The organism is Mycolicibacterium sp. XJ662 (assembly GCF_053484035.1).
Window position 1 is genome coordinate 512,631 of sequence record NZ_JBEFTL010000001.1, and the last position, 55,849, is coordinate 568,479.

A 55,849-nucleotide genomic window follows, 5' to 3' on the forward strand; every position below is an offset into this window, starting at 1 on the left:
CCGACGGCCTCTCCGAAGCCCGCGGAGGCCCGCTGGGTCAGGAGTTCTTCGGCGACGAGCGGCTGATCGATGCGCTGGGGCAGTGCGCCGGCCTACCCGCTGAAGCGGTCGTCGAGCGGATGATGATGCTTGCCTCGCAGTGGGTAACCGACCGCGTACACGACGACATGGCCGTCGTCGCCATCACGGCTCCGCGCCGCACACATCTCAGCGCGGTCGACGGAAGCACTGCAGGCAGGTACATCGCGTGAGCAGCCAGGACACCGCCGAGGTGCGAGCCCGGTTGTGGGATGTCCTCCTCGAAGGCGACGAGTACGCGGCGGTCGCCGTCGTGTGCGGGGCAGTGGACGCCGGCGTCGCACCCGAGGACGCGCTGTTGGAGGTGATCGCGCCCGTCCAGCGCAAGGTCGGCGACGAATGGGCCGCCAACCGCATCACGGTCGCTCAGGAACACGCCGCGACCGCGATTAACGACCGGGTGGTCGCGGCGCTGTCGCAGCATCCCGCCGCCGCGCCTCCCGCTCGCGCCGGCCGCGTCACCGTCGCATGCGTCGACGGCGAGTGGCACGCTCTTCCCGCCCGTCTGCTCGGCGAGGTGCTGCGGTTGCGTGGCTGGCAGGTGGACTTCCTCGGCGCCCAGGTACCGACTCCGCACCTGATCGCGCACCTGCACCAGCACGCACCCGATGCCGTCGCGCTGTCATGTTCCATCCCGACCCGCCTGCCTGCCGCGCACGCGGCGATCGCCGCCTGCCAGTCGGCGGGTGTCTCGGTGCTCGTGGGTGGTGCCGCCTTCGGGGTCGACGGTCGCTACGCGCGCCTGCTCGGCGCCGATGCCTGGGCGCCCGACGCCCGCGCCGCCGCGCAGTGGCTCAGCGAAGGCCTGACCCGGCTTCGCCTCACCGCGAACCGCCACGCTCCCGGGGACCTGCCGCATCTGGCCGACCAGGAGTACTCGATGGTCACCAGCACCAAGGCGCAACTCGTCAAGCGGACCCTTGCCGACCTGCAGGAGCGTTTCCCTGCGATGCGCGATTACAGCGAGGCGCAACGCGAGCACACCGCCCAGGACGTCGCCCATATCGTCGACTTCCTTGCGACCGCTTTGTACGTCGACGACGACGATTTGTTCACGGGTTTCATGGTGTGGACCGCCGAGGTGCTCTACGCCCGCGGCGTGCCGACGATTTCGCTGACGCTGACGCTGGAACTGTTGTCGGCCCAACTTCAAGACTTTCCGCGAACCCAGCGCCTGCTGACCGCCGCGCGCACCGCCCTGTCCGCCGACCAACCCACGACCGTTTCATGAAACTCACCGTGACCCAAGACCTTTCGACTCGGTCGGCGCGTATCGATATCACCGGTGACCTCGACTACGGTCACACCGGCCGACTGCTGAACACGGTGTCGGAGTTGCTTTCCGCAGAAACCAGCTGGCAAGAACTGCACCTGAACTTCGCTGAGTTGACGTTCATCGACTCCACCGGGTTGTCGGCCTTGTTCCAGGTCCATCGGAAAGCCTCAGCCGTTGGGGCGCGGTTGTTCCTCGACGACCGCCCTGCACACCTGGACCGCATTCTGGACATCACCGGCGTGCTCGAGCACCTCACGTCCGGTCCGGCCGTCGCCGCCGAAAACCCGGACGAAACCGAGATCGGTTGAGTCTCAAGCGGTGCGCGGCACCGTGCGCAGAGCGGTCCGCACGGCCAGAAAGATCACCGATGAGGTGACGACGAACACCGGCCAACCCATCGCGATGCGCGCCACCGCGAGAAGCCCGTCCTGATCGGTGTCGTACAGATAGAACTGCACCAGGAACCGCGACCAGGACGCCGTGGCCATCACCGCGGTGGCGATATCGAAAGCCAAGCGCACCCGCGGAATTCGGCGCCAACTGCCGTCGCGGCCGGTGATGCGTGCCCACACGACACCCACCAGTGGTCGCCGGATCACCAGCGACGTGGTGAACAAGACGGCCAATGCGAAGTACATCCAGATGCCGGGCAGATAGAAGTCCTTTGCCTGGCCAGTGACGAACGCGTACGCAGCACACACCGCCACCCCCGCGAACCCCAGCAACGCGGGCCGAATGGACTCGCGCCTGCGCAACTGCCAGCCGAGGACGGCCGTCGCGGCCACGATGGCGGCAGCCACCGCCCACCTCAAGTCCGCCAGCGCCGACGTCGCGCCGAACGCCGCGACCGGCAACGCCGTGGACACCAGACCGCGCACACCGCCGGCACGCAGGAGCAGGCGCTCGATCGGTGGCCGGGGGTCGCCCGGCGGCTGGGACATGGTCGCCACACTAGCGGGCAGCGCCCGTCGCGCCTCGTAGTAGCGTTGAACCGTGGTGTTGGCAGCAGCGATTCAGCTCCAGGCGGTTGTGGGCGACGTGAGCGCCAACCTCGCCGCCTGCGAACGCCTCGCCGACGAAGCCGGTCGCGCCGGCGCAGACGTCATCGCGCTGCCCGAGTTCTTCACCACCGGTATCGGGTTCGTCGACGCGCTGAAAGACGCCGCCCTGCCGCCGGACGGGAAGGCGACCGAACTGCTCATCGCCCTTGCCCGACGGCACCGCGCGCTGGTCGGCGGTTCGTTTCTGTGCCGGGACGCCGACGGGCACGTACGCAACGCCTATTTCGCTGCGGACGCCAGCGGTGTGGTGGGCCGCCACGACAAGGACCTGCCCACGATGTGGGAGAACGCCTTCTATGTCGGCGGCGACGACGACGGCGTGTTCAGGGCCAGGGACTACGACATCGGCGCGGCGGTGTGCTGGGAGCTGATGCGCACCGGCACGGTCAAGCGGTTGCGGTCGCGCGTCGATCTGGTGATGACCGGATCCGGCTGGTGGTCGATTCCGCCGTGGCCACCCCGGGCCGTCTTCGATCGCTGGGAACGCAGCAACGCGGCCACGGCACGACTCGCGGCGGCCTCCTTCGCCAAGTACGTCGGCGCACCGGTCGTACACGCCGCCCACGCCGGTGAGGTGACATGCCCGATGCCGTGGTTGCCGATGAGCTACCGGGGGCGTTTCGAGGGGGCGACGCTGATCACCGATGCGCTCGGCAACGTCGTCGCGCAACGCCGCGCCGAGGAGGGCGAGGGCCTTGTCCTCGGAGAGATCGAAATCGGCCGTCGCGCACCGCTACTCGATGTGCCCGACGGATTCTGGTTGCACCCCAGGGGTCCGCTGCCAAGCGTGGTCTGGAACTATCAGCGCTGGCACGGCCGTCGTTGGTACCGCCGTAACGTGATGCGCAGCGCAAGTTGACATCCCCCACTTCATGATCAACTCTGCAGGGTGTGACGTTGCAAATCGATCTGAGCGGCCGCCGTGTCCTGATCACCGGCGCGGGGCAAGGTGTGGGTCGCGGGTTGGCGCACGCGTTCACCAAGGCCGGTGCCGAGGTGCTCGTCAACGACCTGCGTCCGGCCCGCGCCGACGCGGTGGTCGACGAGTTACGTGAGGGCGGCGGCCGCGCCGCACCAGTGCCTTTTGACGTGACGGACTACGATGACGTCGCCAACGCGGTTGCCGCACAAGGCGATGTCGACATCCTGGTCAACAACGCGGGCAATGCGGGCGCCGAGGGATTCGCCGGCCGCGGTCCGTTCGCCGAGTCCGAGCCCGCGGAGTGGGAGGCATACCTGCGGGTGAACCTGTACGGGGTATTGCACTGCACCCGCGCGGTGCTGCCGGCGATGGTCACCAACAACTGGGGGCGGGTCATCACGATCGTCTCGGACGCGGGCCGCACGGGCGACGCCAACGGCGCGGCCTACGCGGCGTCGAAGGCCGGGGCCGCCGGGTTCATCCGGTCCATCGCCGTCGAAAACGGGCGCTACGGCATCACGGCCAACAACATCGCGCTCGGTACGATGCGCACCCCGCTGACCGAGCCGTTGTGGGCCGAACACGCGGATTCCCCACAGGCCAAAGCGATTCTGCAGAACTATGCGATCCGACGACCCGGCGATCCCGATGACCTGGCAGCGCTGACGGTCCTGCTCGCCAGTGACCACGGGTCGTGGATCACCGGCCAGACGATCCCGGTCAACGGCGGGTTCTCGTTCGCGATGTGAGCTGCGGCGTCAGGCTGTCGAGCAGGCCGCGGACCCGATGTTCGATGTCGTCGCGGATCGCACGGACGGCCTCGACGGACTGGCCGGCAGGGTCGGGCAAATCCCAGTTCTCGTAACGCTTCCCGGGGAAGTACGGGCACGTGTCTCCACAACCCATCGTGACGACAACGTCGGCGGCCCGCACGGTGTCGTCGGTCCACGGTTTCGGGTATTCAGGGGTGATGTCGATGCCGACCTCCGCCATCGCCTGCACCGCTGACGGGTTGATCTGATCCGCCGGTTCCGAGCCACCCGACCACGCCACGGCACGCCCGCCGGCGAGGTGGTTGAAGTATCCCAGCGCCATCTGCGAGCGCCCGGCGTTGTGCGTGCACAAGAACAGCACGGTGGGCCGGACGTCGGCGATCAACCGGCGTCGCAGCGCCAGCGACACATACACCAGCGCGACCAACACCGGAACCTCGATCAACGGGCCCACCACGCCGGCCAGCGCCTGCCCGGAGGTGGCGCCGAACGTGGCGATGGCCACTGCGATCGCCAACTCGAAGTTGTTGCCCGCGGCGGTGAACGCCAGCGCGGTGGTACGCGCATAGCCGAGCCGCAGCGCCGCGCCGAGCAGATACCCGCCGCACCACATGATCGCAAAGTAGGCCAGCAGCGGTAACGCGATGCGTGCCACGTCGAGCGGACGGCTCGTGATTTGATCCCCCTGTAACGCAAAGAGAATCACGATCGTGAACAGCAGCCCGTACAGCGCCCACGGCCCGATCTTCGGCAGGAACCGGGTTTCGTACCAGTCGCGGCCCTTGACACGCTCGCCCACGCGGCGCGATAGGTAGCCGGCCAGCAGCGGGATTCCGAGGAAGATCAGCACCGACTTGGCGATCTGCCACGGCGAGGCGGAGATGGTCGTCTGCGCCAACCCGAGCCAGCCCGGCAGCACCGACAGGTAGAACCAGCCCAGCACCGCGAACATGACGACCTGGAAGACCGAGTTCAGCGCGACGAGCACCGCCGCAGCTTCGCGGTCACCGCACGCCAGATCGTTCCAGATGATCACCATCGCAATGCATCTCGCCAACCCGACGATGATCACGCCGGTGCGGTATTCCGGAAGGTCCGGCAGCAGAAGCCATGCCAGTGCGAACATCAGCGCGGGCCCGAGCACCCAGTTGAGAAGCAGAGAACTCGTCAGAAGCCGGCGGTCACCGGTCACGGTGTCGAGGCGGTCGTAACGCACTTTCGCCAGCACCGGGTACATCATGACCAACAGACCCGCCGCGATCGGCAGTGAAATGCCGTCCACCTGACCGGCTTCCAGCACGGTGTTGACCTCTGGCACCCAGCGTCCGAGGAGCAGGCCCGCCGCCATCGCGACGCCGATCCACACCGGCAGGAACCGGTCCAGCGTGGACAGTTTCCCGACGACCGGTGCCGTCGGCGCGGTCGAGGCCGTGGTGCTCATGCGTCGACGGCGGTGGTGAGGTCGAGGAGCGCGGAAAGGCTGCGCAGGGCTTCGGGGACCACGGCGTAGTACACCCACGACGAGCGCCGCTGCGAGGTCAGCAGGCCGGCGTCGCGCAGCACTTTGAGGTGGTGCGACACCGTCGACTGGGAGACGTCGATATCGGTCGTGATGTCGCATACGCATGCCTCGGCGCCGGCGTGGCTGGCGATCGCGCTGAACAGCCGCAACCGCGTCGGATCTGCCAGCGCCTTGAGCTTGACCGCCATTTGCGTGGCTTCCGCCGCCGACAGGGGTTCGCGCAGCAGAGGTGGGCCATCACAGCGACTGTCGTCGGCGAAGCCGCGTGAATTCGACATTCGTCGATATTGACAGGTATCGAATCAGCGCGTCAACTGAATGCCCGATGAACGATGCCCACACCGCCCCCTACACTGACGTCGGCCGAAGGAGGGAACGCGGTGGGAGCGATACCTGTCATCGCGCTGACCGGCTATCTCGGCGCAGGCAAAACAACGCTGCTCAACCATGTCCTTCGCACCCCGGGCGCACGAATCGGCGTGGTCATCAACGACTTTGGTGAGCTCAACGTCGACGCCGCGCTGGTGACCGGGCAGGTCGACGAGCCCGAGTCGATCGCGGGAGGCTGCATCTGCTGTCTACCCGATGACGGTGGGCTCGACGAGGCGCTGGCCAAGCTTGCCGACCCCCGCCTCGGTCTCGACGCGATCATCGTCGAGGCCAGCGGCCTGGCCGACCCGGTGGCGATTGCCCGGATCATCCGGTTCAGCGGAGTCGAGCGCATCCGACCGGGCGGCATCGTCGACGTCGTCGACGTCACCGCGCACTTCGACACCGTCGACGACGGCCAGACCCCGCCTGCGCGATACGGTGCGGCGTCTCTGGTCGTGGTCAACAAGCTCGACCAGATCCCGCCGGAGCGCCGCGACGACGTCCTCGGCCGGATCGAACGACGTGTGCGCGAACGCAATCCGGAGGTGCACCTCGTCGGCGCGGTCGCCGGGCAGGTCGACCCCGCGTTGTTGTACGACGTCGCCGACGCCGACGAAGGCGCCGGGCAACTGTCCTTTCGCGAACTGCTGGTCGCCGATGCGCACCACCACGTTTCAGCCGAGTCCGTCACCGCGACCAGCGAGGGCGGCCTCGACCCGGGCCCGCTCATCGACCTGCTCGAGAAACCGCCTGCCGGTGTATACCGGCTCAAGGGCGTGGTCAGCGTGCACGCCGGCGCGCGGGAACGCAGCTACGCCGTCAACGTGGTCGGCACGTCGGTACACATCGCGACCGCGCCCAAGTCGACACGGACCAACAGCCTGGTCGCCATCGGCACCGGGTTCGATATCGACGACGTCCGCGCACGCATGGACGCCGCATTGCAACCGCACGATGGCCCGGTGCCCGCTGCCGGACTTCGGCGCCTACAGCGATACCGCCGGCTGAGCATCTGACCGAGCTTTTTGTCGGACCCCTCGTCTAACGTTTTCGAACGTAGGTTCGATATCGGAGGTGGCGATGCTCGGCGGGGACGAGGTGGCGGCGCGGTTGTCACGCCTGCATGCCGCGGTCACCGAGTTGGCCGAACTGCCTTTTGATGACCTGGCCCCCGAAGTGCTCGACTCAGTGTTGTGTGAGGTGGAAGCGGCCCAGCGCAAGCTGCGCACCGTGGGCTACGACGCTGTCAACGGCTTGCGCGCCCAGTGGCCGACGCGGGTGAGCCGGTTGCGCACGCACCTGGCCAACCTGCTGCACTTGTCGGCCACCGACGCCGGGGCGCGCATCGCGGTGGCCGCCGATCTGCACGCGACCGAGGCCACCCTGCCCGAGACCGCCGCCGCGGCCCGCCACGCCCTGATCAGCGACGACCACGTCAAGATCATCCGCGACACCATCGCCAAACTGCCGGACAACGCCTCCGACGCCGACCGGGCCCGTTTCGATCTGGAGTTGACCGGGGTGGCCGTCGCCGAGCGCCCCGAGATCCTGCGCCGCGACGCTGCGCTGCTGCTCGCCGACTACGACGCGACCCATAACGACCCAGTCAGCAGAGAACAGAGCCGCAAAGCCCGCAGCGAGTTCGTCATGGGCCCCCAGGACGCCGACGGGATGACCCGGGGCCGGTTCTACTTTGACCCCGAAGCCCGCGCCTACGTGGAGATCTTGCTTGCCAAGCTCGCGCGCCCCGGCATGTGCAACCCCGCGGACCCGTCACCAGCCGTCGATGGTGAGCCCGACCCGGTCGCCGCAGCCACCGACACCCGCACCACCGGCCAACGCAACCACGACGCCATCAAAGCCGGGCTGCGTGCCCTGCTGGCCTCGGGAGAACTCGGCCAACACCGCGGCCTGCCCGTCACCGCCATCGTCACCATGACCCTGCAGCAGTTGGAAGCCGCAGCCGGGGTGGCGATGACCGGCGGCGGCTCCACTGTGCCCATGGAAGTGGCGCTGCGCATGGCGGCTCACGCCCATCACTACCTCTATATCTACGACCAGAACTGCGGGCGCCCACTGTTTTTGGGCCGATCCAAACGCCTGGCCTCCGCCGATCAGCGCATCGTGTTGCACGCCACGGACGCCGGTTGCACGATGCCCGGCTGCGACCAGCCCGGCTACCACGCCGACGTCCATCACGTCATCGAATGGACCGCCCAAGGCACCACCGACATCGACCGCCTCACCATGGTGTGCGGCACCGACCACGCCAACACCGGCCCCACCGACGAACAGTGGCAAGCCCGCCGCCGCTACGACGAACAAACCCTCGGCCAAACACTGTGGTATCCACCAAAATCCGTCGACCCCAGCCGGCAGCCTCGGGCCAACCGATACCACCGAAGACCCCAACCACCACCGGACAAACCGGATGCCGCGTAATCCCCGCGGCGGTGCCCGACGCCGCGATGGCCGCGGCGCTATACGCGGCTGCCTCAGCGCCAGAACAGGTGGTGCACTGTGCCGCTCGGGCTGGGCACGACCTCGTGGTGGAATCGGTCAGACAACTCCTCGGGTGATTCCCAGAGCCGCGAGCCAGCACCCAGTTCCACCTGTGACGACACCGCGACGTGGAGGGTGTCGACCAGGTCGGCGTCGAGGAACTGGCGGATGACCGTCGCTCCGCCGCCGAGCCGGACGTCCTTGCCTTGGGCAGCCTCGCGTGCCCGCTCGAGGACGGTGGCCGGGTCGGCGTTGACGAAGTGGAATGTGGTGTCCGACAGGGTGAACGACGGGCGCTCGTAGTGCGTCATCACGAACACCGGGGTGTGAAACGGCGGCTCGTCGCCCCACCAGCCCTGCCATTCGTGGTCGCGCCATGGGCCGCGCTGTGGTCCGAACTTGTTTCGGCCCATGATCTCGGCTCCGATGTTGTGGGCGAAGTCGCGGGTGAAGTAGTCGTCGAGACCGCGACTCCCACCCGGATCAGTGCGGTTCGGCCAACTCGCCGTCGCTCCGGCCCACGCGAACATGTCGCCGGGGTCGGCGTGACCGAACGGACGCTCGAAACTCTGGTTCTCACCGGCGCCGAAACCGTCGCGCGAGACGTTGAAGTTCTGGACTCTGAGCAGTTGGCCCACGGGCTCCTCCTGGTTGGTAACCGATTCACTGGTTGGACTCCCCGGACGCGCACAACTCACCGCCAGTGCGGTCTGGTTCACCGGTCCCACGCCTCGAGCGCTCCGGCTCGCCAACCTGTTCGCCACCGCGTCGACCTCGCGGGTACTTGATGGCGCTGAACTGACACAATCATGCCTCGAAAGGGGTATGCCTCGTCCATGACCACATCCACCAAGTCCGTGTTCATCACCGGAGCCGCCGCGGGCATCGGCCGCGCGACCGCGCTCACCTTCGCCCGGAAGGGCTTCACCGTCGGCGCCTACGACATCGACGAGGTCGGGCTCAAAACCCTCGCCGACGAGATCGAACAACTCGGCGCGAAGGCGGTCGTCGGGCACCTAGACGTCACCGACGCCGACGAAATGACACAGCGAGTGAACGAATTCGCCGAGACCACCGGCGGTCGCCTCGACGTGATGATCAACAACGCCGGCATCCTGTTGGCGGGCCGATTCGAAGACCGCGACGTACGCCAGCACCACAAGGAAATCGACATCAACGCCAAAGGCGTCATCAACGGCCTGCACGCGGCCTTCCCCTACCTGCGCGACACCCCCAACTCCGTGGTCGTCAACCTGTCCTCCGCGTCGGCGATCTACGGGCAGGCCGAACTCGCCAATTACAGCGCGACCAAGTTCTTCGTCCGCGGCATCACCGAAGCGCTCGACATCGAATGGCACGGTTACGGCATCCGCGTCATCGCCATCTGGCCGCTGTACGTACAGACCGCGATGACCGACGACATCAAGACAGGCACCACGGACTCACTGGGGATCCGGTTGACCGCCCAGGACGTCGCCGACGCCATCGACAAGGCGATCGAACCGTCCGCCCTGCGCCGCGCCCTCAATCAGGTGCACTTCCCCGTCGGCGCGCAGACCAAGGCGCTCACCGTCGGTTCGCGCTTCTCCCCGGCGTGGCTGACGCGGTTGATCAACAAACGGTTGGCCCACCAGTGACGTTTCGGATGACCGTCGAAGACGTGGTCGTCATCCGCACCCGTGGCGTGGTCGCGACCGGCTTTCAGAGCTTTTCGAGTTCGATCGGCAGGTCGTCGGCGGGCATGGGTCCGGTGCCCCAGGTGAGCGGGACACGGTAGCCGTCCGGGACGCTCCACCGGAACCGGCGCAACAGCTTGTGCATGACCGTCTTGACCGTCATATCGGCGAACTGCTGACCGATGCATTTGTGGGCGCCGCCGCCGAAGGGCGCGAAGGCGTACCGGTGCACCGCCGCACGGTTGGCCGCGTCGGTGAACCGCGACGGGTCGAAGGTGTCGGGGTCGGGCCACCAGTCGGCCAACCTCATCGACGCGTGCACGCTGATCGCAATCTGGCTGTGCCGTGGAATGAAGTGCCCACATATCTCGGTATCGCGGATCGCCTGGCGGAACAGGGATCCCGCTGGGGCATACATGCGCAGTGCTTCCTTGAACCCGCAGTCCAGTAGCGGGTAAGCCTCGAGGTCCGCGAGGGTGGGGATGTCGACCGGCTGACCGACAGCCTCTTCGCGAAGCAGGTTCTGCCAGTGTTGGTTTCGGCCCAGCTCGTAAACCAGCATCGACAACGAGATGGCCGTCGTATCGTGAGCGGCCATCAACAGGAAGATCATGTGGTTGACGATGTCGGCGTCTGAGAAGCGTTGGCCGTCATCTGACTCGCTGCGGCACAGCATCGAGAACAGGTCGGTGCCGCCGCCTTGGCGGCGCTCGGCGATCTGCGCACCGAAGTAGCGCTCCAGGCGTTCTCGCGCCCGCAGCCCACGCGCCCACGTCCCACCCGGCACGTCCGCGCGCACGATCGCCTGACCGCCGTGCACGGTGTGGTGGAAGTCCTCGATGAGTTGATCGGACTCCGCGCCGAGTTTCGTTCCGACGAACACCTCGGCGGCCTGTTGCAGCAGCAGTTGCTTGATCGACGGATACATCGGGAACTTCGACGACGGGCGCCATGCCGGAAGCGCGCGGTCCACGCCGTCGGCGGTGCTGGCCAGATAGGTGTTGAGGGCGGTGCGGGTGAAGGCCTGCTGCATGATGCGGCGATGGTCGAGGTGTTCTTCGAAGTCCAACAGCATGAGGCCGCGGTGAAAGAACGGGCCGATCACCGGTTGCCAACCCCGGGTGCTCGACAGCGCCTTGTCCCGGTTGACCCACGCCGCCTCGAGCGCTTCGGGCCCCAGCAGCGCGACGACGCGAAACCCCACCCCGCCGGGCCATGACACCGGACCGTATTTGGCGTACCGGCGCCGCGCGAACTCCAACGGGTCCACGAGGGTGGCCAGGACGTGGCCGAGGTACGGGGCACCGTAGTTGCCCATCACCGGCGCGAGCCCCGATCCGGGCGGCGGCGTCGCCAGCGGACGGTCGGGGCTGGGCCACCGGTCTGCCAGCGTCGCACCGGTTCCCTGGAGCCAGCCTTGAAGTTGCTGTCGCGCCTCGGTCAGCGAGGTCGGCGGCGCGACCGCGTCCACGAGGTTGATCATCGGCCGATCCCTTCGTCGACTATCTGGTACGTAACCGTGCCAGTTTCGCTTAAGCGTTGTCAACGGTGCGGTTCCCGTGTCGGCCCACGAGTGCGACGATCGAGCCATGGCCTCGTCACCGCGCAGCTACGGCGGAGTTTCCGGCGCGGAACGCCAGCGGCAACGACGGTCGCGGCTGCTCGACGCCGCGCTGGACGTCATGGGTCGCGACGAGTGGCGCGACGTCACCGTCGAGCGACTGTGCACCGACGCCGGACTGAACAAGCGCTACTTCTACGAGAGCTTCACCGAGGTCGACGCCGTGGCAGGCGCGGTGATCGACGACATCGCCACGGCGGTACGGGACGCCACGCTGAAGGCATTCCTCGACAACCACGCGGAAAGCCTTGAGCGACAGGCTTTCGCGGTTGTCGAGGCGCTGGTGCACAACCTTGTCGACGATCCGCGCCGCGCCCGGGTGCTGTTGGGCGACGTGGCCGCGACGCGCACCCTGCGCGAGCACCGTGCAACGGTGATGCACAGCCTCACCGCGGTATTGATCGACCATGCGCGCACCGTGCACGGTGTCGAGCTCAAACACGACCCGCTCGCGCGGCTCGCACCGGCGTTCGTGGTCGGCGGCACCGCCGACGCGATCCTGGCGTACGTCAACGGCACCGTGGCGATCACCGCCGACGAACTCGTCGCCGAACTCACCTCGCTGTGGCTGATCACAGGTGACGGCGCAGCCGCCGTCGCGCGAGCGCGCCTGCGCGACGATCGCGGATGAGGCGATACTCTCGCCGGGTGCCTGCTGCGTTGTCCCGGCGGAGTTTCCTGGCGCTGACGGCCGGGGCGGTCGCGCTGGCCGCGGCGTGCGGATCGGAGAAACCCGGCACCGTCGCCGACGACGGCTCGGTGACCGTCAAGCACGTGTTCGGCGAGACCAGAATCCCCGCGCCACCCACACGCGTCGTCAGCGCCGGCCTCACCGGACAGGACCACCTGTTGGCTCTCGGCGTCGTGCCGATCGCAGTGACCGACTGGTTCGGCGGTGAACCGTATGCCGTATGGCCCTGGGCGCAGCCAAGACTCGGCGGCGCGCAGCCGGTGGTGCTCAACCTCGCCGACGGCATCCAGGTCGCCCAGATCGCGTCGTTGAACCCCGACCTGATCGTCGCGGCCAACGCCGGCCTGGACGCCGACACCTACGCGCGGCTGTCCGAGATCGCGCCGACCGTCGCGCAAAGCGGCGAAGACGCGTTCTTCGAGCCGTGGAAGGACCAGGCCACCACCATCGGTCAGGCGGTGTACAAACACGACGAGATGCAGGCGCTGATCGCCGGTATCGACGAACGGTTCACCGCGATCGGCGCCGACAATCCACAGTTCACCGGTAAGAAGGCCGTGCTGTTGCACGGCCACCTCGACGAGGGCCGGCCGCAACCGTTGACGCCGCCATGGCGCACCGAATTCCTCGCCCAGATGGGGTTCGTCCCGTCCGACGACCCTGACGCGGCCGACGTGCTGATCTGGTGCACCGAAAGCGACGAGCAACAGGCGGCACTGCTGGCCGACCCCGGAATCGCCGACCACGGGCGTCGCAATGTGTTCACCGGCAAGGAACTCGCAGGCGCGATCGCGTTCGCGTCGCCGTTGTCCTATCCGGTGGTGGCCGACCAGCTGCCACCTCGTCTGATGCAGGCGCTGGCCTGACAAGATAACCGGGTGACCGGCACCGGCGAACTCGAGCACCGCGGCTTCGCGAAAACGGGCTCCGCCTACTATCCGACGCTCGTCGCGGTGTTCACCGGGCTGGTACTGATCTCCAACGTCGCGGCCACCAAGGGCATCGAGTTCGGGCCGATCATCGGTGAATGGTCGCTGATCACCGACGGCGGGTTCGTCGTCTTTCCGCTGACCTACGTGATCGGCGATGTGCTGTCGGAGGTGTACGGGTTCGCGGCCACCCGACGGGCCATCTATATCGCGTTCGTGATGGAGGCGATCGCCGCCTTCACGTTCTGGCTCACCGCCTACCTGCCCGCCGCAGACTTCTACCCGAACCAGGCCGCGTTCGAGGCGGTCGTCAAACCATTCACCCAACTGGTCATCGCTGGGCTGGCCGGCTTCATCGTCGGCCAGACCCTCAACGCGTGGGTGGTCGTGCGGATCAAGACCCGCTTCGGTGAGAAGCATCTGTGGGCTCGCCTGATCGGATCGACCATCGTCGGGGAGTTTGCCGACACCTTGGTGTTCTGCAGCATCGCCGCGGCAGCGATCGGAATCAACACCTGGGACGACTTCGCCACTTATGTGGCGTTGGGCTGGGTGTACAAGACCGCCGTCGAAGTGCTGGTGTTGCCCGTGACGTATCGGGTGATCGGATTCATCAAGCGCCGCGAGCCGACGTATCAGCCCGCCGTTTGAGGCTTCGGTAAGGCTCCTCTGGCAAGGCTCATAGAGCGCGAGCATTCGTTGCTACTCGCGGGTAGGTTCGGGTGCATGAGCATGACAGCCGACATGATGGGAGCCGGCGTTCTCGGCACCGTTCATGACTACGGTGACCAAGCGCTGCTGCTCGAGTTCGACCGCACCACTGACGTCTTGGCGTGGACCGAGGCGATCCGGCGGGCCGATCTGCTCGGTGTGCTCGACATCGTTCCGGCGTCGCGCACCGTGTTGATCAAACTGACAGGCCCCCGCTATCAGGCACCGACCCGTCAGCGCCTGGCCAAGATTCAAGTCACCCCCGACGTCGTGGCGGACCTGACCCAGCCGACCACCGTCGGCGCCGACGTCGAGATCGAGGTCATCTACGACGGGCCCGACCTCGACGAGGTGGCCCGGCTGACCGGGCTGGCCACCGACCAGATCGTCGCCGCGCACACCGCGACCCCGTGGTGCGTCGGATTCGGTGGTTTCGCACCGGGTTTCGCGTACCTCGTGGGTGGCGATCCGCGGCTGGAGGTGCCTCGGCGCGCGGAACCGCGCACCAAGGTGCCCGTCGGCGCAGTGGGTCTGGCCGGTGAGTTCAGCGGCATCTACCCCCGCGAATCGCCCGGCGGCTGGCAATTGATCGGCCGGACCGGGGCGGTGCTCTGGGACGTCGACAGGGAGAAGCCGGCGCTGCTCACGCCGGGCATGACAGTGCGATTCCGGGCGGTCGGCTAGGAGGAGCCATGGCGACACTGGAGATCCTGCGACCAGGACCCCTGGCGTTGATCGAAGACCTGGGCCGGCCCGGTCTTGCGCACATGGGGGTGGGCCGCTCCGGCGCCGCCGACCGGCGCTCGCACATGCTGGCCAACCGACTGGTCGCCAACCCCGACGACCGCGCCACCATCGAGGTGACGTTCGGCGGCTTTTCGGCACGGGTGCGCGACGCAAGCAGGGAGGGCATCGCGATCGCGGTCACCGGCGCCGACACCGATCCCGCCGTGAACGGGGTTCCGTTCGGCACCAACAGCGTTCACTATGCCCGCGACGGTGAGGTCATCTCGTTGGGGGCGCCCCGTTCGGGCCTGCGCACGTATCTGGCGGTGCGCGGTGGCATCGACGTGAAACCGGTGCTCGGCTCGCGGTCCTACGACGTGATGTCGGCGATCGGGCCGCTGCCGCTCAAAGCCGGTGACGTCGTACCGATCGGTGCGCAGTCCGAGGAGTTTCCCGAACTCGACCAGGCGCCGGTGGCTGCCATCGAGGACGACGTACTGGAGTTGACGGTCGTGCCCGGCCCGCGCGACGACTGGTTCGTCGACCCCGACGTGCTGATGAGAACCAACTGGCTCGTCACCAACAAGAGCGACCGGGTCGGCACCCGGCTGGTCGGTATGCCGCTGGAATACCGTCAGCCCGGCGTGCAGTTGCCCAGCGACGGTGCGAACCGCGGCGCAATCCAGGTGCCGCCCAACGGATTTCCGGTGATCCTGGGGCCCGATCACCCGGTCACCGGCGGATACCCGGTGATCGGGGTGCTGACCGACGAGGATATCGACAAGATGGCCCAGATCCGCCCCGGGCAGACGGTGCGGATGCGGTGGTCGCGTCCGCGGCAGCCGTTCGCCGCCTGATCTCGCGGCCACGGTCACCTGCTCGCCGGAGTCGACGCAAAATGTCGGCCGATCCTGGTAGAACGGCAGTGTGCACCCACAGGTCTTCACCCCTCCTCACGTGCGCGGCGTTCACAGCGCACGCCTGATCCACACCGCCGACCTCGACCCGGAGACCCGCGAGGATGCGCGCCGGATGGTCATGGAGGCCTTCGGCGGTGAGTTCACCGACGCAGACTGGGAGCACACCCTCGGCGGCATGCATGCCGTGATCTCCGATCACGGTGCCGTCATCGCGCACGGGGCGGTGGTTCAGCGCAGCCTTCTGTACCGCGACACCGCGCTGCGGTGCGGCTATGTCGAGGGCGTCGCGGTACGCGAGGACTGGCGCGGCCAAGGACTGGCCCAGGCCGTGATGGACGCTCTGGAACAGGTGCTTCGCGGCGCCTATCAACTCGGCGCGCTGAGCGTCACCGAGGAAGGCCGGCGCATCTACATGGCGCGGGGGTGGGTGCCATGGCAGGGGCCGACGTCGGTGCTGGCGCCCGACGGCGTGACCCGCACCCCCGACGACGACCACGCGTTGTTCGTGCTGCCGACCGGCTTACCGAAGAGCCTAGAACTCGATCCGACGGCCGAGATCACCTGTGATTGGCGCGACGGCGACGTCTGGTGAGCGGCGTCACCCGCGGTCGATACGTCGGGGCAATGATCAATTAATCGCTCGGAAACATGAACTGAATACACAGTTCCCATGAGCGAGCCCGACTGGGCACCCCTCACCGGTTTCCGGGTGGCGGTGACCTCCGCCCGGCGCGCCGACGAACTGGTGGCGCTCCTGCAGCGCCGCGGTGCGGCGGTGACCAGTGCTGCGGCGATCACCATGGTTCCGCTGCCCGACGACGACGCACTGCGTGCGAACACCGAGGCGCTGATCGCCACGCCGCCCGACATCGTGATCGCCACGACGGGCATCGGGCTGCGCGGCTGGATCGAGGCGGCCGACGGCTGGGGGCTGGCCGGGGACCTGACCGCCGCGCTGGCCGAGGCGCGCGTCGTATCACGCGGTCCGAAGGCCACCGGCGCGTTGCGTGCCGCCGGCCTGAAAGAGGAGTGGTCGCCGGAGTCGGAGTCGTCGCGCGAGCTGCTGCACTATCTGGTCGAAGGCGGTATCGCCGATCAGCGCATCGCCGTCCAATTGCACGGCGCCACCGAGCAGTGGGATCCGTTCCCCGAGTTCGTCGACGAATTGCGGGCCGCGGGGGCCGACGTCGTACCGATCCGGGTGTACCGGTGGCTGCCTGCGCCGCGCAACGGCGACTTCGACCAACTCGTCGCGGGAATCGCCGAGGAGAAGTTCGACGCGGTGACGTTCACGTCGGCGCCTGCCGTCGCGGCGCTGCTGCTGCGGGCCGCCGACATGGGCCTCGAGGACCCGGTGCTGGCGGCGCTGCGCGGTGACGTGCATGCAATGTGCGTCGGACCCGTGACGGCCCGGCCTCTGGTGCGCCTCGGGGTGCCGACGTCGGCGCCCGAACGAATGCGCCTGGGCGCGTTGGCACGTCACATCACCGACGAACTGCCGATGTTGTGCACCCGAACGGTGCGGGTGGCCGGTCATCTGCTGGAGATCCGCGGTACCTGCGTGCTGGTCGACGGTGAGGTCAAGGCGGTGTCGCCTGCGGGGATGGCGATCGTGCGTGCGCTCGCGCACCGGCCGGGCACGGTGGTGTCGCGCCACGACCTGCTGCGGGTGCTGCCCGGCAGCGGCACCGACACCCACGCGGTGGAGACCGCGGTGCTTCGACTGCGAACTGCCCTGGGGGACAAGAACATCGTGTCGACGGTGGTCAAACGCGGCTATCGGCTGACGGTCGACGACGACGCGGATACCGGATGGTGAACGCGGTGCTGGTGGCGCACGGCACCCGCAAGGCGCGTGGCGTCACGCTGGTCGAGCAGTTGGCGCAGCGGGTCTCCGTGACGTTGGGTTCGCGGGTACACGTGGCGTTCGTCGACGTGGTCGCTCCGACACCGGACGAGGTGCTGCGCGGGTTGGCTGGACCGACCGTCGTGGTGCCCGCGTTCCTCGCGCGCGGCTATCACGTCAACGCCGACATCCCCGCGCAGGTGGCTGCCAGCGGGCACGCCGACGTCACGGTCACCGACGCGTTGGGGCCCAGCCCCCAGCTGGCGCGGGTGCTTGCCGACCGTCTCGTCGAATCCGGCTGGCGTCCCGCGGATTCGGTGGTGCTGGCGGCGGCCGGGACATCGGATCCGCGCGCGCAGTCGGATCTGCGCAAGATGGCCACCTGGGCATCGGCGATGACGAGTTCGCGGGTGGAGTTGGCCTTCGCCGCGGGAGAGCCCCGGGTGGCCGATGCGGTCGACGCGCTGCGCCGGCGCGGCGCCCAGCGGGTGGTTGTGGCGTCGTACCTGTTGTCCGACGGGCTGTTTCAGGACCGGCTACGGTGCAGCGGTGCAGATGCGGTCACGGCACCGCTGGGCACCCATGACGGGTTGGTGCGCTTGATCGCGCGCCGGTTCCGGTACGGGCGACTGCGGACGGCGGCCTAACCGCCTTCTGATGGCGCCGAGGCCGACGAAATGGTGGATTCTTCTCGCACTTTCCCGCCCGTTTGTCCCATTGGGCCGATCTCGCCAAGGCCCACCTCGACGTGGCCGTTGGTTACGCGGGTCGGATAGACCGGCAGCGCGACATCCGGGTCGTCAAGGCAGACCCCGTCGTCGAGCGCGAACGCCTGCTTCTTGATCGGCGACTGCACGATCCAGCGGCCGTCGCGGTCGCCGACGATGCCGCGCGACATCACCGCCGCGCCGCAGAACGGGTCGATGTTGCCGACCGCGCGCAGCGAGCCGTCATCGAGCCGGAACAGCGCGGCCTGCGAACCATCCTGCAACAGGACACCGACACCGCGGTTCGGGATCAGAAAGTCATAGCGGCATGCGGCGGTCCACACCTGGACCTCGTTGAGCAGTGTCATGTTTGGGGCACCTTCGGCATTCCGATCGGGACCTTGCGGCCCTGTCTTTCGACGAACTCCACTGTCGGGTCGGCCTTCTCGGGCGCGTTGACGAACGACACGAACCGCGACAGCTTGTCGGGGTCTTCCAGCACGCCCTTCCATTCGCAGGCGTAGCCCTCGACGTGGCGGGCGATGGCGTCCTCGAACTCGGCGGCCAGGCCGAGCGAGTCGTTGCAGACCACGTCGCGCAGGTGGTCGAGCCCGCCTTCGAGTGCTTCCAGCCAGGTCGCCGTGCGCTGCAGCCGGTCGGCCGTGCGGATGTAGAACATCAGAAACCGGTCGATGTAGCGCACCAGGATGTCGTCGTCGAGGTCGGCCGCCAGCAGCTGCGCGTGCCGCGGCGACATGCCGCCGTTGCCGCCGACGTAGAGGTTCCACCCTTTTTCGGTCGCGATGACGCCGACGTCCTTGCTCTGGGCTTCCGCGCATTCCCGCGCGCACCCCGACACGCCCATCTTGATCTTGTGCGGTGCGCGCAGCCCGCGGTAGCGCAGCTCCAGGTCGATCGCCATCTGCACCGAATCCTGTTGCCCGTAGCGGCACCAGTCGCTGCCCACGCAGCTCTTCACCGTGCGCAGCGCCTTGCCGTAGGCATGTCCGGACTCCATGCCGCCCGCAACCAGACGCCGCCAGATCTCGGGCAGCTGATCCACCCGCGCACCGAACAGATCGATCCGCTGACCCCCGGTGATCTTGGTGTAGAGGTCGAAATCCCTTGCGATCTCCCCGATCAGGATCAGCTGTTCGGGGGTGATGTCCCCGCCGGGCACCCGGGGCACCACCGAATAGCTGCCGTTGCGCTGGATGTTGGCCAGGAAGTGGTCGTTGGAGTCCTGCAGCGACGCCTGTTCGCCGTCGAGGATGTGCTCTGAGCTCGTCGACGCCAGGATCGACGCAACGGCGGGTTTACAGATGTCGCAACCCTTTCCGGTGCCGAACCGCTCGATCAGCGCGGAGAACGTGCGGATGGAGGTGGCCGTGACGATCTCGAACAGTTCGGCGCGCGACTGGGTGAAGTGCTCGCACAGGGCCTTGGTCTGTTCGATGCCCTCGGCTTCCAGCAGTTGTTTGAGCAGCGGGACGCACGAACCGCAGGACGTGCCCGCCAGCGTGCACTTCTTCAGGGCGGGCACGTCACAGCAGCCGTCGGCGATCGCGTCGGTGAGATCACCTTTCGTGACGTTGTTACACGAACAGATCTGCGCGGCGGCCGGCAGCGCGCCGACACCCAAACCCGCGCCGGCACCGTCACTTCCGGCCGGTGAGATCAGCGCCAGCGCATCGCCGGGCAGGGCCTCGCCGACCATCGGCCGCAGGACTCCGTAGGCCGAGGCGTCGCCGACGAGGATGCCGCCCAGCAGGGTCTTGGCGTCGTCGGACAGCACGAGCTTGGCGTAGGTCTGGTTGACCGCATCGTTGACGGCCACCTCCAGACAGTTCGGCGTAGCGCCCAGCGCGTCGCCGAAGCTGGCGACGTCGACGCCGAGCAGTTTGAGCTTGGTCGACATGTCGGCCTCGCCGAACTCCGCGGACCCGCCGAGCAGGCGGTCGGCGACCACCTCCGCGCTGGTGTACCCCGGCCCGACCAACCCGTAGCAGCGACCGTCGATGGCGGCCACCTCACCGATCGCGAAAATTTCGGGATCCGTTGTGACACAACTCAGATCGGTCAGCACACCGCCACGGTCGGCGATGTCCAAGCCGGCGTCGCGGGCCAGTTCGTCGCGGGGACGGATACCCGCGGCGAACACCACAAGCCCCGCGTCGATGTAGGTGCCATCGCTCAAACTCACCCGCAGCGAGTCGTCGTCCGCGGAGCGCCGCACGGGCCGGTTGCGTTGGGCAGGGCGGATCGACTCGGTCCCGACGCCGGTGTGCACCGAGATGCCCAGCTCGGTGATCATCCGGCTCAGCAGCGCACCGCCGGCCTCGTCGAGCTGCTGGGCCATCAGGCGCGGCGCCATCTCGACGATGTGGGCGCGCAGGCCGAACGTGCGCAGCGCGTTGGCGGCCTCCAGCCCGAGCAGTCCCCCGCCGATCACCACGCCCACCGGGGCGCGACTCTGCTCTACGGCACGTGCGGCGTCGCCGCGGATCGCGTCGAGGTCGTCGAGGGTGCGGTAGACGTGGCAGGCCGGCAGGTCGTGGCCCGGGACCGGAGGAACAAAGGCATAGGAGCCGGTCGCCAGGACCAACGCGTCGTAGTCGAACCGGTCGCCGTCGGCGGTCGACACGGTCTTTGCGGCGCGGTCGATCCGGGTGACGCGGCTACCCAGGCGCAGGTCGACGAGGTCGTCGTCGGCGTAGCCGTTGCCGGGTAGCCCGAGCAGTCCGCGGTCCCAGTGCTCGGTGTAGCCGGTGAGCCCGACGCGGTCGTAGGCGGCGTCGGCCTCCTCGCCCAGCACGGTCACGCGCCAGGAGCCGGCCCCGTCGCGCGAGCGCAGCGCCTCGACGAACCGGTGACCGACCATCCCATGGCCGACGACCACGACGTTTCTAGGTGCCATGGCGCAGACGTTAGGCAGCCGATATTGCCGCAATGTCGCCTCGTGTGAAGCGCCCATCACGGTGTGCTCACGCCTTTGCGGGCGGACCTGTGAGCAGTTTCGTTTCCAGCGAACAACGCTGATGGAATATGAGCGCGATCGACTCAAGTTCTATTGGGTAGATGCTGGCCAGAGCGCCGGCCTACCGAGTCAGAGAGGAATGAGGCAACAGATGAATACTTTGGCATTACGCACCCGACCCACCTGGGACATCGAACGTTGGGTACGCGACTTCTTCAGCCCTGCCACGGCCGACGATTGGTTCGCCGGGGCGTTCACCCCCGCCGCCGAGATCGTTCGGGACGGCGATGACGCGGTGGTCCGTGTCGAACTGCCGGGCGTCGACGTCGAGAAGGACATCAACGTCGAGGTGGAGCGCGGTCACCTGGTGATTCACGGTGAGCGGCGTGACGAACGCGCCGAGGACACGGACGGTCGAGCCCTACGCGAGGTGCGCTACGGATCGTTCCGCCGGTCGTTCAAGCTACCGACCCACGTCACCGAGGACGCCGTCTCCGCGTCGTATGACAAGGGCGTGCTGAACGTCCGTGTGGCAGGTGCCCACAGCGACGCGCACACCAAGCGCATCGCGATCGAAAGCAAGTAACCCTTACCGGTAACGGGATCCGGTGGAGCTCAGGCTCCACCGGATTCGTCGTCTGTGGAGGTGGTCGTCCTCGTTCTGGTGGTCGTTCTGGTCGTGGTTGTCGTCGTCGTGGTCGTGGTCGTCGTGGTCGTCGTGGTCGTCGTGGTGGTGGGAGCCGGCAGGCCCGGGTTGTCTTCACTGGTCTGCACACTGGGCCGCGAGTAGCTGGTCGTGGACGTCGGCGATGTCGTATAGGTCGACACCGGCGTCGACGGCGCAGGCGGTGGGATGGTCTCGGGCGTTTTCGCCGCGTCCGACGTCCGCATCACCGCGTAAGCGAGCACGGCCAGCAGGATCAACGCGGCCGCGCCGGCAGCCAGCACGACCGGTTGCTGGTCGTGCCAGGCCGGCTCCTCCTCGTTTTCCGGGTTTTCTGGCACGGCCGTAATCTATGCCCAGCGCTGCAGTATCTCGGTGGCCCGCCCCGCCAGTGCGCCCTGCAGGAATGGCCCGAAGCTGATCCGGCCGACGCCGAGCGGGCCGAACGAGGCGGGGTCATCGGAGTCCGGCACCGCGATCGCGTTGATCGGCAGCGGAAGCTCGGATGCCAACCGACGCAAGGTCTCCGCATCATGTCGACCGACCGGATACAGCACGTCGGCGCCCTCGGCGGCGGCCACCTTCAGCCGCGCGATCGCCCGATCGACGCGGTCGGATTCCTCACCGTCCTTGCGTAGAAACAGATCGGTGCGGGCGTTGACGACCACGTGCACGCCCGCGCTGTCGGCGGCGCGGCGCAGCGCGCCGACGAACTCGGCGTGTTCGGTGACCGAGCGCAGCCTGCCGCCTTCGCTGTGCACGGTGTCCTCGATGTTGAGCCCGACACCGCCCGCGTCGAGCAGGCCTTCGATCAGGCGGGCGGGATCCTGGCCGTAACCCGATTCGATATCGACCGAAACGGGGACGTCGACCGCGCCGGTGATCTGCTTGACGCGGGTCAGCAGATCGGAAAACGTCATGCCCTCCCGGTCGGCTTTTCCGACCGAGTCGGCGACGGGATGGCTGCCGACCGTCAACGCGGCAAACCCGGCGTCGACCGCGAGGCGCGCCGACCACGCGTCCCACACCGTCGGCAGGATCACCGGGTTGCCGGGCTGGTGTTTGGCCAGCAGGGCGTCGGCCCGCTTCACCAGGGTTTCTTCGGGCATCGGCCCACCTCCGTCTGTCGGCATCGTTCCAGGTCGGACAACGTGATCTGTCTCACGCCGAACCGATTGATGTGGCTAGCATCATGTGTCGTACGGTGATTCCTGACACCTTCAGCCCAAGGAGGTCAATTGTCCAGCACTACCGAACTTGCCGAGCTGCATGAGCTCATCGGCAGAATGCGGCGGTGTGCGACTTCGCTGGCGTCGAGATACGGGGACACCCCCGCCACCCGACGCATCGTCAACGATGCTGAACGCCTTCTCAACGACATCGACCGCCTCGACATCGACCTCGACGAGCTGGAGCTGACCCGCGGTGTGACCCATCAGCAACGTCCCGCCGAGCGCATCCCCATCCCGGACACCAGCTACGACACCGACTTTTGGCGCGGGGTCGACGACGAAGGTATCGGTGGCACGCGATAAGCGCGTGTCACCAGCGGGATACCTCTTACACCGAAAGGCAACAGTGAGCGCACCGACCGCCGACCGCAAGGCGACCGGCGTCTTTTCGCCGGGTCGAGCCCAGATTCCGCAGCGCACCCTGCGCGTCGACCGTTGGTGGATGCCGACGGTGTGGACCAACCTCGGGCTGGCCGCATTCGTCATCTACGCCACCGTCCGCGCGTTCTGGGGCAGCGCCTACTACGTCGCGGACTACCACTACCTGACGCCGTTCTACTCGCCGTGCGTCAGCACCGCATGTGTGCCGGGTTCCAGCCACCTGGGTCAATGGGTCGGCGATCTGCCCTGGTTCATCCCGATGGCGTTCATCTCGCTGCCGTTCCTGCTGCTGTTCCGGCTGACCTGCTACTACTACCGCAAGGCCTACTACCGGTCGGTGTGGCAGTCACCGCCGGCCTGCGCGGTGGCCGAGCCGCATTCGACCTATACCGGTGAGACGCGCCTGCCGCTGATCATCCAGAACAGCCACCGCTACTTCTTCTATGTGGCGCTGGCGATCACGCTGCTCAACACCTACGACGCGCTCAACGCATTCCGCTCACCCGAGGGTTTCGGGTTCGGCCTGGGCAACGTGATCCTGACCGCCAACGTCATCCTGCTGTGGGGTTACACGGTGTCGTGCCACTCCTGCCGTCACGTCACCGGTGGACGGCTCAAGCACTTCTCCAAACATCCTGTGCGCTACTGGCTTTGGACCCAGATCAGCAAGCTCAACACCAAGCACATGCAGTTCGCCTGGATCACCCTCGGCTCGCTGATGCTGACCGACTTCTACGTCATGTTGGTGGCCAGTGGGGCGATCACCGACCTGCGATTCATTGGCTGACAACGTAATTCGTGAACTAATTCGAGGCGAGGATTGATGGCTGAAGTTGAACGGCACTCCTACGACGTCGTCGTGATCGGTGCCGGTGGTGCTGGTCTGCGCGCTGTCATCGAGGCGCGCGAACGCGGCCTGAAGGTCGCGGTCATCACCAAGTCGCTGTTCGGTAAGGCACATACCGTGATGGCCGAGGGCGGCTGCGCGGCCGCGATGGGCAACGCCAACCCGAAGGACAACTGGCAGACGCACTTCAAGGACACCATGCGCGGTGGGAAGTTCCTGAACAACTGGCGCATGGCAGAACTGCACGCCAAGGAAGCCCCGGACCGGGTCTGGGAGCTGGAGACCTACGGCGCGCTGTTCGACCGCACGAAGGACGGCAAGATCAGCCAGCGCAACTTCGGCGGGCACACCTATCCGCGGCTGGCCCACGTCGGTGACCGCACCGGCCTGGAGATCATCCGCACACTGCAGCAGAAGATCGTCTCGCTGCAGCAGGAGGACAAGGCCGAGTTCGGCGACTACGAGGCTCGGATCCGGGTGTTCCACGAATGCACGGTCACCGACCTGCTCAAAGACGGGGACAGGATCGCGGGCGCGTTCGGCTACTGGCGCGAGACCGGCAAGTTCGTGCTGTTCGAGACGCCCGCGGTGGTGCTGGCCACCGGCGGCATCGGCAAGTCCTACAAGGTGACGTCGAACTCGTGGGAGTACACCGGCGACGGGCATGCGCTGGCGCTGCGCGCCGGCGCCACGCTCATCAACATGGAGTTCGTGCAGTTCCACCCGACGGGCATGGTGTGGCCGCCCAGCGTGAAAGGCATCCTGGTCACCGAGGGTGTCCGCGGCGACGGCGGGGTGCTGAAAAATTCCGAGAACTCTCGCTTCATGTTCGACTACATCCCGGCGGTGTTCAAGGGCCAGTACGCCGAGTCCGCCGACGAGGCCGATCAGTGGCTCAAGGACAACGACTCCGCGCGGCGCACCCCTGACCTGCTGCCGCGGGACGAGGTCGCCCGCGCCATCAACTCCGAGGTCAAGGCGGACCGGGGCAGCCCGCACGGCGGCGTCTACCTCGACATCGCGTCGCGGCTGCCCGCCGAGGAGATCAAACGCCGGCTGCCGTCGATGTACCACCAGTTCATGGAGCTCGCCGAGGTCGACATCACCAAGGAGCCCATGGAGGTGGGCCCGACGTGCCACTACGTGATGGGCGGCGTCGAGGTCGATCCCGACACCGCGGCGGCCAAGACGACCGGCCTGTTCGCCGCCGGTGAGTGTGCGGGCGGTATGCACGGCTCCAACCGGCTCGGCGGTAACTCGCTGTCGGACCTGCTGGTGTTCGGTCGGCGCGCCGGTCTCGGTGCCGCCGATTACGTGCGTGCGCTCAAGGAACGGCCCAGGGTGTCCGAGGAGGCCGTCGCCAGCGCGACCGAACTGGCGCTGTGGCCGTTCGAGGATCCGGCCGACGGTGGCCCGACCGAGAACCCCTACACGCTGCAACTGGACCTTCAGGACACGATGAACTCCCTGGTCGGCATCATTCGCAAGGCCGACGAGGTGTCCGAAGCGATCGAGAAGCTCAAAGAACTCCGCGAACGCTACAAGCGTGTTCGGGTGGAAGGCGACCGGCACTACAACCCCGGTTGGCATCTGGCCATCGACCTGCGCAACATGCTGCTGGTCAGCGAGTGTGTGGCCATGGCTGCGCTGGAGCGCACCGAGAGCCGCGGCGGCCACACCCGCGACGACTACCCGTCGATGGAGTCGGGCTGGCGCAAGAAGCTGCTGGTGTGCCGGGCGGAAGGGGATTCGCCCGTACCGGACATCACCATCGCCCATGAAGACCAGGTCCCGATGCGCGAGGACCTACTCGAATTGATCGACCTAGACGAGTTGGAGAAGTACTTCACCCCAGAAGAGCTCGCCAACCACTCAGCAAGGAGGGGCGCATGAGCTACCAGGCAAAGCTGCGGGTCTGGCGCGGTGACAACGACGGCGGAGAACTGCAGGACTTCACGGTCGAGGCCAACGATGGTGAGGTGGTGCTCGACGTCATCCATCGGCTCCAGCAGACGCAGACCGGCGACCTGGCCGTGCGGTGGAACTGCAAGGCCGGCAAGTGCGGCTCCTGCTCGGCGGAGATCAACGGCATGCCGCGACTGCTGTGCATGACCCGGATGTCGACGTTCGACCCGTCCGAAACCATCACCGTGACACCGCTGCGTACCTTCCCGGTGATCCGCGACCTCGTCACCGATGTGTCGTTCAACTACGAAAAGGCCAGGGAGATCCCGTCTTTCACGCCGCCGAAGGAGCTGCAGCCGGGCGAATACCGGATGCAGCAGGTCGACGTGAACCGCTCGCAGGAGTTCCGCAAGTGCATCGAGTGCTTCCTGTGCCAGAACGTGTGCCACGTGACGCGCGACCACGAGGAGAACAAGAAGGCGTTCGCCGGCCCGCGGTACTTCATCCGGACCGCGGAACTGGAGATGCACCCGCTCGATACGGCGGATCGGCGCGATCAGGCTCAGGACGAGTTCGGCTTGGGCCTGTGCAACATCACCAAGTGCTGCACTGAGGTATGCCCCGAGAACATCAAGATCACCGACAACGCGATCATCCCGATGAAGGAACGCGTCGCCGGTCGCCGGTATGACCCGGTGGTGTGGCTGGGCAACAAGCTGTTTCGGCGGGGTTAACGGTACCGCTGCTGAACCTCCCAGCCGCGGCACCAGTTTCAACACGACACGTTTATCACAAATGATTCGGTTGTCGGTCTGCTGGGATTGCGGTTGGCGTCGAAACCGTCAGCAACACCTGAGATCTGATATGTCGCGCCGTCGAGAGTAACCTTCGCCTCCCCTCCAAGCCCGGCGTTGTAGCTACCGCTGAAACCGGCGACGTCATGCAATCGAACCCACTTGACTGCCAGCTCATCGGTACTCGAAATCATGGCGACAGCTACCGGGCGTTCCACTCCGACACTGATCATCGTCAAGTGCTCGTTGGGCACACAGTCCACGGCCTCGGCCTTGCCAGCATCCTTGCCCCCGACGCTGAGCCGCGCCGTACCGGGCGCCAGTTGTCCGGGTTCCTGGTGCACCGCAACCGATGCACAGCCGGCAGCGCCAACCGCGAGGAGTACCGCCGCAGCTGCACAGCGCCTTTTCATCACACCCTCGGCGCTTAGCTTCCGCTCGGGGGTATCAACATCTGCTGCCATGACTTCTCCTCCCCGGCGCGTTCGCTTAGGTCACGTTGGGTGTAGACCTGCCCGTCGGGCCCGACATATGTACCGGTGGCAGGGTCGTACGGTACGACGGCGATCGGCGGCGGTTCAGCGGCTGGCGCAGGTGCCGCCTCACCGGGCGGGAACTGTGGAATGTCCTGTCCTGACAACGTCGCGTTCGGGTCACCCTTCCAGTTCACCCCGTCGTTGAGAGGCACGTACTCTTCGTCGCTCTCGCACATTTGTACCGTCGGTGCGCGCTTACCCGGCCGCGTCGCACACGGCAAGTTGCGGGCGCCACGGACCGCGGTGATCTGGGAATCTTGCGGGATCCGGCAGTAGAAGCTGCCTTCCGGAATATCTGGTGCGTCTTGATAACTAGCGGCCCGCTGCTGCTGAGCGGGAAGGAACCCGGTTGTGCAGGGCGGCGGTGCGTTTAGATTCAGGTTGAAGCTCAGATAGGCGCCCGCGTAGTCCTGCTTGGTACCCGCGTTGGCCAGCAATATCCCTTGCACATTCCCCACTGCCTGCGGCACCGCCACGAGCAGCGTCTCGATGTTGTCTCGGTACGCAACCGCCACTTCGCCGACGCTGACCAAGTTGGCCAGTATGACCGGCAGGGTCGGCTTAACCCGGTCGAGCAGTAGCCGCACCTCATCGGTGGACCGACTGCCCTTCTTCAGCAGGCCTTCGACATCGGCGTCATTGTCCTTCAGTTGCGTTGTCACAGTCGCCAGGTTGGATGCCCATGCCTGAATGGAGTCCGACGAGTTGATCTGGGTGTCCAACACCGGCTTTGACTCATCGATCAACGCGACGATCGAGTCCAGGTTTTCCCGTGCGCCTCTGGACAGCGTGATGGTGTTCTTGAGTAACCGGGACAGGTCCGGGCCGAGACCACCGACCGCCGCATACGATTCATCGACGACGGTCTTGAGGTCATCGCGGGGTATCGCCTCAAGCCCACGGTTGGCAGAAGCCAACAGCGAGTTGATATTCGGTGGGATGGTGGTTCGGTCGGCCGAAATCACATCGCCATCTTTCAACGGTGGTGCAGTCGCATTACGGGGCAACAACGCCACATACTGTTCACCTACCGCCGAAACACTATGCACCTCAGCATCCAGGTCAGCGGGAATGTCAATACCCGCTTTCAAACTGAGTACAGCTGCGGCCCCGGCATCGGTCAGACGGACGTCGACTATCCGTCCGACCTTGACACCGCGGTATGTGACGTTTCCTTCCTTGTACAGCCCACCTGCATCGGGCAACTGCACGGTCACGGTGTAATGACCCACTCCGAAAAACGCTGCGGGAATCCGCATATACCCGAAGAACATCACCGAGATCGCAAATACTGCGATCACCATGAAAACCATCAATTGGATCTTGACTGATCGTTTCAAACGCATGTCACGGCCCCTGATCGAAACGGTATGGAGCAACCAGCGGATTGGCCGCCGTGTACGGACTGGGCATCTGGCCGATGGTGCGTCCCCACTGCAACTCGAGTTCGGTCAGATCACCCTCCCAACGGGTACCGGTGAACAATGACGCGTCGATACGACTCAGCGTCAGGTCGACCACGGCGGTGAGATTCGCGTAGTCGCCCCGGATCCAGTTTTCCAGCGTCGGTTTGGGAAACGGCAGCGTCGACAGCAGATCTAGGGAGCGGGTCAGCGACGGTCCGGCATCCGCAAGTGATTTCAATACGGGGCCCACGTCTTGCAGTTCCTTGATCAGATTCTCTTTGGTCTGTTCGACGGTGTCAGTTACCAACGCGCTGAGCTGGCCGCCCTTGGCCATCGCATCGGCGAGGATTTCGCGCTCGTCCTTGAGGACTGTCAACGCCTGCGGCACGGTCTCCAGGGCTTTGTCTATCACCGGCTTCTGCTCGGCGAATTGTCCGACAAGGCTATTGAGGCTGTCGACCGCCGCGATGATGTCGTCCTTTTGGTCATCGAGATGGCCGACAAACACATCGGATTGCTCGATGAGGCTTCTCAGGTCATCCTCGCGGCCGGTGAACGCTGTGCTCAGTGTGGTGATGATGTCTTGCACATGCCCGACACCACCTCCGTTGAGAACCATCGCGACCGCGGCGAGGGTCTCTTCTGTGGAAGGGGTCACTCCCGCTGACGACAGCGGAATCAGCGCCCCGTCCGTTAGTCTGCCTTCCGGCGGAACGTCGGTCGGTGGCGCCAACTCGATGTGTACCGATCCCAGCAGGCTGGTTTGGCCGAGGGTGGCCGTCGCGTTGGCCGGCAGATCGACGTCACCGTCGAGTGTCATCGTCACCAAAGCGTGCCAACCCTGCACTTCGGTTTTCGCCACGTTTCCGACTGTCACATCGTCGATGCGAACGCGGGAATTTCGTTCCAGGTTCTGCACATCGGCGAGCTGCGCCTGAATGGTGAATGAACCTGAGCCGCCACCCTTGGTGCCCGGCAACTTCACCGAGTTGAGTCCCTGGAAGTCCGAGCAGGCCGGTAGTGCGGCGACCGCCATCACCAAAAGCGACTTGGCGGCCATCCGGCCGATTCTGGTGGATCTGTTCATCGCGCGGCCCCCTGCGGCACCATCATTCCCAGCAGCCCGTCTTCCGGCGTCGTCGCGGTCGATCCACCGGGAAGATGCTGCGCGGCTTCCTCGGCTGGAAGTGCCGCCACGGCGGCGGGCGGGGGGGGTGGTGGGATGTAGTCGGGACGCATCCAATCTTCGCTGTACGTCAGCTCGTTCGGCCGTGCCGTTGCACCGACGAACGGGTTCATTCCGAGCGGGGGAAAGTTGAACTGACGGTTCTTGACGATGGGCGCGAGGTACTGAACACAGAGCTTCGCGGATTCTTCAGCGCCCAACTGTGACGCCGCCTGGATTGCACCGCACAAGAACTGGACCGGATTGGCGAAGTTGTTGGCCGCCAAGATGCCAGTCAGGGTGCCCTGCGCCGGCTGGTAAATGTTGACGAAGTTCTGTGCGGTCGTTGGGAAGACATGAAGTGCTTGCTTGATGTCGTCGAGACTCTCGATGACCGCGTTGGAAACCGATGCCAGCTTGTCCGAGGTGACACCCAGTGCCTCCCGGTTCTCCGCCACAAATCGGGTGGCATCACCGGCAACGTCACTCAAGTCCCGGATCGCATTTCCCACTTCGTTGGGATCGTTGGCCACCAGTCGCGTCGCTGCAGCTAGGTTCTGGTTCAGCGTCGTGAGCAGTTCGTCACTGCTCTCCAGCGCTGACACCAGGGTCGACAAATTCTTGATCGAGGAGAACAGGTCGTCGCTGTGATCACCGAGCGTGGAGAGCGCGCGCGACAACTTCGTCAGGCTATCGCGGATGTTCATACCCTCGCCGCGCAGGTTGTCGGCGGCGGTGCTGACGAAACCGCCGAGGGTGCTCACACCACCGGGCTCCGTTGGTTGCAGTGTCTCGGTGAGCTTTTCGAGTTGTACCCGCAGGTCGTCCCACTCGACCGGGACGGCTGTGCGGTCCTGGGGAATGATCGCGTCGTTCTGCATTGCCGGACCGGTGCTGTAGGCGGGGGTCAGTTGGATCGCCCGAGCGGTGATCAAGGTCGGCGACAAGATGACTGCTTTTGCGCCGGCCGGTACCTGATATTTGCTGTCGTACCAGAATGAGATCTTGACCCGGTCGGGTTCCGGCTCGATCTTTTCGATCTCACCGACGGGCACCCCGCGAATGACCACGTGGTCGCCGACGTAAATGCCGTTGCTGTTGTCAAAGTATCCAACGACTTTGGTACGGGTGACACTTGTCGCCGTCCCGGTTACGACTACGATTCCGCCGATCAGGATCAACGTCAAGGTCACGGCCACCGCGACGGCTGGCTTACTGAGCTTCACTGTCCACCTTCTTCAGCTGGTTGACGTTCACCGACCGGCTCGTCAGCTCCTGATATCGGTGCCGCAGCGTTGGCGGGCGGTCCCGGCGGGGGGCCGCCTGGAGGAGGCGGGGGTAGTGGTTCCCGATAGGGGTACCGGGGGTCGCCGGGCTTGCCGGTGATGGCGTCGGGAAGTGTCAAATGCGGTGCACCGCCCTGGCCGGTTCGCGGATAGGGCACGGGCAGTGGCGGTGTCGCGGGTTGGCCGATTTGCGGGTCAGTGCGCTCAGTGGGCGCGAGGACGTTCGGGTCCAGTCCAAGATCGGAGAACGCGGCGTCGACGAACGGCTGCACGAACTGCCCGGGTAGCAAGTTGACGACGTAAGCCTTGAAGAACGGGCCTGAGGCCAGCGCTTCACCTAATCCGAGCGCATATGGGTTGAGCTTTTTAATAGCCAGTTGCACATCGCCTTTGCGGTTGTCGACGATGGTCAATGCGCCGTTGAGTTTGTCTAACATCGGCTTCATCGTCGCGTTGTTCTCGGCGATGAAGCCCTTCAGCTCTTGGCCTAATGCTGACAGGTTGTTGGAGATGTTATCGAGGGCGGCACTTTGTGTTTGTAGCTCGACGAGCAATGCGTTGGTGTCGTCCACCAACTTCACCACTTGGTCACTGCGTTCGGCCAGCACCGCCGTCGCCTTGTTGGCGTTGCTCAGCAGGTTGCGGAGGTGCTCGTCGCGCTCGCCTAGCGTCTCGGACACGCGCCCAACGCCTTTCACTGCTTCTTTCAAGGCGGGTGCGGTATCAGAAAAGGTCTCCGTGAGGACGGCCAGTGAATCGGACAGCTGATCGGTGTCCAACCCACTGATGGTTTCTGTGAGGTCTCCTAGGGCGTCGGGCAACTCATAGGGCGCGGTGGTCCGTTCGAGGGGAATCGGCTCGGTGAGCTCACCGTCGCCACGTGACGTGAGGGCGAGGTGCCTGGTACCGAGTAGGCCCTCCAGTCTGATCGAGGCTTCGGTTCGTTCTCCCAAATGCACATCGTCGATGTGGAATTTAACAAGCACGCCGGGTCCCTCGAGTTCGATGCTGGAGACCTTTCCGACGTCATAGCCCGAGACGGCGACGGTGCTCCCGGGTTTCAGACCACCCGCTTCGGTGAAGTACGCCTCATAGGTCTTGCCGGTATGGAAGAACGGCAGCTTGTCGTAGTTCAAGGTGATCAGGGCGGCGGCTGCGGTCAAAGTGATGCCGATGGCGCCGACGGTGTAGGGATTGCGTTCGGTGAACCTTGTCATTTCGGCGTGCACCTCCCAGACTTCTGGTCGACGAGCTTGACGTAAACAGGTTGGCCGCCCTTTCCATTTAGCTTCAGCACGACCTCGCACATGTAGAAGCTGAAGAAGTCGCCGTAAAGGGCCAACCTGTCCAGCAATTGGTAGGCCTCCGGCAGCGTTTTGAGCAGGTTGTCGACGTATTCGTGATCGGCAACCACGGCACCCGCCACTCGATCAGCCTCGTGCACAACCGTTTTGACCGGGGGGTTGGCTTGCTTCAAGAGATCGGTGATTGATCCAGCAGCGGCGTTGGCGTATGCGATACCGCTGCTGATGTCTTCCTTACGGTCTTTCAAGCCAGCAACAAGCTCGGACACCGAGTCCACGGCCGTCGCGAACTGATCCGAATGATCGCCAAGCGAACTCAGCACGGTGTTCAGGTTCCCGATTACCTCACCGATTAATTGGTCGCGATCAGCCAGCGTGTTGGTCAGCGACGCGGTCTCGGCGAGGATCGAGCTCATCGTCACACCCTGGCCTTGGAAGGCGGAAATCAGCTGACCGGTCAGTCGGTTCACTTGATCCGGATCCAAGGCCCGGAAAAGTGGCCGGAAGCCCCCGACCAGCGCCTCGAGATCCAGTGCCGGCTCTGTTCGGCTCAGCGGGATAGTCGAGCCCGGGTCTAGTCGTCTGACCTCACCGGGCCCTTGTTCAAGCGCCAGGAACCGGCCGCCAATCAGGTCTTTGAAGCGCACTGAGGCTCGGGTACCTTCGGTGAGCGTTACCACGTCGTTCGCCCCAAATTCGACGAGCACGGTGGAGTCCCGCTGGACGGTGATCTTCTTGACCTTGCCGACCTCCACACCGGCCACTCGCACGAAATCGCCTGGCCGCAAGCCGGAGACATTCGCGAACACGGCCGAATAGGTCTGCTGGGGTTGGAACCGTAACTGCGCGAAGACAGCGATGAGCCCGAAGGTCAACACTGTGCACACCGTCGCATAGATGGCAAGGCGTAAAACCTTTGTATGCAGTCGTTTTTGCATGGATCGTTTGCCTCGTCCTTAGCCGGGTTCAGGTGACGGGAGCACCGGTGCCGGGGTGGGTTGCACTGCCCCTGGATGTGCGGGTTGGAACGGCTCCGCGCCTGGGGGCGGCGGCCCCGGATCGCGGGGCCTACCGGGCGGTGGGGCCGGGGGCAGTCCCGGGTAGCGGGGCGTACCGTCAGGCTCATACAGTTGGGCACCATAAGGCGGCGCACCGGGATAGGGAATCGGCCCCGGAGCGGGCCCGTCCAGATTGCGAATGCTGGGAGGCTCGGGAACTGCCCTCGTCACCGGGAAGTAATTCTCCCAGCCGGGGAACCCGATGCCGGGGTTCGGACGTACGTCGATCCCGGTGCCCCACCCGGTGTTGGTGACCAGATACCGCTGCGGCCAGTTCTGCGAAACATCAGGCAAGGAACCGCAACTCGGCTGACCACCAGGCCCACCTTTGGCGCCGTTGATCGGCAGGTGGTGAGGATAGCGATACGGATCGTCGCCGGGTAACAGTGCGACGTCCAAGATGATCGACTTACCGTTGCGCCCGCCGGCTATCTCACCCCATCCCATCTCCATGGCCTTGGTTGCGCCAAGCAGCGTGCATGTGATTTCCGGATCGTACTTCTTCAACAGCCGGGTGGTCGGCTCCAGGACGTTTATGGCCCGCACCAGGTTCTCCTGGTTCGGTGCGATCAGGTCGATACCGGTGTTCGAAAGTCCAATCAGGTTGACCAGGAACATATCCAATTCTTGTGCATTGTCGACGATGGTCGAGCTTGTGGTACTCGCCCCGTCGAGCACCCTCAGAATGTCCTCTGCCGCGGCCCCGTACGTGTCGGCGACCTCCTTGAGCGCTCGGAAGTTTTCTCGCACAGTTTCACTGCGGGGATTGATGGTGGCCAACACCTGGTTGAGGTCGGTGACCGCGCCCCCGAGCTCATCGCCTTTGCCGCGAAACCCCTCGGCTAGAGCGGACAGCACCGCATTAAGTTTCGCGGTGTCAATCTGTTTGAGCAAATCGACAAGGTTCTGAAACACCGTGTTGACTTCGATACTGACATTGCGTGATCGCACCACCGCGCCTGCCGCAAGCCGATTCGAACTCGGCTCCTGCGGTGTTATCAGCTCGACATACTTGGCGCCGAATGCAGTCGGCGCGGCGATCTGTGCTTCGACATTGGCCGGAATGTACTTCAGCTGCTCCGGATAGAGTTCCAGCTCGAGTCGCACCGGGTTGTCCGACTGAATCGACGCAACACGACCGATCTGCACGCCGCGCAGCTTGACTTTGGCGTCGGCCTCCATCACCAAACCAGCACGGTCGGACATCACAGTAACCCGCGAGTAGGGTCTGAAGTCCCGGTTGAACATGCCTACCGTCAATACGACCAAGCCGATAATGACCGTCAGTTCAATGACAGTCCATACCGCCGGATGCAAACCAGCCTCGCGCCATTTGGGTCTCATCATTGCTATCCCGCTAGGTTGAAATCGCCGGTCTTGCCGTAGACGGCCATTCCGATCATCAGTGTCGTGGCCACCGACACGATCAAAGATGCACGTACTGCGCGGCCAACCGCTTCGCCAACGCCAGCGGGTCCACCCTTGGCGGTGAACCCGTAATAGGTGTGTAACAGCATGACCACAAGAGCCGTTCCGACGGCTTGAGTCAGCGCCCAGATCAGGTCTAGAGGCTTGAGATAGGTAGTGAAGTAGTGATCGTAGACGCCCGCCGACTGACCGAAAGCGTAAACGTAGACGATCCGCGTGGTGAGATAAGCTGCCTCGGCCGACAGACAAAACAGTGGAATGGTCACGATCACACCGGCCATGACGCGGGTTGAAACCAGGTAAGCCATGGAGTTGATGCTCATCACTTCGAGAGCGTCAACCTCTTCGTTGATCCGCATCGCACCAAGCTGGGCGGTAGCGCCGGCCCCGATGGTCGCCGCCAGGGCGATATTGGTGATCAACGGCGCCGATACCCGTGTGGTGACATAGGCGGAGAAGAATCCGCCTACGGCGTCCGCCCCGACGTGACTCAAAGACCGGTGGGCTTCGAGTCCGTTCAGCGCGCCGAGGGACATCAACAAGAACGTGACGATGACAACGGTGCCACCGATTGCGGCCAGAGTGCCGACCCCCAGGCTGGTTTGGGCGATCACGCGCAGCGTCTCCACCTTGTAGCGGACCAGCGCGTTGGGGATGAGCCCGAGCGACTTTGCATAGAACGCGGCCTGGGTACCGGCTCGGTTCCATTCGTCGACGAACCTGTTGAGCGCACGGGTAATTCGGGGCCAGGGTTCGCGGGCGGGTGCGCTCATGGCGCCATCTGCGCATTCATCGCGGTCAGCAGTACATTGATCATGAACAGCGTCATGAAGGAGAAGACGACCGTTTCGTTGACGGCATTACCGACGCCCTGCGGACCGCCCTCCACCGTGATGCCTTTGTAGCAGGCGATCAATCCCGCTGCGATGCCGAAGAGTACGGCCTTGAGGATGGCGATCAAGCATTCGCGCAGGCCGACGAGAAGTGTCAGGCTCGAGGCGAATGCACCGGGGGTGACGTGTTGCAAGTAGACGGTGAATGCGTAGTCGGCCGCCAGGCCGGTTGTCGTCGTTATGGCATTGAGCAAAAGGGCGTTGACTGTCAGAGCGGCCACCCTCGGAACCAGTAATCCGCGGACCGGATCAAGTCCCATGACCCGCATTGCATCGATCTCTTCGCGGATGGTCCGGGCGCCGAGGTCTGCGCACATGGCTGTGGCGCCTGCGCCCGCAACCACCAATACAGTTACCATCGGGGCGATCTGGGTGACGCAGGCAACGCCGGCGGTGGCGCCCCCGATATCGGCCGCGCCGAGCTCCACAAGTAGTGCGTTGAGCAGGAAGACGGCGAATGCGTTGAACGGTATCGACAACAAGATGGCCGGGAGGATTGCCACCCGCGCGACAAACCACGTCTGGTCGATGAATTCCCGCCACGCGAACGGGGGTTTGACCATCTCCACCAGGATGTCGAGAGATACCGCGAAGAAGTCGCCGAGTGCACGTGCAGGCTTGGCAGCGACCCGTAAGGCCCCTGTAGGTGGGCCGGTTTGGACCTCAGTCGGTGCTGCCATGCCAGCAGGGCCCTTCCTCTATGGTCGACAACCCGCATTTAGCATCCTGGATACATTCTGTCCGCTCAAGGTACCGCAGCCAGATCACGCCGTCAATCCTTTAAGTCGTTGTCCCAGAAATGCTTTCCATCAACTGCTTTCGCAGCTTTGCACGATCCCTTCCGGGCGGATCCAGGCCCAAGCCTCGTCGAACCACGTTGAGCGGCAGGCGTATTGGCCCGTCCAGCGTCCGAGCGTCTCTGGCGCCGGGCGTATGCGCATGCAGCCCATCGTCGACACCCTCGCCCTCAGGAGAATGACAAACCCGACGTCCAAGCACCGTCGACAACGAACTCCGCTCCGCTGCAATATGAAGCGGCGTCCGAAGCGAGGAAGCACACAACCTCGGCGACTTCTGCCGGAGCAGCAAGTCTCTTGAAAGGAACCAGGGGTTTCAGTGCTTCCGCGTTGGACTGTCCGACGGTGCCCATGTCAGCTTCGGCGATCATCGGAGTGTCGATCGGTCCGGGGCAGACCGCGTTCACCCGCACGCCTGATTCAGCCACTTCAAGGGCAACTGAACGTGTCATACCGAGGACGGCATGTTTGGTTGCGCTGTATACCGCTTCGCCAGGCATACCCCGAATTCCGTTCATCGATGAGACATTCACGATCGAACCGCTCTGCGCCTGCACCATTCCGGGCAGCACAGCGCGCATACCGAGATAGGGCCCGGTCTGGTTGACCGCGACTACCCGGTGATAGTCATCTAGCGAACTGCCGATCAGCGGTGCGATCCAGAGGACGCCTGCGTTGTTCACCAGTACGTCGATCTGGCCGAATTGGGTTGTCACGTCGGCAACCGCGGTTTCCCACGATCGCTCGCTGGTCACGTCCAGTTCGACGAATACGGCCCGCTCTCCGAGCCGATCGACTAATTCGCGGCCGTTCGCAGCATCGATGTCAGCAGCGACGACCGTTGCACCTTCGTTGACCATCCACTCGCAGACTGCTGCTCCAAGTCCTCTGCCTGCACCGGTGACCAATGCGACCTTTGAGTCCAGTTTCGCCACTGCGGTCATCCGACGTCGAACTTGATCGGCACGGACACGTAGCCCTGGACCTGACCGGGACACCACCGCACCTTCGAATCGTCCTCGATCTCGAAATCCGGGATGCGGCGCAGCAACTCCTCGAGGAGCACTCGCATTTCCAGCCGGGCGATGTGCGCTCCCATGCACTTGTGCACGTGCCCACCGAACGTGAGATGCCGATTGGGGCTACGGTCGGCCACGAACTGCTCCCCTGCGGGAAACTCCCGTTCATCGCGGTCCGCAGAGCCGATCATCATCAGCACCACGTCACCGGCTTTCAGTTGTTGGCCCGCGAACTCGATGTCCTGCAGGACTAGCCGGCTGGGTTGTGATGGCGACCAGAATCGCAGCATCTCCTCGACCGCGCCCGCAATCTTGGACGGATCGGCAGCTAGCCTGTGGCGAAGGTCCGCATCCTTGGCCAGGTGCCAGATCATCGACCCCATCGCCTTTTGCGTGGTGTCGATGCTCGCGAGCAACAACAGCAGGCAGAAACCCAGCAACTCGTCCTGGGTCAGCTTCTTACCGTCGACCTCGGCCCGAAGCAATCGGGACAACACGTCGTCTCCGGAGGAATCCGCGCGCCTTTGTTCGAGCTTCTCCGCGAAGTACTCGTACTGTTTCTGCATCGCCACTTTGGGTGCCTCTGGGTCGGCCGGCGAGTTGTCGACGACCGCTGAAACCCATTCCAGCAGCCGCGGGGCATCATCGTTCGGCACGCCGAGCAGCGTTGTGCCCATGTAGCACGGAATGGGCTCGGCCAGCGTCTTGTATGCGTCACACCGCCCGCTGTCGATGAAGCCGTCGATGAGTCGATTGACGACTGCGCGAATCGGATCCTCCCACAGCTCCCGGGTGCGGCGCGGTGAGAAGACGGGCGCCAGCAGCGACCGATACAGCGAGTGATCGGGGGGATCGAGCTCAATCGGAATCATTGGCGCATCCTGTGGAAACGCCGGGAAGGTGATGCGGCGCGAGGAGAACACGTCTGGCCGGTGGATTATCTCGTAGCATTCCGGATAGCCGGTGACGACCCAGAAGCCGCCGTAATGCTCGCTTCTACCGATCGGGCTGTCGGCTCGAAGTTGTTGGTAAACAGGGTATGGGCATTCGCCATCGGGCGTCGTCGTCATATGGTCGAAATTCGAATAGCCCACCGGGCACACGGTTTGTTCGGTTGCCTTGGTCATCACTGCGCACCCTCACTCTCGTCGATCGTGATTGCCTGTTCCGGGCAATTCGCGCTGACATCGGCCAGCTTCGCCTTCAGGTCAGCTGCATTCATCGGCTGCGCGTCCAAAAAGAAGCCGGCATGCCCCTCGTCGTCGATTGGTGCGAATATTTCCGGCTCGATGGCATAACAACGGCCGTGGCCCGCACAGCGTTCTTCGTCGATGTGAACCTTCATTGGTCGGTGTCCTCGTTCCCAGTTCTTCCCGGGGCTCCCGTTACGCCCGTTCAGCCGATCACAAACCGCGAAGCATCCTGGATACAGGATGTCGGGGACGTTACCGCCAAGAGCACACGTCGTCAATCATTGGCTGCCCGCGATGGCAAGCTCACCCGAAATACGGTGCCAGCCGTAAGGTTCGGCGGATATGTCGCCGTGCCTCCTCTTCAGCGGCACCAGCCCTGCGCTCCACGACCGCTTCAAGAATGCTTTTGTGCTGCGCCTGGGCTTCATCAAGAAACTCTTTGTACGTGTTGTCTGGATTGGCGGCCGTCAGGTTTGCCGCAGCCGTTTCGCGCACCAGCGGCAGATACAACATGGCCGAGCTCGTGCGGATCATTGAGGCAAACGATTGGACTCTGGCATTGCCTGAGGCCAGTGCGAAAAGCTCGTGGAACTCGGCGTGGGCACGGTTGCGACGCACCGGGTCGTATGGGTCAGACGAGCTGGCCATCTCTGACAGCAGCTGTTTGGCGCGGGCTTCGTCCTGCGCATCCAGGCCCTTGCGCGCGGCGAGGCGGGCGGCGAGGCCGTCGATCACCTCGCGCAGTTCATACATCTCACGCAAATCCTCTGGCCCAATCTGAACCACCTCGACGGTGCGGTTGTTGTCGGAACTGCGGACCAACCCTTCACTGTCCAGGACACGCAACGCCTCTCGCAGCGGTGTGCGGCTGACGCCGAGCTGCGCAGCCAGAGCAACCTGAGGAAGCGGTGTCCCCGCAGGCAACGTGCCGTCGACGATGCTCTCCCGAAGCCGGTTGATGACCTCATCGACCAACCGAGGCGTCCTGCGAAGCAATTCGATTCGGGTTGATGCGTCGGCACTCATTGGCTCCTCCTTCGAGGCATCGCACCCCGTGGCCGGCACGTCCTGTCCGGGCCCGGCGACCCGGTGGAGTGACCGCATGGCCCAAGCACGCGGGTTTTCAGGGTTCGCACTCGCCCAACCAGTGTAAAGCAGGGAATCCAGCACGGTCTTGTCGTCTAGCATCCTGGATGCAATACTGCCTGGGGTCATCGAAACGCCTTTGATGCGGGCCATTACGAACGAGAGATTCGAGTGCAGTGGACAGTCTGACCGAGTTCCACCGGGTTGCCGATGAGGTGCGAAATTGGGGCCGTTGGGGCCAGACCGACGAGCTGGGAACGCTCAACTTCATCGACGACGAAAAGGTCCGGCAGGCAGCCAGCCTGGTCAAAAAGGGCAGGGTGTTCCCGCTCGGTATCGAGTTCGGCACGTCGAGCCCACAAGGTGCCCTCGAATTCCGCAACAAGCCGATCCACCTGATGACCGTCGACGGCGGTGACGAAACCCAGTGGGCGCGGTACGGCAGCGACTGGCCGGACAACAACACTGCGCAGCAGATCAGCAAGTACTTCGGCGCCAGTGCCTTTCGATTCAACGATGACATGATCATCATGCCACTTCAGGCGTCGACACAATGGGACGCACTATCCCATGCTTACTACGACGGCCTGCTCTACAACGGCTTCCCGGCGTCCTCAGTCACCAGCGCTGGTGCCTTTTACTGCTCAATCGACAAGGTCGACATCAAGGGTGTCACAACCCGCGGCGTGCTGATCGACATGTGCAAGCATCGTGGTGTCGACTTCCTCGAACCCGGCAACGACATCACGGGAGCCGAACTCGACGCGGCCGCCGCCGCCCAGGGTGTACGGGTGCAGCGGGGAGACGTCGTCGCGATTCGAACCGGATGGATCGCAAAATTCCGGCAGACCGGTAATCCGTTGGAACCGTCCTCGGGCCTGTCCTGGGCTGTCGCATCCTGGCTTCACGAGCACAACGTCGCCGCCGTCGCGGCCGACAACGTCCAGGTGGAGAGTATGGAGTCGGGCGTCGAGGGCATGTTCAACCCGCTGCACCTTCTGACGTTGCGCGACATGGGCATGATGCTCGGCGAGTTCTGGTTCCTCGATGACCTGGCCGCCGACTGCGCCGCCGACGGAGTGTACGAATTCCAGCTCGTGGCTCCGCCGCTGCGAGTCACGGGCGCTGTCGGCTCCCCGGTGAACCCCATCGCTATCAAATAACCGCTCGTCCTTATCGCCCGCAAGTCAATCCGCAGGAGGCATACACAACATGGCCGACGCCCAGCAATTGGCTCGAAAATACGCCGAGGAACGCGACAAGCGAATCCGGGCCCACGGCGCCGGTCAGTACATCACGATCGATATCGGGTCCGATGCCGAGGCCGATCCATTCACCAAAATCCAACCGCGCGAGCCGATCAAGAAGACAACCCAGGTCGCGATCGTCGGCGCCGGCTTCGCTGGCCTGCTGACGGCAGTGCACCTGGCCAAAGAAGGTATCGACGACGTCACCGTCATCGACAAGGCGGCCGACTTCGGCGGCACCTGGTACTGGAACCGATATCCGGGCATCGCATGTGACACCGATTCGTACCTGTACATGCCGCTGCTTGAGGAGACAGGCTACGTGCCGTCGATGCGGTACTCCCCCGGCGACGAGATATTCGACTACGCCAAGTCGATCGCCAAGCACTACAACCTCTACGAGAACGCGGTCTTCCAGGCCCGCGTCCAGGGTGTCGTCTGGAATGAGGACGCGCTGCTATGGCACGTGAGCACTGATCGGGGTGACGAGATCCGCGCGCGCTTTATCGTGCTTGCGACAGGCGGGATCCTGCATCGCCCCAAACTTCCCGGCATTCCCGGCCTGAAGGATTTCAAGGGCCCGTGGTTTCATTCCAGCCGATGGGACTTCGGCGTGACCGGTGGTGACTCGCGAGGCAATCTGCACAAGCTCACGGACAAACGAGTTGCAATCATCGGCACCGGACCGACTGCCCTGCAGGCGTTCCCGCATGTGGCCGAAAGCGCCAAAGAGACCTATCTGATACAACGCACGCCAACGATTGTGTTGCCTCGCGACAATGCACCGACAGATGAAGAATGGTTTGTCAGCCAGGAACCGGGCTGGCAGGAGAAGCGTTGGGCGAATTTCGAGGCCCAGATGCTCGGCGTGCCAGTCGAGGAAAAGATCGTCGAAGACGAGTGGACGAGGGTTTGGGCCATCCCGCCGCTCGAGGTGCTCGATGACGGTACGCCTCCCGACATGGACACCTACCTTCGCAAGGTCGAAGAAAACGACATTGCACAGATGGAACGTGTCCGCGCGCGCGTCGACGAAGTGGTCAAGGATCCGGTGCTCGCCGAGTCACTGAAGCCCTGGTACGCGACACACTGCAAGCGTCCTGGTTTCAACGATGAGTACCTGCAAGCTTTCAACATGCCGAACGTACATCTGCTCGATACCGACGGGCGGGGGCCCGATGCCATCACCGAAACCGGCATCGTGGTCGACGGTAGAGAGTGCGAGGTCGATATCATTGTCTATGCCACCGGATTTGAATCCGTGGTGACCCCGGACCGCTCCGGTGGCTTCGACGTCATCGGCTGTGACGGCATGACCCTCGCAGAGGCCTGGAAGCAGCGAGTGCGGTCCGTGCACGGCATCCAAACCCACGGCTTTCCGAACATGTACGTCGTCGGCGGACTTCGGCAGACCGCGGTGACAGTGAACAACACGTACGCGTTCACCTACCAAGCCCGACATATCGCGAAGACCATCAAGCAACTGCACGACGACGGTGTTCTGAAATTCGACATCACCGAGGCCGCTGTCCGGGAGTGGTGTGACGTGATGGACGAAAAGGTCGGCCAGGTGTTCAACGCCGAAGCGGTCCAAGCCTGTACCCCAGGATATTTCAACAACGAGGGCGACTTCGACGCAACGACGGGAAACTTCGAGCACGGCCGACCGGTCTGGGCCGATGCCTACGGTGGCGGGACGTTCGAATACCAGGAACTTCTTGTGAAGTGGCGCGAATCCAGGGAATACGAGGGGAAAGCCAACATTGTGCGTGCCGACGAGTCAGAACAAGGCTAGGACTGCGGCTCTTCGGGCGTCGGAGAACCGAGGAGTCGCTGCGTGAAGGATGACGGTTACCACCACCGGGACACGTGCGCAATCACCGGTATCGGGGCAACAGAATTCTCCAAGCGGTCTGGTCGTAGCGTCGCGGCTTTGGCCGCCGAGGCCGGTCTTGCCGCCATCACCGACGCGGGGCTCACGCGCACAGATATCGACGGCGTCATCCGATCGGACTACGACACAGTTCACCACAGCGATATCTGCCAGTGGCTGGGCCTGACAAACCTGACGTATTGGGGTGCCACGGGTACGGGCGGCGCATCGCCTTGTGGCATGGTCGGCCAAGCGGTCGCCGCGATCATGTCGGGACAGGCCAACAACGTGCTCGTTTACCGTGCCCTCAACGGCCGCTCAGGTGTGAGATTCGGTAAGGGAACGGCGATTCAGCAGGCCAAGGGCGCACAGCGAGTAGGTGGTCGGGGTACCCTCGACGAGTTCTTCCTACCCTACGGCCTCATGGCACCGGGACAGCTATATGCGCTCTACGCACGTCGTCACATGCTCGAATTTGGCTCCACCTCAGATGATCTCGCGAGGATTGCGGTTACAGTCCGCAAACGCGCCAACGCCAATCCGGCCGCCATGATGAACAACCTGACCATGTCGATCACCGACTATTTCCAGTCGCGGATCATCGCCGACCCGCTTCGGCTATTTGACTACTGCCTCGAGTCCGATGGTGCCTGCGCAGTGGTAGTCACCACCGCCGAGCGCGCAGCCGACTCGCCACATCCCACCGTGCTAGTGCGGGCGGTCACCCAGGGCACTGTTCCAGAAGTGCAGGGTGGCAAAGTGTTTCCAGCTTTGATGAGGCCCGAAATGTTGACCAACCCGTCGAGGTCCGTGGCCCGTGAACTTTATCGACGGGCCGGTCTCGGACCTGACGAGTTGGACGTCGCCCAGCTCTACGACTGCTTCACGATCACGGTGCTCTTGCAGCTCGAAGACTATGGATTCTGCTCGTCCGGCGAAGGCGGTGCTTTCGCGTCCAGCGGAGCCATCGACCTCACGGGCAGCATCCCGATCAACACGGCAGGCGGCAATCTCTCGGAGGGTTACATCCACGGCATGAACCACATCCTGGAAGGCGTCAGGCAGCTGCGCGGTCACTCGACATCGCAGGTGCCTGAGGCGCAGACCTGTCTGGTCACGTCGGGTGCACCGGCGATGACCAGTGCGATGATCCTGCGGGCGGCCTGATGCCGGGCACTCCCGAACGGCCCCTTCCCGTTGTCGATGATGAAGAAACCGGTGGATTCTGGCAGGCTGCGGCAGAACATCGGCTCGTTGTGCGCGGGTGCGAAGTCTGCGGCGCCAAACTCCATCTACCCAAGTCGTACTGCCATCATTGTGGGTCGTGGGAGGCCGGCTGGCACGATGTGCGGCCGACCGGCTCGGTCTACTCGTGGACCGTTGTACGTCACGCCATCCATGAGGCATTCCCGACGCCGTACACCATCGTGCTTGTCCAGCTAGACGACCACCCGACCATCCGCTTCATCGGCCGGTTGGCCGGCGCGGCTGCGTTGTCCGTGGGCATGCCGATGCGCGTGTGCTTCGAGGACATCAAACCCGGTGTAACCCTTCCACAGTGGGAACCTGTTCAGGCCTCGGAGGCGCCCACCGACCACCAGATGAAAGCGAGGAATTCCGATGGGACAACTTGACGGCAAGGTTGCGCTGATCACGGGGGCGGCACGCGGGCAAGGCCGAGAGCACGCAATACGATTGGCTGAAGAGGGCGCCGATATCGTCGGCGTCGACATCTGTGAACAGATCGAAACCGTGTCTTACCCGATGCCAACGACCGCGGATCTCGCCGAGACAGTTGCCCTGGTGGAGAAGCTCGGGCAACGCATGGAGTCCTTCGTTGTGGACGTCCGCGACGCGACGGCGCTCAAGAAGGCGGTCGCCGACGGGGTGGCCACACTCGGGCGTCTGGACATCGTGCTCGCCAACGCGGGGATCATGTTCCAAGGACTCGGTGAGGGCCGCGATGACGAAGCGTTCCGCGATGCGATCGACGTAATGCTCGTCGGCGTGTGGAATACGATTCAGGCGGCGTTACCGACGCTCGAGCGCCAAAAGCAGGGTGGATCCATTGTCATCACCAGCTCGGTGAACGGCTTGAAGGGAATGGTCGCAGGTACCAACGGAGGTAACTTCGGGTACGCAGCGGCCAAGCATGGTGTGGTCGGGTTGATGCGGATGTACGCTAATTTCCTTGCGCCCCAAAGCATCCGTGTGAATACCGTGCACCCCACAGGGGTCGACACCCCGATGCTTGCCGGCTTCCACGAATCGGCTGCCGCCGCCGACCCTGCGCTTTCCGCTGGATTGGGCAACCCGCTGCCCGTCTCGCTGATTGAGGCACGTGATGTCAGCAATGCGATCGCCTGGCTGGTCTCTGATGAAGCTCGCTATGTCACCGGCATCGCGCTGCCGGTCGACGCGGGGATGGTCAACAAGTGATCGAAAACCGCGTCGCGAGACAGGTTTTACTCTGCTGCCGGCTCGAGTAGGCCGGCAGCTCCCTCGATCAGATCCGAGTCCAACACAGTACGGATGTGCTGGCACGCAGCCATCTCGGCGAGATCACCGTTACCGCTGCGAATCGCGGCAACGATGGCACGGTGCTGCTTAGCGGCCGTGGCCAGCACATCGGCCAGACGGTCGCCGGCAGAGGACAGTTCGCCGAGGTAGGCGTGCAGCGAAAGGCTCGTCATCCTGATCAGATCCAGTTGCTGTCGCAACCGACTGTTGCCGCAAGACTCGGCGATGCGCACGTGGAAGGCCATGTGCGCGGAGAACCAGCGAGACGAGTCGAACGGCTGCGCCGCTTCGTCCATCTCTTCCAGAAGCGCATCAAGTTCCAGTGCGGTTTCGTCCTTCAGGCCCGCATGCGCAAGGAGCCGGGCGGCCAAGCCGTCGAGCACCTCGCGCACCTCATATAGCCCTCGCAACTCATGTTCACGGCTGGCGAAGTGCACGACCTCGATTGTGCGGTTGCCGTTCGACACGCGGACCAAACCTTCGCGCTCGAGAATCCGGAAAGCTTCACGCAACGGCGTGCGGCTGACCTGCAGCCGCTCCGACCATTCGTTCTGAAGCAGAACCGTTCCTGGCGGAATCGTGTGGTCGAGGATCATCTCTCGCAGCTGCGCCGTGATCCCGTCAACTAGCCGGCCACCGGCGGTGCGTCGTCTCGCCGCCGGCTTGCCCTTCTTACGTGCGCTCGCGCGCCCCCCGCCAGTCACGAATCCAGGATACCCTCTGAATCTCGGCGTTACGCCTGTCCAGAGATCTCAACCCGTTGCCTGGACGTCACAGGACGGTTCCCGACACCTTGTGTTCGATTATCTCGTCATGGTCGAGTCCGAGTTCGAGCAGAATGTCGTCGGTATCCGCGCCATGCCTGGGTGCGGGCCGCAGCGGATAGCGTGTTTCGCCGAACTGCCAAGGCGATGCGGCGACGGTGATCCTCTGACCGTTCACATCGAGCTCCGCCAGGTAGCGATTCGCCAAAACCTGCGGATCCTGGCTCACCTCATATGTGGTTTGCACTACGGACCACGGGCCGCCCAGGTTGGCCAGCCGCTCGGTGACTTCAACAAGATCGAACCGGGCAAAAGCCTCATCCAGTGCCGCGATGCATTCTTTACCGTTGGCCGCCCGCGACGCCGAGTCGGCGAACCGCACATCGGCCGCGAGGTCTGCCACGCCGAGGCATTCGCAGAGCCGCCCGAAATAGCGGTCCGACTGAAACAGCGACAGTTTGATGAACCGGCCATCACGGGTGCGATACGCCAACGACGCCGGATTGAGGTTCTCCTCGCGCGCAGTCTTGCGGATCGGTTCACCACGCAGAGCGGACGCGATAATGGCCGGAGAGTTGCCCCAAACCGCGACGCCCAGCAGCGAAACGTCAACTACGGGCGGCTCGCCCGTGCGTGTCCGGTGGAACAGGCCCGCCGCGATGGCGCCTGCGATGGATGTGGACCCGGGTAGGTCACCGAGTGCCGGCGGCATAGGCGTCGGCTCTGCAGCCCCGGGCGGGGTCAGGTTGTCCGCCGCCCCGCCGCGGGCCCAAAATGTCGTCCCATCGAAGCCGGGCATGTTGCGATCCTCACCCAAGGGGCCGTACCCGCTCCCCCTGACGTAGACGACGTCCGGGTTCATCACCCGGACATCATCGACATCCAATCGGAGTCGGCTCCGGCTGCCCGGTAGCAAGTTGGTCAAGAACACATCGGCGGTGGCGACGAGCCGGGAAAGCAACTGGTAGCCACCGGCTGTACTGACGTCGAGACCGAGGCTTCGCTTACCACGGTTCGTCTGTTGCATGAGCGCATCGAACGGGGCATCGCCGACGCTCATATCCGCGATCACGAAGTTGCGCTGGGGATCCGGTCGCTCGGGATGCTCGATCTTGACCACATCCGCGCCCCAGTCCGCCAGAATGGCTCCGGCCGCCGGAACAAACAGGTACGAGGCTACTTCGACTACCCGGACACCCTCGAACACCTTCATCGGTACGTACCGATCGTTGGAGCGGTCCGCAATTGAAGCTGCACCATCATGACTTTGGGGTCGGATAGCCGATGACCCGGGTGTCAAGGAATTCTTCGAACCCAGCCAGACCCCACTCTCGGCCCAACCCGCTCTGCTTCATACCGCCAAACGGGGTGTCGCGGGCGAACCAGGTCGCTCCGTTGACATCCATCGTGCCGGTGCGGACCTGCTTGGCAACGGCGAGCGCACGCTCATCGGTCGCTGCATATACGGCGCCGGACAGACCGAACAGCGAGTTGTTGGCAATGGCCACGGCTTCTTCCTCCGTGTCGTATGGAATCACCGCGAGCACCGGCCCAAATGTCTCCTCTTGAGCGATGGTCGAGTTCGGGTCCACGTCGGCGATCACCGTGGCCTCAACGAAGTAGCCGATCTCGGCGTCCTCCGGTATCCCGCCGCCGGCGACAATGCGGCCTCCCTCGGCGCGGGCTTTCTCGATATGCTGCAGCACCCGCTGTTGATTCGTGCGGCTGATCTGCGGTCCCATGTGCGTATCGAAGTTGCGGGGATTGCCCCAAACCACCTGCGATGCGACCTCCGCGGCCAGATCGAGAGCCATCTCGTACTTCGCCCTGGGTAGCAGCAAACGAGTGAGGTTCGTGCATCCTTGCCCCGAATGTCGCGACATACGTGGGACATTGAACCGAACCACGGACTCGACGTCGGCGTCGTCGAGTGCGATGGTCGCCGACTTTCCACCGAGTTCCAACGCGACCTTCTTCACCCGTTCGGCCGCGGTGGCCATGATCCGCTTTCCGACCGCCGTGGAACCGGTGAAGCTGATCATCTCGACGTAGGGATGCGCCACCAACGCCTCGCTGACCTCGGTCTCCGAACTGGTGATGACGTTGAAGACGCCGGGTGGGATATCGGTCTCCTCGGCCACCAACTTTCCTACAAAATTGGCGGTCCACGGAGTAAGCGGGGACGGCTTGACAACGACGGTGTTGCCCGACGCCAAGGCTGGTCCGACCTTGTAACAGAGCTGTTGGATGGGGTAGTTGTACGGCGTGATCAGGGCCGTCACGCCCCATGGTTCCTTGATCAGCAGCCGCTCATTCGGCGACACCATCGCGGGGTGCGGCGGAAGGTCTCGCTCGAATGCGTAGTTTTCGGCCAACTCCATCCAGTCGGTGAGTTCGTCGATCGGATCATCGAGCTGAAACTGCTTGGTCATGAAAATCGGGCAGCCCACTTCGGCGACGAGAAGCGCACGCAACTCCTCGAGGTGGCGCTGCATCGCCTCTCGAAGTTGGCCGATGCATCGAGCGCGGAAACCGTGGTCCTTGGACCAGGAGGTGTTGTGGAACGCCTGGTGCGCGGCGGTGGCCGCCGCGTCAACATCTGCGATTCCCGCGTCGGGGGTCTGCCCGATCTCGGTTTCGAAGTACGGGTCGATGTTCGCGAAGGTCTTGCCAGAGCGAGCCGCCACCAGACGCCCGTCGATCAGAAGCTGGGGAACGAACTCCTCGGCCACACTTGCCTCCCATACCATCGGCGCTCAGGCGATCTGTATCCAGGATACAGAATTAATCTAACCGCCCCCGCGTGAGAAGTCAACGCGACGCTGATCGGTATGGTCAACCAGCCCCGCGGGCCCGCTGCGGCACGTCGCTCCGATTCACATGAGGACGAAAAGCGTTCGGCCTAGGGTCCGTAACGCAACCTCGAGCGCCCGGGCCGGTCACGTCATACAGGGCCGCAGTCGCGTGCCGAGCCTGTTTCCGATGGTGCAATGCCGTCCACAGCTTGCGCTTGACACGACCGAGCCGACAATCCTACGGTTACGAATCCTGGATTCACTAGCCGGGCGGCTCGTCCGTTGCGGAATAACGGGAGAAGAAATGGATCTCACGCCGAGCGCCGGTCATGAAACGTTTCGCGCAGAGGTACGCGACTGGCTGACCGATAACAAGCCGGCAGTGCCGATGCCGTCGGGTGACACCATCCACGGTGCACCCGTGCATCTTGACTGGGAGAGAAAGCTTTTCGATGCCGGCCTGGCCGTAATCAGCTGGCCGCGCCGATTCGGGGGTCGCGACCTCGACCTGTGGCACTGGTTGATCTTTGAGGAGGAGTACTACCGCGCCGGGCTGCCGCAGCGCGTCGCGCAGAACGGTATCTTCCTGCTTGCACCATCGCTTTTGGAGTTCGGCACCGACGACCAACAGGAACGGTTCCTTCGCCGAATCGCGTCGGTGACGGACATCTGGTGCCAGGGCTGGTCAGAACCTGAGGCGGGCAGCGACTTGGCCTCCCTGCGGTCGCGGGCCCTACGCGATGACCACTCTCGTGGTTGGCGATTACATGGGCAGAAGTGCTGGACCACCCGCGCATCGGTCAGTACCCACATGTTCGGAATCTTTCGCACCGGGGAAATGGCCGAACGACACCACGGCCTCACCTACTTCCTGATCGATCTAGACCAACCGGGCGTGACTGTCCACCCAGTCGCCAAGTTCGACGGGACAGAGGGGTTCGCCGATGTCTATTTCGACGGCGCCTTCGTCGCTGACCGCGATGTGCTGGGCGGAGTCGACAACGGTTGGCGGGTCGCGATGGCGACGACGGGGTCAGAGCGCAGCCTCGCGCTGCGCAGCCCCGGTCGATTTCTGGCAACGGCCGACAGGTTGATCGAGCAGTTCGACGCTGCGCCGGAAACGGTGCGCGCCGATGCGCGGTATCGAAGCGCCGTTGCGGACGCTTGGATGGGGGCCCAGGCTTACAAATTCGCTACGGATTGGACAGTTACCCGGCTGCTCGACGGTGTTCCGCTGGGTGCCGATGCCAGCCTGAGCAAACTGTTCTGGTCTGAGTTGGATATCGAACTTCACCAGGCGGCATTGGCTTTGCAAGGCGTTGACGCCGACTTCGACGACCACTGGACCAACGGCTTCGAGTTCGCTCTGTCCGGCCCGATCTATGCGGGCAGCAACGAGATTCAGCGCAACATAGTCGCCGAGCGACTGCTGGGTTTGCCGAGGTAATGACCATGTATTTCGGCTTTACCAGAGACCAGCTGCAGCTTCGCAGTGGTCTTCGTGACTTTCTCGTCGAGACATGTCCACCCGCCGTGGTACGCGCCGCATGGTCGGAAACGTCGAGTCCTGTCCCCCAGCTGTGGAGACAGCTTGGCGCCGTGGGCCTGCTCGGATTGCTCGCCCCCGTTGAGATCGGCGGGATGAACGCGTCTGAGGTCGAACTAGTGCTGTTGCTAGAGGAATGTGGAAGGTTCGCCATTCCTGGCCCGCTCGGCGAGCACATCGCGGCAGCTGTACCCGCGCTGGCGGCGGCCGCAGCACCAGAAGCGCCCGCCGCTGTGACCGGTGAACTGGTGATCGCCGTCGAAGAACCAAACTCCGACCGCGTGCGCTGGATCACCACGGCGGATCTGCTCGTCCACCCCGGCCGGAACGGACTCGAAGTGACCGCATGTGCTGACCTCGACATCACCACGGAGCCGCCGTCGGTTGACCTTTCGGTCACATCGGCGATCGTCACACCGCTGCAGCCACGGCCGCTGCGGGGATCCGACGCCGTATTGGCCCGGCGCCGGGCCACCGTGGCAGCGGCCGCTCAGCTCCTCGGTCTGGCCGACCGAATGATCACGATGACAAGCGAATATGTGAAGGTGCGAAGGCAATTCGGGGTTCCGGTCGGCTCACAACAGTCGGTCAAGCATTTACTCGCTGCCGCACTCGTCAGCCTCGAACATGCACGGCCGGTCGTCTACCACGCCGGATGGGTACTGGCCGCCAACGCCGCTGACCCGGATCTTGCGGTCAGTTTCGCGAAGGTCTATGCAACTCGTGCAGCAGCGCTGACGGCGAGAACAGCGCTGCAATGCCATGGCGCCATTGGCTATACGTGGGAGCACGACCTACACCTGTGGATGAAGCGGGTGTGGGCGTTGAGTACCGCGTGGGGAGTCACAGCTGCACACGAAAGCATCGTGGCCTCCACGGTACTCAACTCTGGGAACTGAACGCTCGACACCTCTTGCCGATTGGATCACCACGATGCGTAATTCGCTCTACGGCCCAGACCACGAACAGTTTCGCGCCGCTGTTCGCGCATTTCTCCAACGGGAGGCGGTACCGAATGTTGCAAAGTGGGAGGAACAGCGCCGGATAGATGTCGAGTTCTACCGCAAGGCAGGAGAACTCGGTATTCTTGGTCTGCAGATTCCCGAAACATATGGCGGCGGCGGACAGACCAGCTTTACCTACAACCTCGTGGTTGCCGAAGAGATGATCGGCGCGCGCCTGTCGCTATCGCCGGTGCGGGTCCATATCGACGTCGTCATCCCCTACTTCCTCAGCTATGCCACGGCGGACCAGAAGGACCGGTGGTTGCGCAGTCTCGGAACGGGCGAGAATATGGCGTCCATCGCGATGTCCGAACCGGAAACGGGTTCGGATCTCGGTGGTATCAAAACCTCGGCCCGACGCGATGGGGATTGCTTCGTCATCAACGGTGCGAAGACGTTCATCACCGGGGGGATCAACGCCGGTCTGGTGATCGTTGTCGCGCGAACTTCGCAGCATGAGGACCGCCGTAGGGGCCTTTCGCTATTCGTCGTGCAAGACGGCACGCCCGGTTACACCAAGGCACGCAACCTGGACAAGCTCGGAATGCACTACGCCGATACAGCAGAGTTGCACTTCGCTGACGTGGTTGTCAGCTGTGACGACATGTTGGGTGAAGAAGGCCGGGCATTCGAGTATTTGACGAGCAATCTCGCGCAAGAACGCATCAGCGTGGCAGCGGGCTCGGTGGCAATGGCCAAGACCGCGCTGGCCGACACGGTCGAGTACGTCAGCCAGCGGGAAGTGTTTGGTCGTCGGCTGTGCCAATTTCAGAACACGAAGTTCGTGCTGGCGGGGGTGTCGGCAGAAATCGAGGCTGCCGACTCGATGCTCCAGCGGGCGGTCGCTGAACTCGATGAAAAAGAACTGTCGGGAGCCGACGCAGCCCGGGTGAAGCTGTTCTGCTCGGAAATGCAGGCGCGCGCGGTGGACAGTTGCCTACAACTGTTCGGTGGCTACGGATACATGCTCGAGTATCCGATCGCCAAGATGTATGCCGACGCTCGAGTGAGCCGAATCTACGGCGGGTCGAGCGAAATTATGAAAACGATCATCGCGAAGTCCATGGGTCTCTGACGACACGCGATCAGTGCACAACGGCCAGCTGCCGCACCGAGTACTAATCCGATGCGGGCAACGGTTTGGCGGACTTGACCGGCATTGGACTGTCGTTGACGAACAGGGCTGCCGCGCCTGCTTTAGTGCAAAGCAGCTCGAGACCGGAGTCCGCGTCCAGATAACGCTTACCGAGAACAGTTCCGCTGTCATGTCCAACCGCGATCGTTAGCCCAGGTTCGGGCTCGGCTTCCAAGGGCAGCAATGGATGGCCACCGCAGGTGAGCTCGATCGGGCTGCCTGGCGCCCGTATGACGACGACCTGTGTCTCGTCCACCGCGCTGCGGAGCCGTGTCCCTGCTGTCAACTTCATTGCATCCATCTCGGCGCTCCTGGCGTGGTTACTCGTCGCGTTGCGCATGCTGGCACGAGATATCTCTGCGGTCCGCGCTTTATGTATCCAGGATACATTCATACCGCGACAGGAACTTCCAGGGCTTGAGAACGCCAGGATCAGGGGTAGCCTCGGGGCACAGCGGCCAATCAACGACGAAAGGCGGCGCTATGCCCTTACGCGAGCGTCACAGCATTACCGAAATCCGCACGGCGATCCGCGAACTCAGCGTGCGCGCCAGGCTGGCCCGCAGGGAAGACCGTATCGCCGACGCCGAGGAGATCGAGCGGCGCATCCAGTCGTACCGCGAGGAACTCGCCGCGCGGCCCTGACCGGCCCGCGGCTGCGGCAGGGTACGCCTAGGTACCGAGCCGACGAAACGTGCTGCGGTGAAACACGATCGGTGCCACGTCATCGCGCACGATGATGTCGCTGACCCGCAGAATCACGATGGTGTGATCGCCTGCAGGGACCAGTTGTTCGATCGAACTCTCCAGCCAGACGCTGGTTCCGTCGATGAACACCGCGCCTGACTCGCGCGACACCGTGCGCAGCCCGGCGAACCGGTCCCCGGTCTTGGCCGCCAGCGTGCGCGCCGCCTCGTCGTGGGCTTCACCGAGCACGCTGATCCCTAGGGCCGGCAGGTCTTTGAGCTTTGGCCAGGTCTCGGAGGTGTTCTGCACGCAGAACGACACCAGCGGCGGCTCCAGCGAGACCGGGACGAACGTGCTCGCAGCGAGACCCACCCTGGCGCCGTCGGCCTCGGCGGCGATCGCGATGACCCCGGACGGAAAGTGCCCGAACGCCTCGCGCAGCGACGTGGGGTTCAAGTTGGTTGCACTCATACTTTGACCATCTTCACATGTGACGCGCTGACAGGCCACGCCCGGTCAATGGCCGCGCGGTAGCCTGACGCTCGTCATGTGGATACCGCTCCTGGCGATGGCCATTGCCGTCAGCCTCGAGCCGTTCCGCATCGGCATGACGGTGCTGATGCTCAACCGGCCCCGCCCGCTGCTGCAACTGGTCGCCTTCCTCACCGGCGGTTACGCGATGGGCCTGACGGTGGGCGTGCTCGTGCTGTTTCTGTTGCGGCCCGCGTTGGGGTCCACCGACTTCACCCTGCCGCGGGTGCAGATCGCGGTTGGTGCGGTGGTGCTGGTCTACGCCGCGGTGGTGGCCACCGGCGTATTTGGCTCCAAGCGCGACCCCGACCGCCCGGTGGGCGTCGCGGGCCGGGTGTTCACGGCGGTGGCGGGCCGCGCCCGGCTACTGCTCAGCGGCCGGTCGCTGTGGACGGCTGGTGTCGCGGGCCTGGGCATCGCGCTGCCGTCGGTCGACTACCTGGCGGCGCTGGCGCTGATCGCGGCCTCCGGCGCCGCGACGGCGGTGCAACTCGGCGCGCTGCTGGTGTTCAACGTGGTGGCGTTCGCGCTCGTGCAGGTTCCGCTGTTGTGCTACCTGGTGGCCCCTGACCGCACCCGCGCGGCGCTGGAGGCGCTGTACGCCTGGCTGCGGGCGCAGGGCCGCCGCGGGGTGGCGTTGCTGTTGGCCGTGGTGGGGTGCGTGCTGCTCGGCGTGGGCTGGGCCGGTCTATGAGCCGGGCTGGGGCTGATTGTTCAGCACGTACTGCAGTCCGGACAGCAGCTGCGACACCGGGTCCGCGCCGCCGCCGAAGGCCGCCTGCGTGGCCGGTGCGGTGATCTCGGCGGGGTCGTAGCCGTTGACCGGGTCCACGGTGATCGGCGCCGTCAACGGATTGTCGTGGCGCGAATAGCCGGCGTCCACGTAGGGCTTCAGCACCGCGTCGAGCTTGATCAGCGTCTCCTGGGGCACCCCGAGGTACTTGAAGGGCATCACCAGCGGAAGGTGCTCCTCCGGGATCATGAACGTCGTCGTCTTCGCGCCCCTGGAGTTGACGGTCGTGCGGATGTTCTGCGGCGGCACCATGCTCGGATCGGTGAACGCGACCGCGGTGTGCCCGGTGGCCAGACCGACGATCGCGTTGGCGACCGAGATCCAGTTGTCGGGCCGGTCCGGCCAGTCGGCGATGCTGTCGTAGGCGGAGACGAACTGATAGGTGTCGTACTGGCTTTCCACCGGCGGCGGCACGCGGTAGTCCAGCGACGGCACGACGCTGCCGACCGGGAACACCTGGGTCAAAAAGCTCTCGCCGAACGCGTGCCGGGCCACCGGGTCGCCGTACATCGCGAAACTCAGTTGATCCGGTGGCGGCGCGGCCGGGTCGTAGGCGAGCTTCGCCTGGACGTCGTTGAGCACCATCGCGCCTTCGGACAGACCGATCACCGTGCCTTGGCCGCCATCGCGGATCGCGTTGATCACGTTGG

Annotated in this window: 59 protein-coding genes (2 of these 59 only partly in view); 31 read left to right on the forward strand and 28 right to left on the reverse strand. The window is 64.5% G+C overall.

Features of this window, described 5'->3' with window-relative positions:
- The 3 genes in view from ABQE93_RS02395 to ABQE93_RS02405 are tightly spaced (each overlapping or abutting the next) and all read left to right on the forward strand, a layout consistent with a single transcriptional unit that may run on beyond the window.
- Positions 1-251: the 3' portion of a PP2C family protein-serine/threonine phosphatase gene (locus ABQE93_RS02395; protein WP_448405664.1), read on the forward strand. 1,339 nt of this gene lie to the left of the window's left edge; only the last 251 of its 1,590 coding nucleotides appear in the window; its start codon lies off the left edge, out of view; the stop codon is at positions 249-251.
- Positions 248-1,309, forward strand: coding sequence for a cobalamin B12-binding domain-containing protein (locus ABQE93_RS02400; protein ID WP_448405665.1), 1,062 nt, complete (start codon positions 248-250; stop codon positions 1,307-1,309). The genes ABQE93_RS02395 and ABQE93_RS02400 overlap by 4 nt, the downstream gene beginning before the upstream one ends.
- Positions 1,306-1,662, forward strand: coding sequence for an STAS domain-containing protein (locus ABQE93_RS02405; protein ID WP_448405666.1), 357 nt, complete (start codon positions 1,306-1,308; stop codon positions 1,660-1,662). The genes ABQE93_RS02400 and ABQE93_RS02405 overlap by 4 nt, the downstream gene beginning before the upstream one ends.
- Before the next feature lie 3 nt (positions 1,663-1,665).
- Here ABQE93_RS02405 and ABQE93_RS02410 read toward each other — a convergent pair whose 3' ends face one another.
- Positions 1,666-2,295, reverse strand: a complete 630-nt coding sequence (locus ABQE93_RS02410; RefSeq protein WP_448405667.1) for a DUF3159 domain-containing protein — start codon at positions 2,293-2,295, stop codon at positions 1,666-1,668.
- A gap of 52 nt (positions 2,296-2,347) precedes the next feature.
- Between ABQE93_RS02410 and ABQE93_RS02415 the strand changes: the two genes are divergently transcribed.
- Together ABQE93_RS02415 and ABQE93_RS02420 are read left to right on the forward strand one after the other, a co-directional pair.
- Positions 2,348-3,274, forward strand: coding sequence for a carbon-nitrogen hydrolase family protein (locus ABQE93_RS02415; protein WP_448405668.1), 927 nt, complete (start codon positions 2,348-2,350; stop codon positions 3,272-3,274).
- A 32-nt stretch (positions 3,275-3,306) separates the two neighbouring features.
- Positions 3,307-4,086 (forward strand): SDR family NAD(P)-dependent oxidoreductase, encoded by a 780-nt coding sequence (locus ABQE93_RS02420; RefSeq protein ID WP_448405669.1) that lies wholly within the window; start codon positions 3,307-3,309, stop codon positions 4,084-4,086.
- On the opposite strand, the gene arsB is transcribed toward ABQE93_RS02420, so the two are convergent.
- Together arsB and ABQE93_RS02430 are read right to left on the reverse strand one after the other, a co-directional pair.
- Positions 4,058-5,551 (reverse strand): ACR3 family arsenite efflux transporter, encoded by a 1,494-nt coding sequence (gene arsB, locus ABQE93_RS02425; protein WP_448405670.1) that lies wholly within the window; start codon positions 5,549-5,551, stop codon positions 4,058-4,060. The two genes, ABQE93_RS02420 and arsB, sit on opposite strands and share 29 nt — an antisense overlap.
- A complete protein-coding gene (locus ABQE93_RS02430) occupies positions 5,548-5,910 on the reverse strand; it encodes an ArsR/SmtB family transcription factor (RefSeq protein ID WP_448405671.1) in 363 nt (120 codons plus the stop codon). The genes arsB and ABQE93_RS02430 overlap by 4 nt, the downstream gene beginning before the upstream one ends.
- 102 nt (positions 5,911-6,012) lie before the next feature.
- Here ABQE93_RS02430 and ABQE93_RS02435 point away from each other — a divergent pair, with 102 nt between their 5' ends.
- Entirely contained in the window at positions 6,013-7,020 is a 1,008-nt protein-coding gene (locus tag ABQE93_RS02435; RefSeq protein WP_448405672.1) for a CobW family GTP-binding protein, read from the forward strand.
- Positions 7,021-7,084: 64 nt separating this feature from the next.
- Positions 7,085-8,446 (forward strand): HNH endonuclease signature motif containing protein, encoded by a 1,362-nt coding sequence (locus ABQE93_RS02440; RefSeq protein ID WP_448406497.1) that lies wholly within the window; start codon positions 7,085-7,087, stop codon positions 8,444-8,446.
- A 53-nt stretch (positions 8,447-8,499) separates the two neighbouring features.
- Here ABQE93_RS02440 and ABQE93_RS02445 read toward each other — a convergent pair whose 3' ends face one another.
- Complete coding sequence (locus tag ABQE93_RS02445) at positions 8,500-9,144, reverse strand: dihydrofolate reductase family protein (protein WP_448405673.1); 645 nt, start codon at positions 9,142-9,144, stop codon at positions 8,500-8,502.
- Positions 9,145-9,342: 198 nt separating this feature from the next.
- On the opposite strand from ABQE93_RS02445, the gene ABQE93_RS02450 reads away from it, so the two are divergent.
- Positions 9,343-10,143: an SDR family oxidoreductase gene (locus ABQE93_RS02450; RefSeq protein WP_448405674.1), complete on the forward strand. Its 801-nt coding sequence runs from the start codon at positions 9,343-9,345 to the stop codon at positions 10,141-10,143.
- Between the two features lie 64 nt (positions 10,144-10,207).
- On the opposite strand, the gene ABQE93_RS02455 is transcribed toward ABQE93_RS02450, so the two are convergent.
- The gene (locus tag ABQE93_RS02455; protein ID WP_448405675.1) at positions 10,208-11,665 is read right to left on the reverse strand and encodes a cytochrome P450; all 1,458 of its coding nucleotides are present in this window, start codon (positions 11,663-11,665) and stop codon (positions 10,208-10,210) included.
- 106 nt (positions 11,666-11,771) lie between these two features.
- Between ABQE93_RS02455 and ABQE93_RS02460 the strand changes: the two genes are divergently transcribed.
- The 8 genes from ABQE93_RS02460 (at position 11,772) to ABQE93_RS02495 (ending at position 18,273) form a co-directional block, all read left to right on the forward strand.
- Positions 11,772-12,434, forward strand: a complete 663-nt coding sequence (locus tag ABQE93_RS02460; RefSeq protein ID WP_448405676.1) for a TetR/AcrR family transcriptional regulator — start codon at positions 11,772-11,774, stop codon at positions 12,432-12,434.
- A gap of 17 nt (positions 12,435-12,451) precedes the next feature.
- Positions 12,452-13,360 carry an ABC transporter substrate-binding protein gene (locus tag ABQE93_RS02465; RefSeq protein WP_448405677.1) on the forward strand — a complete coding sequence of 303 codons (909 nt, stop codon included), beginning with the start codon at positions 12,452-12,454 and terminating at the stop codon, positions 13,358-13,360.
- Between the two features lie 12 nt (positions 13,361-13,372).
- Complete coding sequence (locus ABQE93_RS02470; RefSeq protein ID WP_448405678.1) at positions 13,373-14,074, forward strand: queuosine precursor transporter; 702 nt, start codon at positions 13,373-13,375, stop codon at positions 14,072-14,074.
- Positions 14,075-14,149: 75 nt separating this feature from the next.
- Positions 14,150-14,818 (forward strand): 5-oxoprolinase subunit B family protein, encoded by a 669-nt coding sequence (locus ABQE93_RS02475; RefSeq protein WP_448405679.1) that lies wholly within the window; start codon positions 14,150-14,152, stop codon positions 14,816-14,818.
- An 8-nt stretch (positions 14,819-14,826) separates the two neighbouring features.
- Positions 14,827-15,717, forward strand: a complete 891-nt coding sequence (locus ABQE93_RS02480; protein WP_448405680.1) for a 5-oxoprolinase/urea amidolyase family protein — start codon at positions 14,827-14,829, stop codon at positions 15,715-15,717.
- Positions 15,718-15,817: 100 nt separating this feature from the next.
- Entirely contained in the window at positions 15,818-16,372 is a 555-nt protein-coding gene (locus tag ABQE93_RS02485; RefSeq protein WP_448392696.1) for a GNAT family N-acetyltransferase, read from the forward strand.
- A 78-nt stretch (positions 16,373-16,450) separates the two neighbouring features.
- The gene (locus ABQE93_RS02490; protein WP_448405681.1) at positions 16,451-17,599 is read left to right on the forward strand and encodes a uroporphyrinogen-III synthase; all 1,149 of its coding nucleotides are present in this window, start codon (positions 16,451-16,453) and stop codon (positions 17,597-17,599) included.
- Positions 17,596-18,273 (forward strand): sirohydrochlorin chelatase, encoded by a 678-nt coding sequence (locus ABQE93_RS02495; RefSeq protein ID WP_448406498.1) that lies wholly within the window; start codon positions 17,596-17,598, stop codon positions 18,271-18,273. Before ABQE93_RS02490 ends, ABQE93_RS02495 begins: the two co-directional genes overlap by 4 nt.
- Here the strand turns inward: ABQE93_RS02495 and nirD are convergent.
- Together nirD and nirB are read right to left on the reverse strand one after the other, a co-directional pair.
- Positions 18,270-18,701: a nitrite reductase small subunit NirD gene (nirD, locus tag ABQE93_RS02500; protein WP_448405682.1), complete on the reverse strand. Its 432-nt coding sequence runs from the start codon at positions 18,699-18,701 to the stop codon at positions 18,270-18,272. The genes ABQE93_RS02495 and nirD overlap by 4 nt on opposite strands.
- The gene (nirB, locus tag ABQE93_RS02505) at positions 18,698-21,250 is read right to left on the reverse strand and encodes a nitrite reductase large subunit NirB (protein ID WP_448405683.1); all 2,553 of its coding nucleotides are present in this window, start codon (positions 21,248-21,250) and stop codon (positions 18,698-18,700) included. Before nirB ends, nirD begins: the two co-directional genes overlap by 4 nt.
- Positions 21,251-21,461: 211 nt before the next feature.
- Between nirB and ABQE93_RS02510 the strand changes: the two genes are divergently transcribed.
- Entirely contained in the window at positions 21,462-21,896 is a 435-nt protein-coding gene (locus ABQE93_RS02510) for an Hsp20/alpha crystallin family protein (protein WP_448405684.1), read from the forward strand.
- A gap of 29 nt (positions 21,897-21,925) precedes the next feature.
- On the opposite strand, the gene ABQE93_RS02515 is transcribed toward ABQE93_RS02510, so the two are convergent.
- Positions 21,926-22,315, reverse strand: a complete 390-nt coding sequence (locus tag ABQE93_RS02515; protein WP_448405685.1) for a hypothetical protein — start codon at positions 22,313-22,315, stop codon at positions 21,926-21,928.
- Positions 22,316-22,324: 9 nt separating this feature from the next.
- Entirely contained in the window at positions 22,325-23,083 is a 759-nt protein-coding gene (locus ABQE93_RS02520) for an isocitrate lyase/PEP mutase family protein (protein WP_448405686.1), read from the reverse strand.
- A 129-nt stretch (positions 23,084-23,212) separates the two neighbouring features.
- Between ABQE93_RS02520 and ABQE93_RS02525 the strand changes: the two genes are divergently transcribed.
- From ABQE93_RS02525 to ABQE93_RS02540, 4 genes are read left to right on the forward strand one after another with little or no spacing between them, the layout of a single operon-like run.
- Complete coding sequence (locus ABQE93_RS02525) at positions 23,213-23,509, forward strand: Rv0250c family protein (protein ID WP_448405687.1); 297 nt, start codon at positions 23,213-23,215, stop codon at positions 23,507-23,509.
- A 43-nt stretch (positions 23,510-23,552) separates the two neighbouring features.
- Entirely contained in the window at positions 23,553-24,374 is an 822-nt protein-coding gene (locus ABQE93_RS02530) for a succinate dehydrogenase subunit SdhC (RefSeq protein ID WP_448405688.1), read from the forward strand.
- Between the two features lie 36 nt (positions 24,375-24,410).
- Positions 24,411-26,327 (forward strand): fumarate reductase/succinate dehydrogenase flavoprotein subunit, encoded by a 1,917-nt coding sequence (locus ABQE93_RS02535; protein ID WP_448405689.1) that lies wholly within the window; start codon positions 24,411-24,413, stop codon positions 26,325-26,327.
- Entirely contained in the window at positions 26,324-27,073 is a 750-nt protein-coding gene (locus ABQE93_RS02540) for a succinate dehydrogenase/fumarate reductase iron-sulfur subunit (protein WP_448405691.1), read from the forward strand. The genes ABQE93_RS02535 and ABQE93_RS02540 overlap by 4 nt, the downstream gene beginning before the upstream one ends.
- A 38-nt stretch (positions 27,074-27,111) precedes the next feature.
- Here ABQE93_RS02540 and ABQE93_RS02545 read toward each other — a convergent pair whose 3' ends face one another.
- The 13 genes from ABQE93_RS02545 to ABQE93_RS02605 all read right to left on the reverse strand — a co-directional run bounded on the left by ABQE93_RS02545 (position 27,112) and on the right by ABQE93_RS02605 (position 40,244).
- Complete coding sequence (locus tag ABQE93_RS02545; RefSeq protein ID WP_448405693.1) at positions 27,112-27,597, reverse strand: lipoprotein LpqH; 486 nt, start codon at positions 27,595-27,597, stop codon at positions 27,112-27,114.
- A complete protein-coding gene (locus ABQE93_RS02550; protein ID WP_448405694.1) occupies positions 27,561-29,015 on the reverse strand; it encodes an MCE family protein in 1,455 nt (484 codons plus the stop codon). The genes ABQE93_RS02545 and ABQE93_RS02550 overlap by 37 nt, the downstream gene beginning before the upstream one ends.
- A gap of 1 nt (position 29,016) precedes the next feature.
- On the reverse strand, positions 29,017-30,135 hold the full coding sequence (locus ABQE93_RS02555; protein WP_448405695.1) for an MCE family protein: 1,119 nt from the start codon (positions 30,133-30,135) through the stop codon (positions 29,017-29,019).
- 23 nt (positions 30,136-30,158) lie between these two features.
- Complete coding sequence (locus ABQE93_RS02560) at positions 30,159-31,466, reverse strand: MCE family protein (protein ID WP_448405696.1); 1,308 nt, start codon at positions 31,464-31,466, stop codon at positions 30,159-30,161.
- Complete coding sequence (locus ABQE93_RS02565; RefSeq protein WP_448405698.1) at positions 31,463-32,743, reverse strand: MCE family protein; 1,281 nt, start codon at positions 32,741-32,743, stop codon at positions 31,463-31,465. Before ABQE93_RS02565 ends, ABQE93_RS02560 begins: the two co-directional genes overlap by 4 nt.
- Entirely contained in the window at positions 32,740-33,768 is a 1,029-nt protein-coding gene (locus ABQE93_RS02570; protein ID WP_448405700.1) for an MCE family protein, read from the reverse strand. The genes ABQE93_RS02565 and ABQE93_RS02570 overlap by 4 nt, the downstream gene beginning before the upstream one ends.
- Before the next feature lie 18 nt (positions 33,769-33,786).
- Positions 33,787-35,232 carry an MCE family protein gene (locus ABQE93_RS02575; RefSeq protein ID WP_448405701.1) on the reverse strand — a complete coding sequence of 482 codons (1,446 nt, stop codon included), beginning with the start codon at positions 35,230-35,232 and terminating at the stop codon, positions 33,787-33,789.
- A gap of 5 nt (positions 35,233-35,237) precedes the next feature.
- The gene (locus tag ABQE93_RS02580) at positions 35,238-36,089 is read right to left on the reverse strand and encodes an ABC transporter permease (RefSeq protein WP_448405702.1); all 852 of its coding nucleotides are present in this window, start codon (positions 36,087-36,089) and stop codon (positions 35,238-35,240) included.
- Positions 36,086-36,889, reverse strand: coding sequence for an MlaE family ABC transporter permease (locus ABQE93_RS02585; RefSeq protein WP_448405703.1), 804 nt, complete (start codon positions 36,887-36,889; stop codon positions 36,086-36,088). Before ABQE93_RS02585 ends, ABQE93_RS02580 begins: the two co-directional genes overlap by 4 nt.
- Positions 36,890-37,176: 287 nt before the next feature.
- Positions 37,177-37,941, reverse strand: a complete 765-nt coding sequence (locus tag ABQE93_RS02590; protein ID WP_448405704.1) for an SDR family NAD(P)-dependent oxidoreductase — start codon at positions 37,939-37,941, stop codon at positions 37,177-37,179.
- A 5-nt stretch (positions 37,942-37,946) separates the two neighbouring features.
- Positions 37,947-39,152 carry a cytochrome P450 gene (locus tag ABQE93_RS02595; protein ID WP_448405705.1) on the reverse strand — a complete coding sequence of 402 codons (1,206 nt, stop codon included), beginning with the start codon at positions 39,150-39,152 and terminating at the stop codon, positions 37,947-37,949.
- Positions 39,152-39,370, reverse strand: coding sequence for a ferredoxin (locus tag ABQE93_RS02600; protein WP_448405706.1), 219 nt, complete (start codon positions 39,368-39,370; stop codon positions 39,152-39,154). The genes ABQE93_RS02595 and ABQE93_RS02600 overlap by 1 nt, the downstream gene beginning before the upstream one ends.
- Before the next feature lie 151 nt (positions 39,371-39,521).
- A complete protein-coding gene (locus tag ABQE93_RS02605) occupies positions 39,522-40,244 on the reverse strand; it encodes a GntR family transcriptional regulator (protein WP_448405707.1) in 723 nt (240 codons plus the stop codon).
- Between the two features lie 236 nt (positions 40,245-40,480).
- Here ABQE93_RS02605 and ABQE93_RS02610 point away from each other — a divergent pair, with 236 nt between their 5' ends.
- Genes ABQE93_RS02610 through ABQE93_RS02630 form a run of 5 tightly spaced genes read left to right on the forward strand, consistent with a single transcriptional unit; the run spans position 40,481 to position 45,863 of the window.
- On the forward strand, positions 40,481-41,467 hold the full coding sequence (locus tag ABQE93_RS02610) for a cyclase family protein (protein ID WP_448405708.1): 987 nt from the start codon (positions 40,481-40,483) through the stop codon (positions 41,465-41,467).
- Between the two features lie 49 nt (positions 41,468-41,516).
- On the forward strand, positions 41,517-43,346 hold the full coding sequence (locus tag ABQE93_RS02615; protein WP_448405709.1) for a flavin-containing monooxygenase: 1,830 nt from the start codon (positions 41,517-41,519) through the stop codon (positions 43,344-43,346).
- 42 nt (positions 43,347-43,388) lie between these two features.
- Positions 43,389-44,591, forward strand: a complete 1,203-nt coding sequence (locus ABQE93_RS02620; RefSeq protein WP_448405710.1) for a thiolase C-terminal domain-containing protein — start codon at positions 43,389-43,391, stop codon at positions 44,589-44,591.
- A complete protein-coding gene (locus ABQE93_RS02625; RefSeq protein ID WP_448405711.1) occupies positions 44,591-45,058 on the forward strand; it encodes a Zn-ribbon domain-containing OB-fold protein in 468 nt (155 codons plus the stop codon). Before ABQE93_RS02620 ends, ABQE93_RS02625 begins: the two co-directional genes overlap by 1 nt.
- The gene (locus ABQE93_RS02630; RefSeq protein ID WP_448405712.1) at positions 45,045-45,863 is read left to right on the forward strand and encodes a mycofactocin-coupled SDR family oxidoreductase; all 819 of its coding nucleotides are present in this window, start codon (positions 45,045-45,047) and stop codon (positions 45,861-45,863) included. The genes ABQE93_RS02625 and ABQE93_RS02630 overlap by 14 nt, the downstream gene beginning before the upstream one ends.
- Positions 45,864-45,889: 26 nt before the next feature.
- On the opposite strand, the gene ABQE93_RS02635 is transcribed toward ABQE93_RS02630, so the two are convergent.
- The 3 genes from ABQE93_RS02635 to ABQE93_RS02645 all read right to left on the reverse strand — a co-directional run bounded on the left by ABQE93_RS02635 (position 45,890) and on the right by ABQE93_RS02645 (position 49,440).
- Positions 45,890-46,648 carry a GntR family transcriptional regulator gene (locus ABQE93_RS02635; protein WP_448405713.1) on the reverse strand — a complete coding sequence of 253 codons (759 nt, stop codon included), beginning with the start codon at positions 46,646-46,648 and terminating at the stop codon, positions 45,890-45,892.
- 67 nt (positions 46,649-46,715) lie between these two features.
- Positions 46,716-47,921 carry a CaiB/BaiF CoA transferase family protein gene (locus ABQE93_RS02640; RefSeq protein WP_448405714.1) on the reverse strand — a complete coding sequence of 402 codons (1,206 nt, stop codon included), beginning with the start codon at positions 47,919-47,921 and terminating at the stop codon, positions 46,716-46,718.
- A gap of 46 nt (positions 47,922-47,967) precedes the next feature.
- Positions 47,968-49,440 carry an aldehyde dehydrogenase family protein gene (locus tag ABQE93_RS02645; RefSeq protein WP_448405715.1) on the reverse strand — a complete coding sequence of 491 codons (1,473 nt, stop codon included), beginning with the start codon at positions 49,438-49,440 and terminating at the stop codon, positions 47,968-47,970.
- Between the two features lie 367 nt (positions 49,441-49,807).
- Here ABQE93_RS02645 and ABQE93_RS02650 point away from each other — a divergent pair, with 367 nt between their 5' ends.
- Genes ABQE93_RS02650 through ABQE93_RS02660 form a run of 3 tightly spaced genes read left to right on the forward strand, consistent with a single transcriptional unit; the run spans position 49,808 to position 53,128 of the window.
- Entirely contained in the window at positions 49,808-50,950 is a 1,143-nt protein-coding gene (locus tag ABQE93_RS02650) for an acyl-CoA dehydrogenase family protein (protein WP_448405716.1), read from the forward strand.
- A complete protein-coding gene (locus ABQE93_RS02655; RefSeq protein ID WP_448412325.1) occupies positions 50,950-51,948 on the forward strand; it encodes an acyl-CoA dehydrogenase family protein in 999 nt (332 codons plus the stop codon). The genes ABQE93_RS02650 and ABQE93_RS02655 overlap by 1 nt, the downstream gene beginning before the upstream one ends.
- A 34-nt stretch (positions 51,949-51,982) precedes the next feature.
- Complete coding sequence (locus ABQE93_RS02660) at positions 51,983-53,128, forward strand: acyl-CoA dehydrogenase family protein (RefSeq protein ID WP_448405717.1); 1,146 nt, start codon at positions 51,983-51,985, stop codon at positions 53,126-53,128.
- A gap of 43 nt (positions 53,129-53,171) precedes the next feature.
- On the opposite strand, the gene ABQE93_RS02665 is transcribed toward ABQE93_RS02660, so the two are convergent.
- Positions 53,172-53,489, reverse strand: a complete 318-nt coding sequence (locus ABQE93_RS02665) for a hypothetical protein (RefSeq protein WP_448438048.1) — start codon at positions 53,487-53,489, stop codon at positions 53,172-53,174.
- A gap of 182 nt (positions 53,490-53,671) precedes the next feature.
- Between ABQE93_RS02665 and ABQE93_RS02670 the strand changes: the two genes are divergently transcribed.
- Positions 53,672-53,833: a hypothetical protein gene (locus tag ABQE93_RS02670; RefSeq protein ID WP_448405719.1), complete on the forward strand. Its 162-nt coding sequence runs from the start codon at positions 53,672-53,674 to the stop codon at positions 53,831-53,833.
- A 27-nt stretch (positions 53,834-53,860) separates the two neighbouring features.
- Here the strand turns inward: ABQE93_RS02670 and ABQE93_RS02675 are convergent, their stop codons facing one another.
- A complete protein-coding gene (locus ABQE93_RS02675) occupies positions 53,861-54,346 on the reverse strand; it encodes a flavin reductase family protein (RefSeq protein WP_448405720.1) in 486 nt (161 codons plus the stop codon).
- Between the two features lie 76 nt (positions 54,347-54,422).
- On the opposite strand from ABQE93_RS02675, the gene ABQE93_RS02680 reads away from it, so the two are divergent.
- Positions 54,423-55,100, forward strand: a complete 678-nt coding sequence (locus ABQE93_RS02680; protein ID WP_448405721.1) for a GAP family protein — start codon at positions 54,423-54,425, stop codon at positions 55,098-55,100.
- Here the strand turns inward: ABQE93_RS02680 and pe are convergent.
- A protein-coding gene (pe, locus tag ABQE93_RS02685; protein WP_448405722.1) for an acyltransferase PE crosses the window boundary here: on the reverse strand, positions 55,095-55,849 show its 3' portion. The gene runs 379 nt beyond the window's last position; the window shows 755 of its 1,134 coding nt (coding positions 380-1,134); its start codon lies off the right edge, out of view; its stop codon occupies positions 55,095-55,097. The two genes, ABQE93_RS02680 and pe, sit on opposite strands and share 6 nt — an antisense overlap.

Bases quoted from the DNA above. Each gene is read 5' to 3' on its own strand.
- ABQE93_RS02405 (WP_448405666.1), top strand. From the start codon at position 1,306: ATGAAACTCACCGTGACCCAAGACCTTTCGACTCGGTCGGCGCGTATC.
- ABQE93_RS02410 (WP_448405667.1), bottom strand. From the start codon at position 2,295: ATGTCCCAGCCGCCGGGCGACCCCCGGCCACCGATCGAGCGCCTGCTC.
- arsB (WP_448405670.1), bottom strand. From the start codon at position 5,551: ATGAGCACCACGGCCTCGACCGCGCCGACGGCACCGGTCGTCGGGAAA.
- ABQE93_RS02430 (WP_448405671.1), bottom strand. From the start codon at position 5,910: ATGTCGAATTCACGCGGCTTCGCCGACGACAGTCGCTGTGATGGCCCA.
- ABQE93_RS02440 (WP_448406497.1), top strand. From the start codon at position 7,085: ATGCTCGGCGGGGACGAGGTGGCGGCGCGGTTGTCACGCCTGCATGCC.
- ABQE93_RS02450 (WP_448405674.1), top strand. From the start codon at position 9,343: ATGACCACATCCACCAAGTCCGTGTTCATCACCGGAGCCGCCGCGGGC.
- ABQE93_RS02455 (WP_448405675.1), bottom strand. From the start codon at position 11,665: ATGATCAACCTCGTGGACGCGGTCGCGCCGCCGACCTCGCTGACCGAG.
- ABQE93_RS02460 (WP_448405676.1), top strand. From the start codon at position 11,772: ATGGCCTCGTCACCGCGCAGCTACGGCGGAGTTTCCGGCGCGGAACGC.
- ABQE93_RS02475 (WP_448405679.1), top strand. From the start codon at position 14,150: ATGAGCATGACAGCCGACATGATGGGAGCCGGCGTTCTCGGCACCGTT.
- ABQE93_RS02480 (WP_448405680.1), top strand. From the start codon at position 14,827: ATGGCGACACTGGAGATCCTGCGACCAGGACCCCTGGCGTTGATCGAA.
- ABQE93_RS02490 (WP_448405681.1), top strand. From the start codon at position 16,451: ATGAGCGAGCCCGACTGGGCACCCCTCACCGGTTTCCGGGTGGCGGTG.
- nirD (WP_448405682.1), bottom strand. From the start codon at position 18,701: ATGACACTGCTCAACGAGGTCCAGGTGTGGACCGCCGCATGCCGCTAT.
- nirB (WP_448405683.1), bottom strand. From the start codon at position 21,250: ATGGCACCTAGAAACGTCGTGGTCGTCGGCCATGGGATGGTCGGTCAC.
- ABQE93_RS02510 (WP_448405684.1), top strand. From the start codon at position 21,462: ATGAATACTTTGGCATTACGCACCCGACCCACCTGGGACATCGAACGT.
- ABQE93_RS02520 (WP_448405686.1), bottom strand. From the start codon at position 23,083: ATGCCCGAAGAAACCCTGGTGAAGCGGGCCGACGCCCTGCTGGCCAAA.
- ABQE93_RS02535 (WP_448405689.1), top strand. From the start codon at position 24,411: ATGGCTGAAGTTGAACGGCACTCCTACGACGTCGTCGTGATCGGTGCC.
- ABQE93_RS02540 (WP_448405691.1), top strand. From the start codon at position 26,324: ATGAGCTACCAGGCAAAGCTGCGGGTCTGGCGCGGTGACAACGACGGC.
- ABQE93_RS02545 (WP_448405693.1), bottom strand. From the start codon at position 27,597: ATGGCAGCAGATGTTGATACCCCCGAGCGGAAGCTAAGCGCCGAGGGT.
- ABQE93_RS02550 (WP_448405694.1), bottom strand. From the start codon at position 29,015: ATGCGTTTGAAACGATCAGTCAAGATCCAATTGATGGTTTTCATGGTG.
- ABQE93_RS02555 (WP_448405695.1), bottom strand. From the start codon at position 30,135: ATGGCCGCCAAGTCGCTTTTGGTGATGGCGGTCGCCGCACTACCGGCC.
- ABQE93_RS02565 (WP_448405698.1), bottom strand. From the start codon at position 32,743: ATGACAAGGTTCACCGAACGCAATCCCTACACCGTCGGCGCCATCGGC.
- ABQE93_RS02570 (WP_448405700.1), bottom strand. From the start codon at position 33,768: ATGCAAAAACGACTGCATACAAAGGTTTTACGCCTTGCCATCTATGCG.
- ABQE93_RS02575 (WP_448405701.1), bottom strand. From the start codon at position 35,232: ATGAGACCCAAATGGCGCGAGGCTGGTTTGCATCCGGCGGTATGGACT.
- ABQE93_RS02580 (WP_448405702.1), bottom strand. From the start codon at position 36,089: ATGAGCGCACCCGCCCGCGAACCCTGGCCCCGAATTACCCGTGCGCTC.
- ABQE93_RS02585 (WP_448405703.1), bottom strand. From the start codon at position 36,889: ATGGCAGCACCGACTGAGGTCCAAACCGGCCCACCTACAGGGGCCTTA.
- ABQE93_RS02595 (WP_448405705.1), bottom strand. From the start codon at position 39,152: ATGACCAAGGCAACCGAACAAACCGTGTGCCCGGTGGGCTATTCGAAT.
- ABQE93_RS02600 (WP_448405706.1), bottom strand. From the start codon at position 39,370: ATGAAGGTTCACATCGACGAAGAACGCTGTGCGGGCCACGGCCGTTGT.
- ABQE93_RS02605 (WP_448405707.1), bottom strand. From the start codon at position 40,244: ATGAGTGCCGACGCATCAACCCGAATCGAATTGCTTCGCAGGACGCCT.
- ABQE93_RS02615 (WP_448405709.1), top strand. From the start codon at position 41,517: ATGGCCGACGCCCAGCAATTGGCTCGAAAATACGCCGAGGAACGCGAC.
- ABQE93_RS02625 (WP_448405711.1), top strand. From the start codon at position 44,591: ATGCCGGGCACTCCCGAACGGCCCCTTCCCGTTGTCGATGATGAAGAA.
- ABQE93_RS02630 (WP_448405712.1), top strand. From the start codon at position 45,045: ATGGGACAACTTGACGGCAAGGTTGCGCTGATCACGGGGGCGGCACGC.
- ABQE93_RS02640 (WP_448405714.1), bottom strand. From the start codon at position 47,921: ATGAAGGTGTTCGAGGGTGTCCGGGTAGTCGAAGTAGCCTCGTACCTG.
- ABQE93_RS02650 (WP_448405716.1), top strand. From the start codon at position 49,808: ATGGATCTCACGCCGAGCGCCGGTCATGAAACGTTTCGCGCAGAGGTA.
- ABQE93_RS02655 (WP_448412325.1), top strand. From the start codon at position 50,950: ATGACCATGTATTTCGGCTTTACCAGAGACCAGCTGCAGCTTCGCAGT.
- ABQE93_RS02660 (WP_448405717.1), top strand. From the start codon at position 51,983: ATGCGTAATTCGCTCTACGGCCCAGACCACGAACAGTTTCGCGCCGCT.
- ABQE93_RS02665 (WP_448438048.1), bottom strand. From the start codon at position 53,489: ATGGATGCAATGAAGTTGACAGCAGGGACACGGCTCCGCAGCGCGGTG.
- ABQE93_RS02670 (WP_448405719.1), top strand. From the start codon at position 53,672: ATGCCCTTACGCGAGCGTCACAGCATTACCGAAATCCGCACGGCGATC.
- ABQE93_RS02675 (WP_448405720.1), bottom strand. From the start codon at position 54,346: ATGAGTGCAACCAACTTGAACCCCACGTCGCTGCGCGAGGCGTTCGGG.
- ABQE93_RS02680 (WP_448405721.1), top strand. From the start codon at position 54,423: ATGTGGATACCGCTCCTGGCGATGGCCATTGCCGTCAGCCTCGAGCCG.